The organism is Bradyrhizobium sp. WSM1253 (assembly GCF_000244935.1).
GTDB classification, from domain to species: Bacteria; Pseudomonadota; Alphaproteobacteria; order Rhizobiales; family Xanthobacteraceae; genus Bradyrhizobium; species Bradyrhizobium canariense.
The window spans coordinates 189,459-244,301 of the sequence record NZ_JH600073.1 but is presented as its reverse complement, the minus strand read 5'-3'; the positions used below and the strand labels follow the sequence as shown (position 1 = coordinate 244,301).

Below are 54,843 nucleotides of genomic sequence, written 5' to 3'. Positions count from 1 at the left end.
TGTTGAGCCGCAGCGCCGCCATCAGCATGCCGGGCGTGATCTTGTCGCAATTGGAGATGCAGACCATGCCGTCGGCGCAATGGGCGTTGACCATGTACTCGACGCTGTCGGCGATCAGTTCGCGCGACGGCAGGCTGTAGAGCATGCCGTCATGGCCCATCGCGATGCCGTCGTCGACCGCGATGGTGTTGAACTCTTTCGCCACGCCGCCGGCCTGCTCGATCTCGCGGGCGACGAGCTGGCCGAGGTCCTTGAGATGGACGTGGCCGGGCACGAACTGGGTGAAGGAATTGACCACCGCGATGATCGGCTTGCCGAAATCGCCATCCTTCATGCCGGTTGCGCGCCAGAGGCCGCGGGCGCCCGCCATGTTGCGGCCGTGGGTGGTGGTGCGGGAGCGATAGGCTGGCATGGCGGTTTCCGTCCTCGGGTTTGGCCGGCCGGGCGGGGCAAATTTTCGAAGCCGCCTCAGGCCTTTCCGGCCGGATAGCGCACGGGGGGAACGCGCGCAACGGGAACTTGGGCCGGACAGGGCTCCCCTGCTCCCGGCGCGGGCTCTCTCACCTGCCCCGGACGCAGCGCAGCGTCTCTTCGACGGTGCGCTGCAGAGCCGGGGCCCATCTGGCAGCGAGTGCTATGGCTTCCTGGGTCCCGGCTCGCGCCTCGCGCGTCCGGGACACGAGAGCTGAAGTCCTATTGCAGCTCGGGATCGAGCCGGTCGCGCAGCCAGTCGCCGATCACGGAGACCGCCAGCGTGGTCACCACGATGGTGGTGGCCGGCGCCAGCATGATCCACGGTGCCCGGGTCAGGTACTCGCGGCCGTAGCCGACCATGTTGCCGAGGCTGGTCATCGGCGGCTGCACGCCCAGGCCGAGGAACGACAGGCCCGACTCCATCAGGATCACCTCGGGAAAGACCAGCGTGGTCGACACGATCAGGGTCGAGGCGATGTTGGGCAGGATATGCCGGAGGTAAATCCGCGCCGGCGTCGCCCCGAGCTGGCGGACCGCTGCGGCATAGCCTTGCGCATTGGCGGAAATGGCAAGTCCCCGCGCGATGCGGGCGTAACGCTCCCAGCCGAAAAATCCCATCAGGCCGATCAGGAGCGGCAGCGAATTGCCGAAGAAGGCGAGCACCGCGAGCGCCATGATCAGGAAGGGCATGCTGGCCTGGAAGTCGGACAGCATCAGGACAAGCTGCTCGACCGGTCCGCGGAAATGCGCGGCGAGGAAGCCGAGCGTGGTGCCGACGATGGCTGAAATGGCCGTCGCGCCGAAGGCGATCAGGAGCGAGATGCGGATCGAGACGAGCAGCCGCGACAGCACGTCGCGGCCGAGCTCGTCGGTGCCGAGCCAGTGCGCGACATTGCCGGGCGCAGCGAGACGATTGCGCAGGTCGAGCTGGGTATAGCCGTAGGGGGCGATCTTCTCGGCGAAGGCCGCGATCACCAGCATCGCGACGATCCAGCCGATCGCGATGGCGACCGAGACCGGGATCGCCGGGAGACTGATGCGGCGGCGGGCCGACGTGTCCTTCAGCGTGGCGTCGGTCATGCATGCGCTCCCTTCATGCGTGCGCCCCCTTGGCGCGCAGCCGCGGGTCGAGGAAGCCGTAGAGGAAGTCGACGATCAGGTTCGAGGTGACCATGGTCATCGCCACCAGCAACAGGATGCACTGCACGACGGCGAGGTCGCGGTTGGCGACGGCGACGACGAGCAGGCGACCTACCCCCGGCCACGAAAACACGCTCTCGACCACGACCGCGCCCGCGATCAGCGTGCCCACCATGAAGCCCAGTATGGTGACGGTCGGGATCGCCGCGTTCGGCAGCGCATGCGACGTCACGACTTTTCGCCACGGCACGCCCTTCGCCGAGGCGGTGCGGATATAGGGCTGACCCAGCACCTCCAGCATGGCGCTGCGGGTGAATCGCGCCAGCACCGCGGCGCCGCCAAGGCTGAGTGTCACGATCGGCAGGACGGCATGACGCCAGCTGTCCTGCCCGCCCGAGGGCAGCCAGCCGAGCTGCACGGCAAAAACCAGCACGAGCAGCAGCGCCAGCACGAAGCTCGGCACGGTGAAGCCGGCGACCGCCGTCATCATCACCGCGCGGTCGATTCCCGAGCCACGGTGCAGCGCCGCGTAGATGCCGGCGGGAATGCCGAGCGCGACCTTGAATGCGAAGGCCGGCAGCGTCAGCGCCAGGGTTGCCGGAATCCGCTCCAGCACAAGCTCGATCGCAGGCCGGCCGTCACGCATGGAACGGCCGAGCTCGCCTTTGGCGATCGCGCCAAAATAGTCGAGATACTGAAACCAGATGGGATCATCGAGCCCCCACGCCTTGCGGAAGGCGGCGAGGACTTCCGGCGGCGCTTCCGGTCCCAAAATCATCAGCGCGGGATCGCCCGAGAGACGCAGCACCACGAAGGCGAAGGTGACGACAAGCACGATCGTCAACGCCGCGCGTCCGATCCGAATGGCGAAATAGCGTCCCATCAGGCCGCGTCCCGCGTCTCGACTTGCGGCCCGGTCACGAGATGACAGGCGACCTGCCTGTTGCCGCCGACGTTGGACAGCGCTGGTACCTCGCTTGCACAACGCGTGATCGTGCGCGGGCAGCGCGGATGGAAGGCGCAGCCTTGAGGACGGGCCGCCGGGTTCGGCGGATCGCCTGCCAGCACAATGCGGCCTGCGCTGCGGCGGCCCGGCGCGGGCGATGCCGAGACCAGTGCTTGCGTGTACGGGTGCTCCGGCCGCGCGAACAGATCATCGGCGCACCCGATCTCGACGATGCGGCCGAGATACATCACGGCCACCACATTGCTGATCTGCCGCACGACCCGCAAATCGTGGCTGATGAAGAGCAAGGTCAGCGCAAGCTGCGCCTGGAGATCGGCGAGCAGATTCACCACCTGCGCCTGGATCGAGACGTCGAGCGCGCTGACCGGCTCGTCACAGACCAGGAAATCCGGCTTTGTCGCCAGCGCCCGCGCCAGCACGATGCGCTGGCGCTGTCCGCCGGAGAGCGCACCCGGATAGCGCGCACCATGTGCGGGTGTCAGTTCGACCGCGCGCAGCAATTCGCGGACCCGCTCCTCGCGCTCGAGGGGCGTCCCGAGACCGTGAATGTCCAGAGGCTCACGGATTTGGGCGGCGACCGGCAACCGCCGGTCCAGCGCCCCCAGCGGATCCTGGAAGATCATCTGCATGTGCGCGCGTTGCGCACGCCATGCGGTCGTTCCGGGCGTTGCCATCGGCTTGTCGTCGAACCGCACCTCGCCGTGATCCGGCGGCTCGAGGCCGAGCACGATGCGGCCGGTGGTCGACTTTCCCGAGCCGGACTCGCCGACGAGGCCCAGCGTCTCGCGCCTGGGAATCGTCAGCGACACGCCATCGACTGCATGAATGGCGGCACTTCGGCCGAACATCCCGGAGCGCATGCTATAACTGCGCGAAATCGAGGACACTTCGACGAGCGGACGGCTCATTCGGCGGCGATCCCGAGCAGTGCGCGACGCGAAGCCTCGGCGCGGATGCAGGCCACGGCGCGATCCTCCGCGATCGGCGCGAGGCTTGGAGCCACAATGCCGCACGGCGCTTCTGCCAGCGCACAACGCGGCGCGAAGGCACAGCCATCAGGCATGCTCGCGGGATCGGGCACCGTTCCGGGAATGGCGGTCAGGCGGCGCCTCGGTCCGTCGAGCGGCGGCAGCGCACCGATCAGGCCCTGCGCATAGGGATGGACGGGATCGGCGAAGAGCTGGTTCGCCGGCGCCTCCTCGACAATGCGGCCCGCATACATCACGGCCACGCGGTCGCAGTTTTCCGCGACCACGCCGAGATCGTGGCTGATCAGGACCATCGCCATGCCCATCTCGCGGCGGATAGTCGAGAGCAGTTCTAAAATCTGCGCCTGAATCGTGGCGTCGAGCGCCGTAGTCGGCTCATCCGCGATCAGCAGGTCTGGATTTCCGGCGAGCGCCATCGCGATCATGATGCGCTGGACCTGGCCGCCGGAAAATTCGTGCGGATAGGCTTCGAGCCTGCGCGTCGCGTCGGGAATGCCGACCAGATCGAGCAGCCGCCGCGCTTCCGCTTTCACCGCGCCACCCGAGATATCGCGATGCAGCGCCAAGGACTCGCAGAGCTGCTTGCGGATGGTCAGCACGGGATTGAGTGCGCTCGCGGGATCCTGGAAGATCATGGCGACGCGCCCGCCCCTGATACGGTCGAGCTCGGCGGCGGGCGCACCGAGGATCTCGCGACTGTCGAGACGAACGGAGCCCGAGACGCGGGCATTCCGCGGCAACAGGCCGAGTGCCGCAAGCCACGTCACCGACTTGCCCGATCCGGACTCGCCGACGAGGCCAAGCGCCTCGCCCTTGTGCAAGGCGAGATCGACACCGCGCAGGACCGGCACGCCGTGGAAGGCGACGCTGAGGTCCTTGATGCTGATCAGCGGCGCCACCGATCAGGCCTCGAAATTGCCGGCGCGGAAATCCATCGCGAAGGCGGGCGACGCCTTCCACTTGATCGACTTCGGCTTGGCCGTGAAGGTCGCGTTCTGGTGCAGCACCGTATAGGCCGGGTCTTCGCGCTCGGCGATCTCCAGCATGCGGCGGAACGCCTTCTTGCGGGCGGCACGATCGATCGAGGTTTCCAGGAACTCCGAGAGCGTGTTCAGCTCGGCATTTGTCCACTCGCCGATCTGCTGCTGCTGGCCGTTGGGGCCGTGCTGGGCAACCAGCGACGATACGGGATCGTTGAAGGCGGCCGAGTTCGACCAGTCGCGGACCGCGCGCGTCGGCGCACGTTCCATGATCTGCGACCAGTTCTCCTTGGTTTCGATCTGGACGTTGAGACCGACCGACTTCCACATCTCGACCAGCACTTGCGCGGTCGCGACCTGGTTGGTGTAGTAATTGTTGAGCAGGCGATACGGAATAGGGTCGCCCTTGTAGTTGGCCTGCTTCAGCAGCTCCTGCGCCAGCTTGGGATCGTAGGCCGGCACGTTCCAATCGGCATTGAACATGTCGCCGTAGAACTCCCACTGCAGCCCCTTCGGGACGCGGGTGCGACCGGCCCACAGGCTGTCGACGATCGCCTGGCGGTCGATCGCATGGGTGAAGGCGCGCCTTACAAGCGGATTGGCGAGCTGGGCGTGGTTCTTGTCGAATACGGTCAGACGATGATTGAGGATGGTGCCGCCCTGCACTTCGAAGGTCGCGTTCTTCTCGATGCCCGCGATCTGGTCCGGCGGGATGTCGCAGGCGAACTGGTACTCGCCCGACAGCAGCCCGTTGATGCGGCTCGCGACCTCCGGGACCTCGAGGAAGCGAATGCGCTTGAGCGGTGGACGGCCGCCCCAATATTCGTCGTGGGCTTCCAGCGTCAGCGACACGTCGGGCTTGAGTTCGACAACCTTGTAGGGCCCGGTGGTAACAGGCTTGCGCGCCCAGTCGAGATAGCTCGCGGATTCAGCCCAGGCGCGGCGGTTCGCGATATCTGAGCCGTAGCGCGACAGCCGACCCTCGATCGTGACGTCGGGCGTCGCGTTGTAGAAGCGCACGGTGTATTTATCGACGGCATCGACGCGGACGAGATCCGGCCAGATCCGGCGTGCAACCGCCGGAACGTCCGGCGGCAGTTCCTTGCCCGGCCGCGGCGTCGGAATTTTCTCAAAGGCCTGGATGGTGCTGCGGCTCTTGGCCTCGGTCTCACCGAACATGCGCTCGCGGCTGAACGTGAAGACGACGTCCTCCGCCGTCAGCTCGTCGCCATTGTGGAATTTGACGCCCTGGCGCAGCTTCACCTCGACAGTCTGGTCGTCGATACGGCGCCACTCGGTGGCAAGCCCCGGCACGGCCTCAAGGCTGCCGCGCCAGTTCTTGGAGATCAGGCCTTCCCAGATCGAGGAGAAGAACACCCGCTCGCCGACATTGGACTGCTCGCGCAGCACGTCGAGCACGTTCGAATTCGTCACCTTCTGCACCGCGATGGTGACCGAGGGACGGTTGTCGGCCTGCCCGATCGCAAAGCGCGGCAGCAGCAGCGTGCCTGCGGCAATGCTGCCGGACTTCAGGATGGTACGGCGCGTGAGTTTGCTCATGATGATAACCCCTGCCGGTTTTTTTGTCGGCTATTCGGCGAGACCGAGCGCGGCCAGATGGGCTGCGCCAGCGCGGACGTCGTCGTGGTTGCGAAGTTCGAGGATCAGTCGGGGGTTTGAGGTCAGCCGGCCCAGCGCGCGGAACACGGCGATCCACGGGATGTTGCCCTCGCCCGGCGCCCAATGCCGGTCAGCAAAGCCGTCGGTATCCTGGAGATGCACATGCGCCAGCATGTCGCCGGCGGTCTCGACATAGTAGTCGACCGGCGGCGCGCCGGTGGAGATGTGCGCGTAGTTGGCGTGGCCGGTGTCGAGGGAGACGCGCACCTTGCTGCTTTCGAGCGCCTTGGCGAGACGCACGCGATCGCGCGGATCCTTGTCCTCGATGTTCTCGATGACGATCTCGCAGCCGATGGTTTCGGCGCGCACGATCACCTCGGCGAGTGTCGCCTTGACGCGTTCGACGAGATTGCCGCGATTATCTGGATAGAGGTCGAGGTTGTTGTGGTCCCAGGTCGTGAATGGCGAATGGATCACCATCTGCGTCGCGCCGAGAAACTCGGCGGCTTCGAGGCCCTGAAGCAGGCGTTTCGTCACGACTTGGCGGATCATCGGGTCGTGGCTACCGATCGCGAAGCCCCAGAACGGTCCGTGGATGCCGAGCCGGCCGGTGTGACCTGAGAGCATCTGCTTGATTTCGCTAGCAGCACTTCGCCAGTCGCCGTCGAGCAAGTCCGCGCGAAAAAAATCCTGAATTTCGAGATCGCGCTGCCGTTCGAGAAGCCAGTCGCGATGGGCAGGGATCGATTTGATGGACAATGCGGCGCCCAGTACCGGCTTCGACATGGCTTGCTCCTCGGCCGTCAACAATGACGGGAGCAGCGCTAGACCAGTTCAATGACAGGCCGGTGAAATGCAGGTTCCGCAGCGCTGAGGAGATGTGGACATCCCCGCGATCGCGTGCATCGAATTCAGGCAGCGGCGAGTGCAGACGCATGCATCTGCGCTCGGATCAAGCGCGATGAAATCCGTAGTGATCCGGAATGGAATCCTATTCTGATGTCGCGTACATCGCGGGACATCGATCGGCGGCCTTCCAAGGGCATCACCCTCTGATCGCGCAACATGGGGTTGGGGGACCACATGGGGCGGGGGGATCAAAGGCTGGGGCAAGGTTACGAGGTCCGGACTCCTAGGCACTCCGGACCTCGGGACTTTCTAGATTGAACGTGATTTCGCGCCGCCGGCTTGATCAGCCGTGCGGCGCGAAGTCGTTTTGGCGTCGTTATGCCGACACGGGCGCTAGCGCGTCTGGGGCTCGATCGTCACCGTGCAGTCGCCCTGCCCTTGCGTCGCGACCACGATGTTGCCCGCGGGAGCGCCGAGGGCGATCGGCGCGGACGAGCCGCCGCCGGGCATCTGGACAGTCACGCTCAGAGAATCGGTTCGCGCGGTCGAGCCTACGGTCGAGGGCTCTGCCTGGGCCACATTGCCCGAGGCGTCACGCCGCATGATCTGGCAGTTCACATTGCTGCCCCCGGCCGCGCTCCCTCCTGCCGCAGCCATGCCCGATGAGGTGCCGCCGCTCATTTGCGCACGTGCTCGCGACGGATCGCGGGGCACCTGGCTCACGATGCGATGCGTCCGCGGCTCCACAATGACGACGTCATCGCCGGTCGCAAAATATTCGTAGTCGCGATATTCGGGCTCGATCGAGACGATCTCGGGCGGAAGCCTGTGAAGGCGCACGCGCGAGGGAATGGTCTCGCCGACCCGGATCGAAATGTTCAGATTGCGCTCCGGCTCCGCCAGGCGTGCACGGCTCACCGTTTCAGAAATCCGCACCTGCTTCTCGGAGGTCACCTGCGCCTGCTGATTGGCTTGCGTGTTGGTCTGCGTGGTCTGGTTGGCTTGGTTGGTCTGCGTGCCCGAACTGGCAGGTGCGCTCTGCGCATTGTTGGTCGGGGCCGTCCGGTTCGTGTCGGTCGCGGTGGCCGGCCGGTTGTTCTGCTGCGCCGGCGGCTGCTGCTCGGCCGCGTTGCGCGGCGGCTGGGTCTGGTTGCGCTCGTTCTGGTTGGCTGCGGCACCCGTGCGCTCGTTCTGCTGGCTAGACGTGCCTGACTTGGACTTCTCGGACTCTGCCGTTGATTTCTGCTGCGCGGATTTGTCCTGCTTCGTCTCAGCACTGCTCTTGCTGTCGCGTCCGGGTTTCGTGCTCTCGGCATCGCGGTTGCGATCGCGCGAGGGCTCGCGGGATTCTTGCGCCTGATCCTTCGATTTCGGCTGGTTGCGCTCGGCAGAACTGGCCGGCTGGCGCTTATCGTCACTCGCGTCCTGCCTGGCAGCGCCGCCCTTCTCCTCGCGGCCCGCGCCCTGCAATCGTTCCTGGGCGCCCTGCGCGCGCTCTTGAGCACGCTCCTGAACACGCTCTTGGCCGCCGCCGTGTTGCGGTGCGGCGCCTTTCGCCGGCTCCTCGGTCCGTCTCGGCTCGTCCCTTCGCTCACCGGGCGCCTGGGCGTAGGCGAAGCCGGAAGCAAGCATCAGTCCGATAGCTGCGGTCGATAACATCAAGTGCTTGCGCATGGTCCCTCTCCTCGGAAATTCGCAACAACAGACGCGAACGTTCTGTGGGTGCGAAGGTTCCTGATCAGGAACGAGGGCTGATCACGCGGTCTCACATCTCAGGCGGGTCTCACATCGGGTCCTTCAGCGTGAGCCGCGCCGTGAATGTCACGCTGGTCTTGCCAACCAGCGCCATGCCTTCGACCTCGGCGCCGTCGGCGGAGTAGTCGCCCGAAAAGCCGCAGGTCACTTCCCTGCCGCCGAACGCGAGTGGCTTGCCGACGGCCTCGGTGTGCTGATTGACGGTCATGTCGCCGCGCCATTTCCCGTTCCGGAAGGTGTAGCTGCCGGTGTAATAGAAATAGCTGTCACCGCCCATGATGCGGCCATCGCAGAGCACGACGACGCCTTTGGCCTGGCCGCGCTTGCCGTCGCGCATCTCAATCTCAAAGATGTAGAGGCCGTTGAGGACCTTCTGTGGGTTGGCGCCCTGCTCGGGCTCATCGCCGGCCGACATCGCTCATCTCCCGTTCAAACCGGCACATTCCGTTCGAGATCTTCAAGCCACGCCGCCGCGCTCGAATCCGACGGCGCGCGCCAGTCACCGCGCGGCGACAATGAGCCGCCGGCCGAAACCTTGGGGCCGTTCGGCATCGCCGAGCGCTTGAACTGGCTGAAAGCGAAGAAGCGGCGCAGAAACACCTCCAGCCAGCGGCGTATCTCGGGAAGGTCATAGGCCTTGCGCTTATCGGTCGGGAATGCCGGCGGCCATTCGCCCTGAGCAACGTCTTTCCAGGCCTGCAGCGCCATGAACGCGATCTTGGATGGCCGCATGCCGAACCGCAGCGTGTAGAACAGGTTGAAATCCTGGAGCTCGTAGGGACCGACGGAAGCTTCCGTGCTCTGTGGCTTCTCGCCCGGCTCGGCCGGAACCAGCTCCGGCGAGATTTCCGCCGACAGGATCGATCCAAGCGTTTGGTTGACGTCGTCGCTGAACTGCTTGGAAGCAATCACCCAGCGGATCAGATGCTGGATCAGCGTCTTCGGCACCCCGGCATTGACGTTATAATGCGCCATCTGGTCGCCGACGCCGTAGGTGCACCAGCCCAGTGCAAGCTCGGAGAGATCGCCGGTGCCAATCACGATGCCGCCGTGATGATTGGCGAGCCGGAACAGATAGTCCGTGCGCAGGCCCGCCTGCACATTCTCGAAGGTGACGTCGTAGACCTTCTCGCCCTTGCCGAAGGGATGGCCGATGTCCTTCAGCATTTGCGTCGCCGTGGTGCGAATGTCGAGCTCCTGCCAACTCGTCTGCAACGCCTTCATCAGCGCCAGCGCATTGGTCTTGCTCTCGCTGCCGGTGGCAAAGCCCGGCATGGTGTAGGCGAGAATGTTTTCGCGCGGCAGGCCAAGCAAATCGACCGCCTTGGCGGCGACGATCAAAGCGTGGGTGGAATCGAGCCCGCCCGAGACGCCGATGACGACGCGCTTGGTGCCTGTCGCGCGCATACGCTGGACCAGGCCCGCGACCTGAATGTTGTAGGCCTCATAGCAGTCCTGCTCGAGCAGGCTCTCGTCGCTCGGCACGAACGGAAAGCGCTCGACCTTGCGCAGGAAGCCGATATCGGCGGCCGGCGGCTTCAAGGCGAAGCTGACTTTCCGGAAGAAACCCTCGCGCTGTCGGCGGTTGTCGTCGAAGGTTCCCATCAGCGCGCGCTCCTGCCTGAGCAGGTCGAGATCGACGTCGGCCAACGTGATCTGGCCGCCCTGGCGGAACCGCTCCCCCTCGGCCAGCAGCACGCCGTTCTCGTAGATCGAGGTCTGGCCGTCCCAGGCCAGATCCGTGGTCGATTCCCCTGCCCCGGCGGCGGAATAGACGTAGGCCGCGAGGCAGCGCGCCGAAGTCGATTGGCACAAGAGCGCGCGCGAGCGGGCGCGACCGATCGTGATCGGGCTGCCCGAGAGATTGATCAGCACGCTCGCGCCCGCGAGTGCGAGCTCGGAGGCCGGCGTCACCGGGATCCACATGTCCTCGCAGATCTCGACGCCGATGGTCAGGCCCGGAACGTCCTCGGCCGCGAACAGGAGGTCGACACCGAACGGAGCATGCAGCCCGCCAAAGCCGACCATCTCTCCGACGATGCCGGCGCCAGAGGCGAAATGCCGTCCTTCGTAGAATTCGCGATAGGTCGGCAGGTAGCTCTTGGGCACGACGCCCAGGACCTTGCCGCGATGGATGACGACCGCGCAATTGTAGATCCGATTGCCAAAGCGCAGCGGCGCGCCGACGATCAGGATGGTCATCAGGGCCGAGGATGCCTCGACGATGGCCACAAGCCCGCGCTCGACCGCATCGAGCAGCGGATCCTGCTTCACGAGATCTTCGATCGCGTAGCCGGACAGGCACAGCTCGGGAAACACGGCAACCGCCACCGACTGCTCGTGGCAGTCCTTCGCCGCCGCCAGAACCGCCGTCGCGTTTGCCGTGGGATCGGCCACATGAGAGGTGGTGACGCAGGCCGCCACGCGCGCAAATCCGTGGGCATAGATCGAGTGGAAACTCATCGAGCACAGTCCCTTTGTCTCGTCGCGACCGGCCTCCGCCAGCTCTGGACTCCATTTAACCCATCGACATGGCCCCGTGCAGGCCATTCAACGGCATGCATAACGGATTTGCAGCTTCGCTGCCCGACGCCTGGCCCTTCGAGGCGGTGTCAGGCTCTGCGCACCAGCATGCCAGGCAGATCGTCGCACAGCCATTCGGCGATCCGGGGCCAGGCATGGGCGTGGGTCCGCGCGCCCATGAACAGGCCAAGATGGTTGCAGGGCTCGGAGGCCGCCGCAATGAAGGCCGATGGTGTGCCGAGCAAGCCGGCGGTGGCGAGCGCCTGCGCAGCCGGCACAACGTCGTCATCGAGTCCAGCCAGCAGGAAGACCGGCGCCTTGACGTCCTTCAGATCAATCACGCGGCCGAGTGCCGTGAATTGGCCGCGCGCGATCCGGTTCTCTCGGAAGATCCAGTTGACGATCTCGAGATAATAGGTGCCGGGCAGATTGAGAGGCTCGGCGTTCCAGCGCTCGAAGCGTGCCAGCAGCGCCGCACCCTCCTCGCCGAAGAGGTCGCTCTGCAGCGCCGTCGCGATGTCGTCGCAGCTCGGCGCCTTCGACCAGACACGCAGCATCTCCTCGCCGCTGACATTGCCGCCCCCGCGGGCGACGAGCTGGTCATAGACCATCTCCGGCGCGTTGCGGGCGAGCTGCGACAGCCTGGACTCGATCGAGAGGTCGACGGGCGCGCCTGCCAGCACCAGCCGCCGCACCTTGGCGGGAAAGCGCGCCGCATAGAGCAGCGACAGCCAGCCACCCTGGCACAGGCCGACGAGATCGACCGGGGCGCCGATCTCGTCGACGGCGACGTTGAGATCGCCGAGATAGCTGTCGATCGAGAGATAGCGCATGTCGGGTGCGGCCGAGCGCCAGTCGGTGAGATAGACCCGGTCGATGCCGCCATTTTGCAGGGACTGCACCACGCTGTGGCCGGGCGCGAAGTCGGCGATCAGGGCCCGGTGCAGCGCATAGGGCGCGCAGACCAGTGCCGGCTGGCCGGACCCCGTCCGCGTGCAATCGCGCAGGCGCATGGTCGCAAGCTCCAGCGCGACGGAGTTGGGCGTGGTCCACGGCAGACTGCTGTCGGCCTGCTCCGGCGCACCGCGGTCGAGCCATCCGAAGCAGGCGTCCATGGCAAGCCGAGCTGCTGCGAACGGCCACAGCAGCGGGTCATCCGGGACCGGGCCCGGTGCGCGCTGCTGTTTGCCGGTCTTCTCCGCCATGGCTATCTCACGGTCCTCACAGGAAGGCCTCGAAGCTGACGAGCGAAATACCGCGCTCCCGAAAACTCTGATGGGTCGCGGCCACCGAGCCGCCGAGATCGATGCCGCGGCAGGCGTCCTCGATGACTGCGACCTCGAACCCCGCCTTGCGGGCATCCTCCGCCGAGAAGCGGACGCAGAAGTCGAACGCGAGGCCGGCGACGAAGACGGTGTTCAACTCGCGTTCGCGCAAATATCCGAGCAGGCCGGTCGGCGTTTTCCTGTCGTTCTCGAACAGCGCCGAATAGGAATCGATGCCGCGCCGAAACCCCTTCCGCACCACGAGATTTGCGCGAGTGGCGTCGAGATCGCGATGAAATTCAGCACCGGCCGTGCCCTGCACGCAATGGCTCGGCCAGAGCACCTGGACGCCATAGTCAAGCGCAATGGTCTCGAACGGCTGTTTGCCCGTATGGTTCGGGGCAAAGGAGACATGATCGCGGGGATGCCAGTCCTGGGTCAGCACCACATTGGCGAATTTTTGGGCGATCCGATTGATGGCGGGGACAACCTTCTCGCCGCCGGGCACGGCGAGCGCCCCGCCCGTGCAAAAATCGTTCTGCACGTCGATGACCAGGAGCACGTCGCGGTCGGAAATCTTCATCGCAAGGTCCATTCCAGGCCATCCCGCGCGACCGGCGCCGAAGGCCACGCCGCCAGTGTCGATCTTCCCGCGCTGCTTCGCAACCACCGACAAGGTGCGGCGATATGCGCGAATGCACCCCGTCGGGACCGGGATGCAACGGTTTGGGCTGATGCGTGTTGACTAGATCCACCCGGGGACGGATTCTGACAGCCGTTCGCGTCTTGCGATCGGATAGAGCGGAGGAAGCGGTTCCCGCAGCCGGAAGGGCTGCGGCAGCCATACGCACATGACCATCGGCAAGACAGGACAGATTCTTCTCGCCGATATCGGCGGCACCAATGCGCGCTTCGCGCTCAGTCAGGGCGACCAGACCGGACCGATCGACTACGTCAAAGTGGCAGACTTCCCGACCGTCCGGGAAGCCATTGCCGATGTTCTCGCGCGTCGCTGCCACGGCCTACCGCCCCCAAGGGCCGTGCTGGCCGTGGCGGGCCCGGTGACCAACAACCGCTGCGTCATGACCAACAGCCCCTGGGTCATCGACGGCAACGAGCTCCAGCCGGCCTTCGCCTTCGACAGCGTCCATGTGCTCAACGATTTCGAGGTGGTGGCCTGGTCCCTGCCCGCCCTGCAGCCCGCCGACCTGATCCCGCTCGGCGGGCAAGATGGCCTTCCCGGAGAGCCGTTGCTGGTGGTCGGCCCAGGAACCGGCTTTGGCGTTTCCTGCCTGGTCGAGCGCCATGGCGCACGACTGGCGGTCGTCACTGAGGCCGGCCACGCGACCCTGCCGGCGGAGGACGAGCGCGAGGAACGCGTCATCGCCTGCATGCGCCGACGCCTCGGCCATGTCTCCATCGAGCGTGGCGCGTTGTCCGGTTCCGGCCTGCAAAGCCTCTACGAGGCGGTGGCCGAGATTGACGGCGCTCAGGTGCCGCATCGCGATGCTGCCGCCATCACGAAGGCCGCCCTGGAAGGCAGTTGCGAGCTCAGCCGCAAAACGCTGGAGATGTTTTGCGCCATTCTCGGCTCGGTCGCGGGCAATCTCGCGGTGACCTTCGGCGCACGCGGCGGCGTCTATATCGCCGGCGGAATCGTGCCGCGCTTTCCCGACTTCCTTGCAGCTTCCGCATTCCGGGCGCGCTTCGAAGCCAAGGGACGCTTCCAGGACTATCTGCGCAACATCCCGACCCGGCTGGTCACCAAACCCGATGCGAGTTTCCTCGGCCTCAAGATGTTCGCCGAGCACAACCAGCCTTAACGGCGCGCGCCTCCGTTCGCGCCCAGTAATTCACAGCTGATTAACGAGCACGCGCGCGCGACGCGGGATCGTGCTTGCGCGCACGTCCCGGATGAGAAACAATCCTGGCTTGTGTGTGGCGTAGTTGCGGGGGCGTGACATGCGTAAGCAGGATCTGGGTTTCGACTATCACCGCTATCACCGCCTGCTGCTCGAGGCGGACGACGATGGCAAGCGGCTGGCCCTGATCGAGCTCTTGATCGAGGAAAAGGCGCGTGACCGCCTCGCCGCCCAGCGCGCTTCGGACCGCGCCGCCATGACGGCCCACACCATCGCTACCGTGCTAAAGAACGGGCGCCAGTGAAACGAGTGATTGCGCTACGGTGCCCGCAAACGCGGCATCAATTGCCATTTCGTTAACGATCCCTCGAAAGCTCGCGTCAAACTTTTTGCTCTAGGAGTTCCCTCACCTGATCCAATTCAGGGGCAACAAAGGGGGGAATGAACATGAGCATGATTTCGATCGCCGCGATGCCGGCCACCATCGAAACCCGTTTGGCCGATTCTTCATTCAAGACCATCTTGCTGTTTTGCTGCACGGGCCTGGTCGCCTCGTTCGGCCTGATGGCGCGCGGCATCGATCTCGGCGCCGGCCTGATGTGAGACCGCAACAAATTCCGTTGCGAAATGGCCGCCCCTGACGGGCGGCCATTTTTGTTTTGGTCTCAGTGCGGCGTCTTCGCTGCCGCTTCCGGAAACATCGAATCGATCATCGCCCTGAGCTGATCGATCGAAATCGGCTTGCGCAGGATCGGCCGCCGTCGGAGCAAGGACGGCAGCAGCTCCGGACCGTAGCCCGTGGCGAACAAAAACGGCTTGCCGCGACGCTCGATCAGGTCGGCGACCGGATCGACGTAGACCCCCTTGAGATTGATGTCGAGGATCGCAAGATCGTACTGCGCGGTCATGGCGAAAGCACTGGCGTCCCGCACATTGTCCGCTTCCGCGGCGACGTGGTGGCCGAGTTCCTCCACCATGTCCGCCATCATCATCCGGATCAACGTCTCGTCTTCGACCAGGAAAACGGAGAGTCCGTCCGCCATATCAACCCCGCAATCAGCTTCCGAAGCTAATCATAACCGAATCGCGAAGAGGATTCACGAATTCGTGGCGGGGGCCGTTAATTCGGACACGCCCGATCCGATTCAACTTGATCAATCCAGTCCTCGTTCGTGGCTGAGCCGCACCATCTCCTGTACGAAGACCTGCTTCTGCTTGTCATCGAGGCTCGAATAGAGGGGCTCGGCGGCGTCGGCGACATTGCGCTGGTCGGCAGCGCGGTCGATGAGGAATTGGGCCTCGTTGCGCATCTGCTCGACGATGTCGTCGGGAGGATCCCGCTTGGCGCGCGCAACCCGCAGGTTGAGCCGCTCAGCACCGTTATGCCCGAGGTAGTGCATGGCGCTCGAGAATCCGTACCAGTGCTTCTCCTGCTCGGGCGTGAGGTTCAGTTCGGTCTTGATCCGCTCAATATAGGAGTCGCTGTTGGTGACGATCTGGTCGGCGGTCAATTGCGGCGCGCCGGTCTGGGTCAGGACCGTGACATCCTGCGGAGCGTTCTTCGCCTCCTTGCTCGCCTTGGCGCCCTTGCCCGCCTTGGCGCTCTTGGCATCCTTGTCCTTGCCGGCGCCCTGCTTGGCGTCCTTGGCCGCATCCTTGCTTGCGTCCTTGCTCGCATCCTTGGCTGCAGGCGCCTGATTGCCATTATTGCCAACGCCGAGCACGCCGGTGAAAACGCCGACCACACCGCCGATCGCGCCGCCAAGCACGCCGCCGACCGGACCTGCCGCCTTGTTCCCGGCCGCCGCTCCTTCCTGAACCCCTTTGACCAGGCCCTGAGCGTTCGCCACCGCGGCTGCGCCGAGCAGCAACACGAAAACGGACCCCAGCGCGAACCATCGTCGCAGGTTAAGCCGCGCGAGCGGCGCCGGGTTGATCATTCTGGTCTCCATCTCGATCTGATTAGGCTGTTGGGGGTGAGAACCACTCGCCAGTTGCAACTCTATCGTTTTCACCGCTTCGAGGTCTAGCCACCGACAATTGCTATCCACGCCCGAAAAGTGTTTGGCCCGAGGCGCTTATGCAGGCTTATTCGAAACTGCGGCGTAATTGCGCATGCATCGGCCGGGCAGGTCGGCGCAAAGTGTGCGTCGCAAAATGACCGATCGTGGTTCATGGCCTGCGCAGGACATCGAGGGCACTGCCACCTTCCCGGACACAACGTTAGTTCTAGGCGCAAGTCGTTCGGTTTTCTCGACAGACGCAATCAATCATGATCTGATCGCGCTACCAATTTGCCTTCGAAGCCGACGGCATCAATAAGAAACGTCGAACAAGAAACTTTCAAAAAGAAAGCAGAACTCGGAAGAGTTCAGAGGAAACGCCAGAACAATAAAACACCCAAGCGAGGAAACGAGATGTCACGCAAGACACTGACGCGACGTCAATTTGTGGCTGCCACTGCAATGTCCTCCACGGCGCTGATCGCGGCGCCCTATGTCCGAGGCGCTTACGCTGCCGGCAAACTTTCGATCGGCTTCTGGGACCACTGGGTGCCCGGCGCCAACGATGCCTCGACCGCTCTCGTCAAGGAATGGGGCGAGAAGGAGAAGGTCGAGGTTTCGATCGACTACATCACCAGCAACAACAAGAAGATCGAGCTGACCGCAGCGGCCGAAGCCCAGGCCAAGTCCGGTCACGACATTCTCCAGATGCCGAGCTGGTGGCCGCACGCTTATTCCGAGAATCTCGAACCGCTCAACGACGTCATGGAGCCGCTCATCAAGCAGAACGGCGAGGTGAACGACACCGTCAAATATCTCGGGCGGTCGGGCGGCAAATGGCTCGCAGTGCCCGCGACGCCGGGAAGCCAGATCAAGGGCCCCTGCTCCCGCATAGATCTGATGAAGAAACACGCCGGCATCGACGTGCAGGAGATGTATCCGGTCGGCGCTCCGCCGAAGGCGGACAACTGGACCATGGAGACGTTCCTGAAGGCGGCCGAGGCCTGCCACAAGGCCGGCTTCCCCTTCGGCATCGGTCTCGGCGAGACCACCGACAGCGTCGACACTGCCGGCGCGATCTTCCAGTCGTTCGGCGCCGAGCTCGTCAACGCCAAGGGCGATATCACCGTCAAGACCGACGCGGTGCGGCAGGCGCTCGAATTCTACAAGAAGCTGATCGCCGTCCTGCCCACCGACGCGCCGTCCTGGGACGATGCCTCCAACAACAAATGGCTGATCTCAGGCCGCGGCGCGATGATCCTGAATCCGCCGAGCGCCTGGGCGGTCGCCAAGCGCGACGCACCGCAAGTCGCCGAACAGTGCTGGACGCACGGCTTCCCGTCCGGTCCGAAGGGCCGTTTTGCGCCCTTCCTGCCATACTTCTGGGGCGTCTGGGCCTTTGGCAAGAACAAGGAAGCGGCCAAGAGCTTGCTCGTTCACCTGTCCTCGCCAGCGGCGATCGAGAAGTTCGTCGCGGCGAGCGGCGGGTACGATCTCCCGGCCTACGCGAACATGACGAAGTTCAAGACCTGGGCCGAGGAAGGGCCGCCGAAGGGCACGCTCTTCCACTATCCGGATCCCTACAAGCAGCAGACGATGTCGATCGCCGCGTCTCCGGCGCCGCCGAAGATCGCCCAGCAGATCTACTTCCAGGCGACGCTGACCAAGATGGCGCTGCGCTTTGCGCAGGGAGAGAAGCTGGAGACGGCGCTCGCCTGGGCCGAGGGCGAGTGCGAAGGCTTCATGCGGACCTGAGCGGGGTATGTGCCATGGCGGTTCACGCTTCGCGCGTGAGCAGCCGAGGCACCCCTCGCTCGAGCCGCTTGCCGAACGAAGCCGACGGCAGCGCCGGCTTCGCCGTTCCAGATGTCCTGCTAGGTGTCCTGCAAAGAGGCTAAATTCATGGCCGATGTCGTCGTTGAGCAAGGCCGTCCCGCTCGAGCTGCGAGCCCGCGCAAACGGGCGAGCCTGCGCAATGCAATGGGACGGAAATCGACCGTAGCGTTCTTCCTGACGCTGCCGCTGATCCTCCTGATCGCCCTGCTCGTGCTTTATCCCGCCTTCTATTCGGTCTACCTGGCGACGCTGAACAAGGCGATGACGAAGTTCGTCGGCCTCAGCAACTTCACCTTCCTGTTCAAGCGCGAAACGTTCTGGATGGTGGTGAGACAGTCCTGCATTTTTGCGATCACCGCCGTGGTCTTCAAAGCGCTGATCGGCTTCATCGTCGCGCATTTCGTCCACAACATTCCCGGCAAGAAGCAACGTAAATGGCGCGGCATGCTGCTGGTGCCCTGGGTGATCCCGCCGGCGATGAGCACGCTGGCATGGCTGTGGCTGTTCGACCCCTCCTACAGCGCCTTCAACTATACGCTCTCGTTCTTCGGCATCGGTCCCATCCCGTGGCTCGGTGATACCTTCTGGGCGCGTTTCTCCGTCATCCTCGTCAACGTCTGGTACGGCGCGCCGTTCTTCCTGATCATGTACCTGGCCGCGTTGAAATCCGTACCCGATCAGCTCTACGAAGCCGCAGCAATCGACGGCGCCAATTGGTGGCAGAAGATCTGGCACATCACCTTGCCGATGATGCGCAACATCATCGCCATCACCACGCTGTTCTCGCTGATCGTCACTTTCGCCAATTTCGACATCGTGCGCATCCTCACCTCCGGCGGTCCGCTCGACCGGACGCACCTGTTCGCCACCTGGGCGTTCCAGGTCGGCATCCAGAGCAGCGACATTCCGCTCGGCGCCTGCGTCTCGCTGTTCATGGTGCCGATCCTCGCCGTCGCAGCGGTCTTCATCCTGCGCGATGTCAACAAACGTGGGAACGAAGCCTGATGAGCACGCTCGCAATCGACAAGGCCGGACCGACACGCAAGGTCAAGCTTCGAAGCATGAGCCGCGACCGCATCTGGGCGCTGCGCTGGTCCTACTTTTTCCTGGTGCTGTTTGCGATCTTCTTTCTGATCCCGCCGATCTACATGCTGATCACCTCGCTCAAGAGCAGCGCGGAGATCTCGGCCGCCACCAATCCGTGGTGGGTATTTCATCCGACCCTCTCGAATTATGTCGAGCTACTGACCTCGAACCAGTTCCTGCGATTCTTCTGGAATTCGTCGATGATCTCGATCGTGGTCGTGATCGTGACGATGTTGATCAGCATTCCGGCGGCGTTTGCATTGGCGCGGATGAAGTTCTGGGGCTCGGCGACGCTCGCGACCGGCGTGTTCCTGACCTATCTCATTCCGGACAGCCTTCTGTTCATTCCGCTGTTCAAGGTGCTCGCGACCGTCCAGGAGTTCACCGGCATCCCCCTGCTCAACCGGTGGTACGTGCTGGTGTTCATCTATCCGACGCTGACCGTGCCGTTCTGCACCTGGATCATGATCGGTTATTTCGCCTCGATCCCGAAGGAGCTGGACGAGGCGGCTCTGATCGACGGCGCCTCCTGGCTGCAGACCCTGACGCGGATTTTCATCCCCGTTGCCCTGCCCGGCCTGATCGCAGCGACCATCTTCGCCTTCACCGTGTCCTGGGCGCAGTTCCTCTATCCGCTGGTGTTCACGACATCCATCGACCAGCTCGTGCTGCCGGTCGGCATCACCACCACGCTGATCAAGGGCGACGTCTTCAACTGGGGTCAGATCATGACCGGCGCGCTGCTGGGCGCAGCCCCGCCGCTGGTCATCTACGCCTTCCTGATGGACTATTACATTGCCGGCCTGACCGCCGGCGCGACAAAGGGTTGATGTCTTATGGCTGAGGTTGCGTTGCGGAAAGTGATCAAGCGTTACGACGACGTCGAGGCGGTACGCGGCATCGATCTCGACATCTCCGATCATGAGTTCATCGTGCTCGTCGGCCCCTCCGGCTGCGGGAAGTCGACGACGTTGCGGATGATCGCGGGGCTCGAGGACATCACCGACGGCGACATCATGATCGGCGGGGACGTCGTCAACGACGTGCCGCCAAAGGACCGCGACATCGCAATGGTGTTTCAGAATTACGCGCTCTATCCGCACATGACGGTCGCGGAGAACATGTCGTTCGGGCTGCGGCTCAAGCACTATCCCAAGGCCGAGATCAAGGCGCGGGTGACCGAGGCCGCCCGCCTCCTCGACATCACCGACCTGATCGACCGCAAGCCGAAGCAGCTCTCCGGCGGCCAGCGCCAGCGCGTCGCCATGGGGCGGGCCATCGTGCGCAACCCGAAAGTCTTCCTGTTCGACGAGCCGCTGTCCAATCTCGACGCCAAGCTGCGCGTGCAGATGCGGATCGAGATCAAGAAGGTGCACCAGAAGGTCCGAACCACGACGGTCTACGTCACCCACGACCAGGTCGAGGCGATGACGCTGGCCGATCGCGTGGTGGTGATGAACAAGGGTCGGATCGAGCAGATCGGCACGCCGAACGAGCTCTACCACAAGCCGGCGACGCGCTTCGTCGCGGGCTTCATCGGCTCGCCGGCGATGAACTTCATTCCGTGCCGGCTCGAGGAGGTCGGCGGCAAGCTCAACATCCGCCTGACGGACCGCATCTCATTCCCGTTGCCGCCGGCCCGCGCCGCCCGTTACAGCGCACTGCCTCGATCTGAAAACCTGTTGCTCGGCATCCGTCCCGAACATCTCACGGAATCGCATGCGCATCTGGAGCCGGGTGTCGAGACCTTCGACACCGTGCTTGACGTCACCGAGCCGATGGGGATGGAGACGCTGGTCTATTTCGGACTGGAAGGCACGCCCGTCTGCGGCCGCGTCGATCCCAATGCGGGCGCCAAGGACGGGGCACCCATGCGTTTGGCAATGGACCTCAACAATATGCACCTGCTAAACGAGGCGACCGGCGTCGTCTTGTGACGGCCGGCCAAGAAACTCGCGCAGGTAGGGACGATGTCGACCAACAAGAAGAAAATCTTTGTCACGCAAACTTTGTCGCAAGGCGCCCGCGCCCTCCTCACCCAGCGCGATGACATCGAGCTCATCGAGTTTCCGAACCTGATCTCCGCCAGGGATTTCGAGGCATTGCTGAAGAGCCACGCGCCGGTCCATGGCGTGGCGCTCGGCGCCACCGCTTTCGGCGAGACCGAGCTCGAAGCCTCGAAGGACATGAAGGTGGTGACCCGGATCGGCGTCGGTTACGACGCCGTCGACGTACCAGCCCTCTCCCGCCGCAAGGTGCCGCTGATGGTCGCGGGCAGCGCGAACTCGCCCTCGGTCGCAGAGCAGGCGCTGTTCATGATGCTGACACTGGCAAAACGCGCGCAGGAGATGCATTCCTGCGTCAAGGACGGCAAATGGGCCGACCGCCTCGGCATGCTGCCGTTCGATCTCTACGGCAAGACCGTCCTCATCATCGGCTTCGGCCGCATCGGCACCCGCACCGCCAAGCGCTGCCTGGCGATGGACATGAATGTGCAGGTCTATGATCCCTATAAGCCCGCCACAGAGATCAAAGCAGCAGGCTGCGAGCCGGTCGCCGATCTCGATGCCGCGCTGCCGCACGCCGATTTCGTCACCATCCACTGCCCGAAGACGCCAGAGACCGTCGGCCTGTTCGATGCTGACAGGATCGGCCGGATGAAGCCGAAATCCTATCTGATCAACACCGCGCGCGGTGGCATCGTGAAGGAAGCGGCGCTGTATGACGCACTGGTCTCGGGCAAGCTCGCCGGTGCCGGCATCGACGTGTTCGAGGTCGAGCCGCCGCCGGTCAGCAACGCGCTGTTCGCGCTGCCCAACGTCATCATGGCCCCGCATGTCGCCGGCGTCACGGTCGAGGCGGTGAGCCGGATGAGCGAGCAGACCGCGCGCAACATCCTGAGTGTGCTGGACGGCGATCCCATCCGGCAGAACATCATCAATCAGGATGTCCTGGGCTGAGCTGGTCTTCCGGGCGGTTCTTCTGGGCGGACGATCAGTCCGCCCGCCTTCGGAACGCCAGAATGAGTCCCATTTTGGTGCAGATCGAGCCCTCACTCAGCCTTAATCAAACCCGCGTAATAGGTCCGGCCGCGGCGGCAGTGGGACAGACTTGCCGGCCGCGTCGAGCTGGAGGATGGACCCTTGTCAGAGATCGACCCGACCGACCACGCGTTGGCGACCATTGCCAGCATCCTGGAGCACCCTGAACCCGTCCTCGTCGTGCGCGAGACCGAGACCGTGCGCGAAACCGAGACCGTCACCGTGACCGAAATGGTGGTTGCCGGTGAGCATGGGGTCGCGGACGAGCACGCGTTCGTCGACGAGCACCTGACGGTCGATGAGCATCCGGTGGTCGAGGAGCAGCCCCTGGTGCCGGAGCACACCGATGCCGACGGCTACAGCAAGGTCGGCCCCGGGCCGATGGTGGCCATCCGTCTGAAATGGACGGTCCATCGCGGCGATGACGGCCAGTTCTACGTCCACGAGACCATCGGCGAGCAGTCCGTGCCCGTGGTCAGCGGCCCGATGACCGGCGAAGCCGCGGTGCATTTCGTCGACGCGCACGAGGACGAGGCCCATCGGCGCTTCGAAGAGCTGCGCAGCGAAATCGCCGGCCGCAGCTCGCTCGCCGATTACGAGCGCAAGGGCGAAGCCTAGCGCGTTTTCGCGCGACGTGGATGCCGGTTCGGCCTATCGTCGTCCGAGATAATCCTTCTTCACGAGCTCGACGCCTGCGTGCCGCAACAGGTCGTAGGCTGTCGTGACGTGAAAGAAGAACTGCGGGACGCTGAAGGTCAGCAGCAGCGTCCGCCCGGTGAACGGCAACTCGGTCCCGTTCTTCAGCCTGAAGAAGACGTTCCGTTCCGCCGCAGCATCGATCTCCGCGCGCGGCAGGCTTTCGATGAACTCGATTGACGTCGCAATGCGGGCCTGGAGCCCGGCCATGTCGTGCTCCAGCACCGGCAGCGTCACCGGCTCCTGCTCGGCCAGCAAGGCCGCGGCGACTGTGGCGTGGCGGCAGGCCTCACCGATCTGTTGCGCCAGATCGTACATGTCGGGTGCCATGCGCATGCCGAGCAGGACGGCCGGATTGAACTTCCGCGCTTCGGCATAGGCAACGCCCTTGTCGAGCAGTGCGGACAGGTTGCGCAGATACGGCACGAAGAGTCCGACCGAGGCGTCATACATCGAGATCGTCACTTCAAAATTCCCTTCACTTCCGCCTCGCCAGCGACGGGCATCTGGTCTAAATCCAAGCCTCAAGACAGGCATCGAGAGCTGCACAATGACAGCTTGGGCATGGGTGGAAAAGAGATGATCGTTCGAATGACCAGTCGAATTCTGGCGACTTTGGCCGTGGTCCTGCTGGCAAGCCTATCTGCCCACGCACAGCAGGCGGCGCCGTCCCGCCTCGACGAGATCGTCAAGCGCGGTACTTTGCGCATCGGCATGACCGGCGACTACAAGCCCTTCACCTATCTCGACAAGACGACGCAGCAATTCAGTGGCTTCGATGTCGACATGGCGGAGGCGCTCGGCAAGGCGCTCGGCGTCAAGGTCGAATTCGTGCCGACGGCCTGGCCGAAGCTGATGAAGGATTTCGAGGCCGATCAGTTCGACATCGCCATGGGCGGCGTCTCGGTCACGCTGGACCGGCAGAAGAAGGGCTTCTTCTCCACGCCGATCATGCGCGAGGGCAAGACGCCGATCGCGCGCTGTGCCGATGTCGGCAAATACCAGAGCATCACCGACATCGACAAGAAGGGCACCCGCGTCATCGTCAATCCCGGCGGCACCAACGAGCGCTTCGCGCGTGCCAACATCAAGGACGCCGACATCACAGTCTTCCCGGACAATACCGTGATCTTCGACGAGATCGCCAAGGGCAATGCCGACCTGATGATGACGGACGCCTCCGAGACGCGCTACCAGCAAAAGCAGCATCAAGGCGTGCTCTGCGCGGTGCATCCCGAAAAGCCGTTCGACTTCTCCGAGAAGGCCTATTGGCTCCAGCGCGACATGGCGCTGAAGGCGTTCGTCGACCAATGGCTGCACATTTCCATGCAGGACGGCAGCTACAAGAAGATCTACGCCGCCTGGTTCGACTAGGCGATACCCGCGCTGCGTGCGCCTTACGTCACTCCAGGCGCGCGCGGAAGAAGGCCACGACCGCGCCATTGAACTCGTCGTGAAACGCTTTTCGATTGAACCCGGGCGGATCGGTGCAAAGAATCGGCGCTGTTTCGGCCAGTTCAGGCGCGCATGGCGCGATAAAGGAGAAATGCGCGGAGTTGGGCACGATCCGATAATCGGGCCGTGCGGGAAGAAGGGCTTCCAGCGCATCGACAGCATCGGGCGTGACGCCGTCGCCACCGAGCGCTGAACGCCACAACATAATTGGGATCGTTAGATCGGCGAGGCGCTCTCGGCTGAAGAGACCATCAAGAAGTGGCGGATCCGCCAAGATGGCCGCTCTGACACGGGGATCGTGGACTGCCGGCTCGGTTGGCATCCGGCCCTCGCGAATGTCCCGACATTTCGGCGTCGTGCCTCCCTCTCTCTCGCAGAGCCGGGCCAGCGCGCCGAAGTCAGGGTTGCCGCCGATCACGACGAGACCGGTATAGGCGCCGCGCGAGAACCCGAACAGGCCAATCCGCCGGGGGTCCAGGACCGCCGCTTCCTTCCATGCGCCGAGCATGAAACTCGTGAGCCGTTTCATGTCGGTGGGACGCTGCATAAGGACGGAGAACTCGTCCGTCCGGCTGCTGTCCCTGGCATTGTCGCCGGGATGGCTGATGGCAGCGACCACGAATCCGGCATCAGCAAGTGCGGCCGCGGTATCGTTGTGCGTGAGAAACGAGCCGCGGCGCCCGTGCGAGACAACGATCAGTGGCAATCGATTGCCCGCGACCGGACAGTCCTTTACGCCCGGCACAATGACTCCGCGGCCCAATGCGACCTCGGAGGGCGCCGCCGTGCAAGGTGTCCACGCCATGCCCTTGAGGGCGAGCCCGTCGGCATCCGCGGGTACCTCGATGAATTGAAGTCCGGCCGCTTGCGCCAAGGTCGCACCTAGACAGCAGGCCGCGATCAGAATGATTGTGGCAAGTGGCCGTGGCATGAGCGTGTACTTTCAAACTATTCAACCAGGACGGTTGTACTTGCCCATTCTGTATCCGTCCAGATGCGGGCCACGCCGCTGTCCAACTTTGGACCCGCTCCGGTGTTATTGAACCCGAAACCGCCGGACCACGACTCATACGGTGACAGTGATCTAGGTCACTTTTTGCGATCGAACCGGCGCGTAAGCGTCGGTGCGGGGACCACCTGTTTCAGGAGATGCGAAATGAGGAAGCTGTTGGCCACGGCCGCATTCCTTTTGGCGAGCACCGCTGCGCAGGCGCAGTACACTTTCGACTATGGCGGGCGCACCATCCGCATCGATCCCGACCGCGGCACGGTGCAAATCCCCGGCGTCTACGACAACACCGGCCAGGGCAAGGCGAAGAAGGCCAAGAACGATGCCAAGGGGGCTCCCAAAGCGGACCCGCAGGCACCGCAACAAGCCAAGGTTGACCCGCAGCCACCGGCTAATCCAGCACCGGTCACGGCGCCTCCGGCGGCCGAGCAGACCCCTGTCCAAGCTCCGGTCCAAGCTCCCGTGGCCGTCGCGCCTCCGGCCCCGCCGGCACCTCCGGCCACCACGGCTAACGATGCTCGGGCCGAAGACGCGCTTGTGCCGCCGCCTCAGCCAGCCCCGAGTGCTGCCCCGACGGTGGCGGCAGTCCCGCCCGCACCGCCTCCGCCGCCCGCCCCGACGGTCGCAGCCGCGCCTCCGGCGCCGCCTCCCGTCCCGGCGCCTGCGCCTGCCCCCGTTCAGTCGGCTGCCGTCGCGCCGCCGGCTCCCGCAACAGCGCCCACGCGCGACCTCAATTCGCCGCTCGGCGTCTGGCTCACCGAGGAGAAGGAAGGCAAGGTCCGGATCGAGCAATGCGGCAGCAATCTGTGCGGCTACTCGGTCGATTCGAAATCGAACCAGAATGGCGAGCAGGTTCTGATCAACATGAAGCCCGGCAAAGACCAGAACAAGGACCCAAAATGGTCCGGCCGCATCCTCGATCCGAACTCCGGCTCGACCTACGATTCAACCATCGCGCTGAAGGGCACCGATCGCCTGCGCGTGCAGGGCTGCGCCTTCGGCGGCATGTTCTGCGGCGGCCAGACCTGGACGCGGGTGAACTGACTTCGGGGCGACACTCTGACCGACGCAAGGGGGCCCGCAGCGCGGGTCCCTTTTGCTTTTGTCGTCAAATCGATTGCGACGTGCGCGACATCACAGGGCCCGTCGCGCGCGTGACAACCCTCACATCGCCGGTTCCGCGTCCGTGACACGATCCCGCATGATCAACCCTAGGGGCGTGTCATGAACGGATTTCGCAAGGCTCTCTTCGCCACAATCATCGTCATCGCGTTGCCGGCCGCGCAGGCCAGCGCCAGCACTTTCGACGGCGCATGGAATGTCCGCATCTCGTCGTCGAGCGAGACCTGCGGTAACGGCTCGACCGTCGCCATCGGCATCAACAACGGTCAGATCGCCTCGAGCAGCGCAATGGTGACGGCGTCAGGCCGCGTCGCAGATGCCGGCAGCATCAACGTTACCTTGAGCACCGGCATCAAGCGCGCCGTCGGCTTCGGCCGGCTCAGCGGCACTTCGGGCTCCGGCACCTGGCGCGGCAGCATGTGCACGGGCACGTGGACGGCGGAGCGGATGTAGGATGCTGTGTCCCGGACGCGGTGCAGCGTGCAACGCTGCTCCGCAGAGCCGGGACCCAACGTTCTTCGTGGGTCCCAAATCTCTGGGTCCCGGATCGACGCCGCATCGCCTTGTAGCGATGCGTCTTGTCCGGGAGGCTAGCCGACGGCCGCCCCATACTCCGCGTCGGTCACCGGCTCCAACCAGGTCGAGAACACGCCGTCGAGCGCTTCCTGCATGGCGATGTGGGTCATGCCATTCGTCGGCGACCCGCCGTGCCAGTGCAGCTCGCCCGGTGGAATCCAGACGGTGTCGCCGGGACGGATCTCCCTGATCGGCCCGCCCTTGGACTGGACCCGGCCGACTCCCGAAATCACATAGAGCGTCTGCCCGAGCGGATGGTGGTGCCAGTTGGTGCGCGCGCCCGGTTCGAACGAGACGCGCGAGCAGTTCAGCCGCGCCGGGGCGGGCGCCATGATCACGGGGTCCTGCCACACGGTGCCGGTGAAGTGTTCCCCGGGCGCACGGCGTGTCGGCCGCGTGCCTGCTACAGTGATGTCCATTGGATTTACCTCGTTTCCTTACCGATTACTTCTTGCTTGCGGCGTAGCGCGCCTTGGTCTCGGCGTTCATGGGATAGAGGCCCGGGAGCACCGCGCCATTGTTCACCTCGTTGACGATCCAGGCTTCCATCCGCTCCTGCTCGACGCCCTCATTGAGCACGTGTTCGAGCATCGCCTGCGGGATCAGCACGCAGCCGTCCTGGTCGGCGACCACGATGTCGTTCGGGAACACCGCAACGCCGCCGCAGCCGATCGGCTCGCCCCAGCCGACGAAGGTCAGGCCGGCAACCGACGGCGGCGCGGCATAGCCGTCGCACCAGACCGGCAGATTAGTGCCGAGCACGCCCTCGACGTCACGCACGACACCGTCGGTGACGAGTGCGGTGACGCCGCGCTTCATCATGCGCGCGCACAGGATGTCGCCGAAGATGCCGGCGTCGGTGATGCCCATGGCATCGACCACGGCGATGCAGCCCTCCGGCATCGCCTCGATCGCGGTGCGGGTCGAGATCGGCGACGACCAGGATTCCGGCGTCGCCAGATCCTCGCGCGCCGGCACGAAGCGCAGCGTGAAGGCCGGTCCCACCAGGCGCGGCAGACCCGGGCGCAGCGGACGCGCGCCGCGCATCCAGATGTTGCGCAGGCCCTTCTTCAGCAGGACCGTGGTGATGGTAGCAGTGGTGATGCCGGCGAGGGTCTTGCGGGCTTCGGGGGACAGCGACATGGAAACAGACGAGCTCCGGGATGGGCGGGAAAGAACGCGCGCATCTTGCGGGGTGCGGGCCTTGCGTCAAGGGCCAACAAGCTACCAATCATGCAGGGCCGCAGCGCAGTTATGCGTCGCGATAACAAGGCTTTATCGCCTCCCCCTGCATTAATTTATTGGACTTGCGGGCGCATTTACGCGAAGCAGGAACAAGCGGAGCTCAAGGCCGAGCCCGCGTATCTCCAGAAGCCCGATTTCGACAGCCCATGTCCGCGACGCTTCCCCCGCCCCGCCTTCTGCCCAGTGGCGACAGCGCCGTCACGGTCGAGTTCAGCCGTACCATCGACGACGACGCCAACCAGCGCGTGCTGGCGCTCGACAAGGCGCTCGCAGCAAGCCCGATCGATGGCATCACGGAGTCCGTGCCGACCTATCGCTCGCTGCTGGTGCATTACGATCCCGGCAGGATCGGCTTCGACGCACTTGGCGAAAAGCTGCTCGCGCTCGCCAGCCAGCCGCTGCCGCCGGCCACCAGGGCGCGCCGCTGGCGCATTCCCGTCGCCTATGGCGGCGAGCACGGCATCGACCTCGAGGACGTCGCGAAGACGCTGAACACCACACCCGACGACATCGTCGCGCGCCACGTCGCCGGCGACTATAAGGTCGCCATGATCGGCTTCACGCCGGGCTGGTCCTATCTCAGCGGCCTCGACAAATCCCTGCAGATGTCGCGACGGCAGAATCCGCGGCTGCTGACGCCTGCCGGCACGATCTCGATCGGCGGCATCCAGGCCGGAATCCAGTGCCTGGCAGCGCCGAGCGGCTGGCACCTGCTCGGCCGCACGCCGGTGCGGACCTATCAGCTCCACCGCAATCCGACCTTCCTCACCGAACCCGGCGATCGCGTGACGTTTTTCGCCATCGACCACAAGACGTTCGAGGAACAGGACCGCGCCGCCGAGGCCGGCGAGATCATCGCCGAGCAGGTGGTCGCATGAGCCGGCTCGTGATCGCCAGCATCGGGCCCGCAAGCTCGGTCCAGGACGGCGGACGCCATGGCGCGCAACGCTATGGCCTGACGGTCAGCGGAGCGATGGACCGCCTCTCGCTCGCGGCAGCAAACACGCTTGTCGGCAACGAACCGTTTGCAGCCGCTGTCGAGGTCGGCCCGTTCGGCGCCTCGTTCACCGCGCGCGACGGTGCCGTGCGCGTCGCGATCTCAGGCGCGCCGCGCAATGCGGACGTCGCCGGCAGTCCAGTCGCCATGGACACATCGGTGACGCTGAAGGACGGCGAGACGCTGACGCTGGGTTTTGCTCGCGGCGGTGCGTTCACTTATCTGGCGATCGAAAGCGGGATCAAGGGCGAGCCGGTGTTCGGCAGTCTCGCGGTCAACGCCCGTGCCGGTCTCGGCAGCCCCTACCCGCGCCCGTTGCAGGCCGGCGACGAATTCACCGTCGATGCCGCAAGCGGTGCACCGGAACTGCGTATCGAATTGCCGAAGCCATCGAGCGGTCCGATCCGCGTACTGCTCGGACCGCAGGACGACGAATTCGACGACGCCAACAAGGCGCTGTTCCTCGACAGCGAGTGGAAGATCTCGGCGACGTCAGATCGCATGGGCTACCGGCTGGAAGGTGCCGCGATCAAGCATCTGCACGGCCACAACATCGTCTCCGACGGCACGGTCAACGGCAGCATCCAGGTGCCCGGCAACGGCGCGCCGATCGCGCTGATGATGGATCGCGGCACCTCCGGCGGCTACCCGAAGATCGCGACCGTGATCACGGCCGATGTCGGCCGCCTCGCGCAGACCTCGGCGGGAACGGCGTTCCGCTTCAAGGCGGTCAGCATGGCCGAGGCGCAGGACGAGGCAAGGAAGTTTGCGCAATTGATCCGCAACCTGCCCGATCGCCTGCGCTCCGCCGACACTGTCGCGCTCAACATCGAAGCGCTCAGCGATGCCAACGTCGCGGGCTATGCTGTCAGTGCCGTCGACGCCGGGACCTGGCAGGTCGCGGCCGAGCCGTAAACGACAAGACGATCAGAGACGGAGAGCACCCCATGAAGACGATCGATCTCAATTGCGATCTCGGCGAAGGTTTTGGCGCGTGGGAGATGGGCAACGATGCCGCCATGATCGAACTGGCGAGCTCGGTCAATGTCGCCTGCGGCTTCCACGCCGGCGATCCCGATATCATGCGCCGGACGGTCGAGCTGGCGAAAGCGCGCGGCGTCTCGGTCGGCGCGCATCCTGGCTATCGCGACCTGCACGGCTTCGGCCGCCATCCGATCGCGGGCCTGAAGGCCTCCGAGATCGAGAACCTCGTCGCCTACCAGATCGGCGCGTTGCAGGCGATCGCGACCGCGGCCGGCCACAAGGTCACGCACGTGAAGGCGCACGGCGCGCTCTCCAACGTCGCCTGCGAGGACGACATGACCGCGAAGGCGATCGCCGCCGGCATCAAGGCGGTCGACCCGAGCCTGATTTTCGTCGTGCTCGCCAATTCGAAGCTGGTGAAGGCCGGTGAAGCCGCCAATCTGCCGATGGTGCATGAGGTGTTCGCCGACCGCGCCTATGAGGACGACGGCAATCTCGTCTCGCGCAAGAAGGAGGGCGCGGTGCTGCATGATGCCAAGGCGATCGCCGACCGCGTGGTGCGCATGGTGCAGGACGGTGCGGTGGTTTCGGTCACGGGCAAGGTCATCAAGATGCGAACCGACACGGTGTGCATCCACGGCGATACGCCCGGCGCAGTCGAGATCGCGCGCGGCCTGCGTCAGGCTTTGAAGGATGCAGGGATCGAGGTCGCGCCGTTCAAGCGCGGGGCGTGAGGTTGGTCCGTAGGGTGGGTTAGCGAAGCGTAACCCACCATGGCTCAGCGCATGCGGAACGAAGTTGGTGGGTTACGCCTTCGGCTAACCCACCCTACGCGGGTCATCAGAACGGGTGCACCGAGAGCGTGCCGAACACGATGGCGGCGATGACCGCGAAGGCGCTGTACATCGCGGCATGATGCACACTCGCCCCGGTCCGCCGCGAGAGCGAGCGCGCGTAGAAGTGCAGCCTGGCTTCCGCCGATAGTTCGCGCATGGTCGATCTCCAACGCCCCATTTGCGGGATTATGAGGGATCAACCGGGGTGGCGGGCAAGAGTCCCGCGGAAATAGCGATGCGCGTTCTCTGAAAACGCCGCACCGCAGGAGCAAATTCTCCTCGCCCCCAGGTTCCGAGAATCTTATTCGTTCAATCCGAGCCAGTTGGAACCGGCTCGGATGACGGCAGGATGACAGCTAGTAGACGTCAGCCTGGAAGCGGCCCGTCTTCTTGAGCTCGGCGACAAAACTGACGGCTTCGTCGGTCGAGCGTGCCCCGAACTGGGCGACGATATCGACCAGCGCGCGCTCGACGTCCTTGGCCATGCGCTTGGCATCGCCGCAGATGTAGAGATGCGCCCCCTCGGCGAGCCACGTCCACAGCTCGCGGCCGACCTCGCGCATGCGATCCTGCACATAGAACTTCTTCTCGCCGTCGCGCGACCAGGCCAGCGACATGCGCGTGAGCAGGCCCGAGGTCTTCATCGCGTTGAGCTCCTCCTGGTAGAAGAAGTCGCAATCGCTGCGCTGATGGCCGAAGAACAGCCAGTTCTTGCCGGGCGCACCGGTCGCCTTGCGGTCGAACAGGAAGGCGCGGAACGGCGCAATGCCGGTGCCGGGGCCGATCATGATGATCGGCGTCTTCGGATCCTGCGGCAGGCCGAAATTGTGCGCCCTCTGCACATAGACCTTGAGCTTCTCGCCCTCCGCGATGCGCTCGCCGAGGAAGGTCGAAGCAACGCCGATACGCTTGCGCTTGCCGATCACGTAGCGCACGGAATCGACCGTCAGCGACAACTTTCCAGGCGTCGCATTGTGCGACGACGAGATCGAATAGAGCCGCGGCTGCAGCGGCTCCAGCGCCTCGACGAAGGCTTCAGGATGCGGCCGCGTGCCCGAGAACTTCTGCAGCGCCGCCATGACGTCGAGCGTGGCGGCATCGCCATCGGGATCCTCGCCCTGCGCCAGTGCCCGCGCCCTCTCGCGCTGCGCGCCGCCAGTGATGAAGGAGAGCAGTTCGAACAGCGTGTCGGGCGCCGGCGACAGCGAGACGTCGTCGATCAGCACCTCGCGCAGCGTCTTGCCATTGACCTTGGTGGTGTGGGACGCGCCGAGCAACGCGATGACCTGGTCGACGAGACCGAGCTCGTTGCGCGCGAACACGCCAAAACTGTCACCGACGACATAGTCGAGCTTGCTCTCGGAGAGATCGAACTCGACGTGATAGGTTTCCTTCTCGGACTTTCCCTTGTTGAGAAGACGGCGCGACAGGAAGGTCGCCGCAACAGGGTTGTCGCGCGAGCGGCCGGGCTCGGCGATCGTCACGGTCACGGCGGGGGCCGCCACAGCGTCTTGCTTGTCGCCAGCCTTTGCCGCCGGCGCCTTGTCCAGCTCTTCATGCAGTGACTTCAGCATCCGCGCGGTTTCCTTGCCGCCGGGGACGCAAAGGTTGAGCCGCGCTTCACTGCGGCTCGCGATCGCCTCCGAATAGTCGTGGCAATTGTAGCCGCACTGCCCGCAATCCTGCTGCGCCATCGCCGCCATCATCTTGCGCCGCACGGGACGGCCTTCGGCGAGTTTCATCCGATCGGCGATCGGCATGGTCTGGTCGTGCCACGGCGCTTCACCGTCATCACCATCACCAGCCTGCATGACAGCAGCGCCCTGCTCGGCCGACAGCGGCGTGGCCGCGTCAGGCGACAGCAGCCCGGCAAAGAAGCCGTTCAGCCAGGAGCGTTGCGCGTCGGAGAACGGGGCACTCGTGGGAATGATGTCTAGTTTGGGTGGAGGGCTGATCTGGTTCATGAAGACACCTCGGCATCGGCAAGCTTGCGCAGCGTCTCGCCGTCGTGGCGGCGCGCAAAGGACAGGAACGTCTCGTCGGGAGACGAGCGATGGGCGATATAGGCCTTGAGCAACCCTTCGACCGTCTTCGGCGCGTCTTCGGCCTTGAGGTCGTGGTAGACCTCCTGCCCGACGTCGGCGTCAGGACCGAACCCGCCGCCGGTGAAGAGATGATAGCCCTCGACAGTGTCCTCGTCGTTCACCGGCACGCGCGCTCCGATCAGGCCGATGTCGCTGATGTAGTGCTGGGCACAGGAATGATGGCAGCCGGTGACGTGGATGTTGACCGGCTTGTCCATCTCGACGCGCGGCTCGCACCAGTCGCCGATCTCGGCGGCGTGGCGTTTGGTGTTGGAGGCAGCGAAGCGGCAACCGGCATTGCCGGTGCAGGCGATCAGGCCGGCGCGGATGTGCGACGCCTCGACCGCGAGCCCGATCTGCTTGATCGCCGCGATGGCAAGCTCGACATTCTCGTCGCGCACCCCTGATATCAGCAGGTTTTGCCAGACGGTCAGACGGATCTCGCCGTCGCCGAGGTCCCGCGCCACCTTGGCGAGGCCCCGCATCTGATCGCAGCTGATCTTGCCGAGCGTCAGCGACACGCCGATCCAGTTCAAGCCGTTCTGCTTCTGCTTGTGCGCGCCGATATGCGCCATGCGGTCCGCGGCCGGTCGCGGCGCAAACGCCTCTTCCGGCACGCGCGTGAATGGCGTCTTCAGCCGCTCTTCGACGAGCTTGAGGAAACCGTCATGGCCCATGGCGTCGAGCACGTATTTCAACCGCGCCTTGTTGCGGTTGGTGCGGTCGCCATGCTCGATGAAGACGCGCACGATGGCGTCGGCAACGGCGGTCGCGTTTTCAGGCTTCACGACGATGCCGGAATATTTGGCAAAGTCCTTGTGGCCGGTGATGCCGCCGAGGCCGAGGCGGAACCAGGTCCCGGGCTCGACGCCAAAGCCGTCCTTCACCTCATACGCCGTGAAAGCGATGTCGTTGGTCTCCTCGAGCACGGCGATCCTGCCGGCACCGTCGAAGGCGACGTTGAACTTGCGCGGCAAGCCATACAACGAGCGATCGTTCAGGATGTGGTAGTGCCACTCGCGCGCATAAGGCCGTGTGTCGATCAGCTCCTGCGGATCGATGCCCGCCGTCGGCGTTCCCGTCACGTTGCGGATGTTGTCGGCGCCGGAGCCGCGCGAGCACAGGCCGAGGTCCTGAATGCCCTCGATCAGCTTCACGGCGTTCTTCGGCGGGATCTCGCGAAGCTGCAGGTTGGCGCGCGTCGTGACGTGGCTGTAGGGACCGCACGTTTCATCGGCGAGATCGGCAAGGCCGGTCAGCTGCCAATGCTTCATGATGCCGTTCGGAATGCGCAGACGGCACATGTAGGAGTCCTGCGTCGGCGCGACGTAGAAGATGCCGTAATAGCGCCAGCGGAAATTGTCCGCCGGGCTCGGCGGCGTATTGTCGAGCGCCTGCTGGCGGAGACGCGGATACGCATCGAAGGGATGCTCGTCGCGCTTGACCTTCTCCTGGTCGGCGAGCTTCTTGCCCGCGGCGATGACCTTGTCCTGCGCCTTGATGTGCACGGCATCGGGACCGGTCGGCTCGGTGTTCGCCTTGCCGGCGCCGCCGCCGAGACCGCGACCGACGCGACTGATCTGCAGACCGGTCGTGAAGCCTTCGAGATAGCGTTTCTGGTCGTCGGTAAAGTCGACTGAGACGGTGTCGAGTTTCATGGTCAGTAACGAAGCTCCTGCGGCCACCTGGGTGGTATCGACGGAAAGTGCACGACCCGCGAGGAGCTCGGCTGGCTCGAGAGCCGGCTGTGCACCCAACGGTCCGATCAGCTTCGTTGCTGGGGACTGGCGCAGCAGGCATCTGTGACAGGCTGGCCGCACTGCAACATTCAAGTTGCGTGCCAGCTTCGACGAAATGAAAATGTGTGTAGTATCAGGTAATTAAGAGCGCCTTGGGGAACTCTTGGCTCTGGAACTCTTATGAAATTCGAGCAGTCGGCCTAAAATTTAGACTCGGATCTCCAGCGCTCAAAAACGATGCAGGCCCGAATCACACCTTCCAGCGGCCTACCGCGAAGGCTTCGAGATGCCCCCGAATATTGGCGGGATCGAAGGCGGGGCCGGCGAATGCGCCGAATGCCGCGGGGGCTTGGGCGGGCGGCCGGCGGCCGAGGGCGCCGTCGTAGAGGTCGGGCCTGAACACGGCCATGGCCGTCTTGACGCCGTCGGCCGTCAGCGTCGTCTGCCCCCAGCGAACCATCTGCGCATAAAGCCAGGCGGCCTGGACCGGATCGGGGCGCCCTGCTTCCTCGCGTCCCACCAGGAGGTAGCTGCCGCTCTCGCGAAAGGTGCCATCCGGCGAAATCTTGAGGCGCCCCGTGAGGGTGCGCTGAATGACTTCGGCATCGACACCGATCCGCTCCGGCTGCGCCAGGATCTGCGCCGCTTCGGTCCGGTTTTCCGGATGCTCGATGAACTCGGCGGCTTTCACCGCCGCGCGCACCAGGCTGGCGACCACGTCCGGATTCTTGTCGGCCCAGACCTGGCGGAGCGCCAGCACCTTCTCCGCCGCATGGGCCAGGATGTCGGAGACGAAATGCAGGATGTGGCCGATCCCGAGATCGACCGCGATCGAATTCCAGGGTGCGCCGACGCAGAACGCATCGACATGCCCATTGGCGAGACTGTCGACCATATAGGGCGGCGGCAGCACCACCAGCCGCACGTCCTCGTCGGGATCGACGCCGGCCGCCGCCATCCAGAACCGCAATTGGTAATTGTGGGTCGAGAACGGGAAGGTCATGCCGAAGGTCAACGGGTCGGCCCCCGCTTTGCGCCGCTTGGCGACCACGCGCGCCAATGCTTTTGCCGTGGCGAGCGGATCGAAGCGGTCGCCGTCGATCTCCTCCATCAGCCCGGCATGAAGCGCCGGCGAGACTGTGATCGCGTTACCGTTGATGCCGAGATTGAAGGGCGCCGCAATCGGCACCTTGACATGCCCGAGACCGAGCGAGGACGCGATCGCGACGGGCGCGAGCAGGTGCGCGGCGTCGAACAAGCCGATATTGAGCTTGTCGCGGACGTTGGACCAGGAGACCTCGCGGACCAGTTCGACCTCGAGCCCTTCGGCCGCGGCAAATCCCTTGTCGACGGCAACGATCAGCGCTGCGGCATCGACCAGCGGAATGAACCCGATGCGGAGGGGAGTGGTCATTTCAGCATCTCCGACGCGGTGATGATCGACTGGGCGATCTCGCCGATTTTCTTCTTCTCGCGCATCGCGGTGGAGCGCAGCAGCACATAGGCCTCGTCCTCGGTCAGGCCCTTCACCTTCATCAGGATGCCCTTGGCCTTCTCGATGACCTTGCGATCCTCGAGCTGCGACTTGGTACGCTCCAGTTCCTCCTGGAGTTTTGCGAAGGCATTGAAGCGCGACACGCAGAGGTCGAGGATCGGCTTGATGCGCTCCTTCCTCAGCCCGTCGACGATATAGGCGGAGACCCCCGCCTCGACCGAGGCCTGGATCGAGGATGAATCGCTCTGGTCGACGAACATCGCGATCGGCCGCTTCACGGCGCGGCTGACCTGGAACATCGCTTCCAGCACGTCGCGACTGGGGTTTTCCAGATCGATCAGGATGATATCAGGATCGACCGCATAAATACGGGCGAGCAGGCTCTGCATCTCGCGGATATGGACGATCTGCGTGAATCCGGCCTCCCGCAACCCTTCTTCGAGGATCGCAGCCCGGATCGGGCTTTCATCGACGATCACGATTTTGGGCGACTGTTCGGCGCTCATTGCTCACTCACCACCAGTGATTCATCCATAGCATGCCCGCCGGCCATGCAAAGGGTTGTAATTATGGGCAATTGGGACTAGCTCAACCCTGTCAATCAGGCAGATTTGGATATGGATCAGACGGCTGCGCCGAAGGTCAGCTTCGTGTCGCTCGGGTGCCCCAAGGCTTTGGTGGATTCCGAGCGCATCATCACGCGCCTGCGCGCCGAGGGCTATGAGCTCGCCCGCAAGCATGACGGGGCCGACATCGTCATCGTCAACACCTGCGGCTTCCTCGACAGCGCCAAGCAGGAATCTCTCTCGGCGATCGGCGAGGCCATGGCCGAGAACGGCAAGGTGATCGTGACGGGCTGCATGGGCGCGGAACCCGAGCAGATCGAGCAGGCCTATCCCGGCGTGCTCTCCATCACCGGCCCGCAGCAATATGAGAGCGTGCTGGACGCCGTGCATCGCGCGCTGCCGCCCGCCCACAATCCGCATCTCGATCTGGTGCCGCCGCAGGGCATCAAGCTGACGCCGCGGCACTATGCCTATTTGAAAATCTCTGAGGGCTGCAACAACCGCTGTACCTTCTGCATCATTCCAAAACTGCGTGGCGACCTGGTCTCGCGACCGGCTAACGACGTGCTGCGCGAGGCCGAGCGCCTGGTCGGCGCCGGCGTCAAGGAGCTGCTGGTGATCTCGCAGGACACCTCGGCCTATGGCGTCGATCTGAAATACGCCGAGAGTCCGTGGAAGGATCGCCAGGTCCGCGCCAAATTCATCGACCTCGCGCGCGAGCTCGGCGAATTGGGCGCCTGGGTCCGCTTGCAATATGTCTACCCCTACCCGCATGTCGACGAGGTCATCGCGCTGATGAACGAGGGCAAGGTGCTGCCCTATCTCGACATCCCGTTCCAGCACGCGAGCCCCGAGGTGCTGAAGGCGATGAAGCGCCCGGCAGCGCAGGACAAGACGCTGGCGCGCATCAAGCGCTGGCGCGAGCAATGTCCCGATCTCGCTCTGCGCTCGACCTTCATCGTCGGCTTCCCCGGCGAAACCGACGCGGACTTTGCCTATCTGCTCGACTGGCTGGACGAAGCCGAGATCGATCGGCTCGGCTGCTTCAAATACGAGCCGGTCGCCGGCGCGACCGCGAACGCGATCGAGAACCCCGTGCCGGAAGAGATCAAGCAGGAGCGCTACAACGCGCTGATGGCGCGCCAGCAGAAAATCTCCGCGCGCAGGCTGAAGCGCAAGGTGGGCACCCGCCAGCAGATCATCATCGACGAGGTCGGCCCGACCGTCTCAAAGGGCCGCTCCAAGGCCGATGCGCCGGAGATCGACGGCGCCGTCTACCTGTCGAGCCGCCGCCCCTTGCGCGTCGGCGAGATCGTCACCGCCAAGATCGAACGCGCCGACCAATACGACCTGCACGGCAGCGTCGCGGGATTCTGATCTTCCGCTGTCGCGGTCAGTGCAGCGACGAACTCTCCGCTCCCTCTCCCGCAAGCGGGAGAGGTCGCGAGCCGTCGCTAAGCTACGGCAACATCACGCCCGCCGTTCGCTTCTCCCGACGCCTGCTGTTCGTCACGTGCGGCGAACACTTCCTTGGCTGCGAACAGCCCGTTCAGCGCCGCCGGGAAGCCCGCATAGACGGCCATCTGCATGATGACCTCCACGATCTCGTCGCGAGACAGCCCGACGTTCAGACCCGCCTCGAGATGCACCTTGAGCTGAGGCGCGGCATTTCCGAGGGCCGTCAGCGCGGCGATCGTCGCGATCTCGCGATCGCGCAGGCCGAGGCCCGGGCGGCAGTAAATGTCGCCGAACGGAAACTCGATCACGTATCGTGCGAAATCCGGAGCAATGTCGGCGAGTGAGGCGACGACCGCTTCACCAGCTCTGCCGTCAATGCGTAACAGGGCCCGCTGTCCGCGATCGAAGCGGCTTTCGTCTTGCGTTTGGGCGTGCGTCATTTTCCTTCGTCCTCTGTTCGTCGCTGGCATAGCCGGCGATCTTGGTATCAAGGACGAGCAGGCATTCCTGGAGTTCGGCAATCTGCGTGCGCACCTGTTCGCGGTGGACTTCCAGCATCTGCCGCCGGCTTGAGCCGGTAGCGTCGCCTTCGTCACGAAGCGCCGCGTAACGCAACATGTCCCGGATCGGCATTCCCGTGGTCTTGAGCCGACCAAGGAATGCGATCCATGTGAGGATCGATGCGTCAAAGTCACGCTGGCCGGAGCGATCCCGGTCGGCGTATGGCAGCAGCCCGATGCGCTCGTAGTAGCGCAGCGTGTGCGTCGACAGGCCGGTTCGTTTTGCGAGGTCGCCGATCTTCATGTGTGCCCGTTCTCGTACTGACGCATGTACAGATACCCCTTCGAGCGCGCTCTAAGTCAAGGGGGATCGAAGGTGTCGTTCCCGCGAGGTCATGATGGCGCAACAGCGGAACATTTCGGCGGGGCGGCAGCGTCGCGGCAATCCGGGCTTCAAGATTCCGCCAGCCATTTCGGCACCCAGCGCTCCGGCCGCGGCGCGCGGGCAAGATCGGCTTGCGCCTCCGACAGCTTCGCAGGCTCGCCGTCGATGGTCGGGCGCACATCGTATTCGAAGTTGGGCATGACGCGGCCGTCGGCATAGAGGCCAAATTTCATCGCGTACCACAGCCCGAGTTCGGGCTGGGCGCGGCGCATCTCCTCGCGCAGATCGCGCAGCAGGGACTCGATCGCGGCGGCTTCCTCGAACGGTTGCGGTCCGCCCGTCAGGACACGCGCCTGGTATTGCCTGCCGACGATCGCGATCTCGAAGCTCGTCCTATCCCAGGGCTTCTTGCCCTTCGGTAGATGCGCGGCGAGGCGCCAGCCGAGTTCGGCCATCAAGCGATGATTGGCCCAGTAGTCTTCGCGATCCCGGCTCCATTTTTCCATGAAACCGCGAAAGTCGGGCAGCTCCGACGGATCGTCATCGGGCGCCGCCATCTCCCCGCTCAGCCGTCCGGTGAGCCATTGCGCAAGCTCGACCGTCTGGCATTCGACTTCGTCGTGCGGCTTCAGATCGCTCCAGGCCTTGTCGAATTGTTGCGACGTCAGTTTTGCGAGCAGGCCATCGAGGCTCGGTGCCAGCAGCTCGTAATCGCCCTCGGACCCAAGCCCCACGATCGGCGGATTGTCACGGTCGAGACCCGCGCCATACCAGCCGCCAACAGCCGAGCCATCCGGCAACCGCATGAACAGCGAAAACCTGTCGCGCAAGGGACTGCCGTCGACAATCGGAGCGTGATCGGAGAATTGGCCTTGCAAGGAGAAGCAGCCGACGCTGCCCCAGGGGCGCCCCTCCAACCAGCCGGCGAAGTCCAGCAACAGCGACGGCGCCTCGATGCCCGGCGGAAACGCGCCGCGAATGCTGTCGAGGTCGATCGGATAAGGCGTGTCGGACAAGGTTTAAAACTATCTGGTTGGTCCCGCCCCTCTTGGTCCGAACCGTCATGCGTTCGGTTCGAGCCAATTCGCGTCCTGTGATCACAAACGCGCTAGAGACATAATGGTTTCCAGCCGCGCATCTCTCACCTGCCCCATGCACGCTGCGCGTGTGGTTTGTAAAGCGCCCGCTTGACAAGCCCCACCTTTCGCATGTATTGCCGCGCACCATGATCAACGCTCGGACCCATCAGCGCACCGAAATGCTCCGCCGTCGCTCCCGCGACGATGAGAGGGTGCGCCATGTCCGACGACGCCGCTGAAGCACTGAATTCAGCGTAAGTTTTCGAGAAGGCCGCACCCGCAAGGTGCGGCCTTTTTGCTGTTCGCGCGCCCTTTCCCCCCGCCTCCAGAGGAGTTCGACATGACCAACGCCACCCATCCGTATGACGCGTTGATGGACATCACCGCTCGGCCCAAGGCCGTGTTCGTCCGCGGCGCCGGCTCCTACCTCTGGGACGACAGCCGCAAGCGCTATCTCGATTTCGTGCAGGGCTGGGCCGTCAACTGCCTCGGCCACTCCCCGCCCGCGATCGCCGACGCGCTTGCCGCGCAGGCCAAGCGGCTGCTGACGCCAAGCCCGGCCTTCTACAACGAGCCCAGCCTGAAGCTCGCGCAGGCACTGGTCGCAAACAGCGCGTTTGACCAGGTGTTCTTTGCCAATTCCGGTGCGGAAGCCAACGAGGGCGCGATCAAGCTCGCGCGCAAATATGGCAGCATCCACAGAGGTGGCGCATTCGAGATCATCAGCTTCGAAGGCGGCTTTCACGGCCGCACGCTGGCGACGATGTCGGCCTCAGGCAAGAAGGCCTTTGAGCCGCTGTTCGAGCCGAAGGTCGCCGGCTTCAAGAAGGCGAAGCTCAACGACATCGCTTCGGTCAAAAAGCTGATCAACGACAACACCGTCGCTGTGATGCTCGAGCCGATCCAGGGTGAATCAGGCGTGTGGCCGGCGTCCGATCAGTTCTTGCAGGAGTTGCGCGCCCTCACCGACGCGCATGGCCTCCTCCTGATCTTCGACGAAATCCAGACCGGGATGGGCCGGACCGGCAAGCTCTTCCACTACGAGCACACCGGCGTCGCGCCCGACATCATGACGCTCGGCAAGGGCATCGGCGGCGGCGTGCCGCTCGCGGCGCTGCTCGCGACCGACCGCGCCGCCTGCTTCGAGCACGGCGACCAGGGTGGCACGTTCAACGGCAACCCGATCATGTGCGCGGTGGGGCTCGCGGTGCTCGACGAGGTCAACAAGCCGGAGTTCCTGAAGACGGCGACCGAAACCGGGCTGCTGCTCGAAAGCGAATTGCAGAAGGTCTCGGCGCGGCATGGGCTCGGCGAAGTGCGTGGCCGCGGCCTCCTGCTCGCGCTCGACCTCAAGCTGCCGATCGCGCCCGGCATCGTCGCGCAGGCGTTCGAGGCCGGCGTGCTGCTGAACGCGCCGCAGGTCGACACGTTGCGCTTCATGCCGGCGCTGAACGTCACGCGGGCCGAGATCGCCGAGATGATCGATTGTCTGGACGGGATTTTGACCAGGGCAGGCGCGGCACGGCGCGTGGCGTGACGCGTTCGTCGTTGCGAGGAGCGAAGCGACGAAGCAATCCAGACTGCCTCAATGGAAAGATTCTGGATTGCTTCGCTTCGCTCGCAATGACGGCGAGCTACGGCTTCAAGATCGACGCGCCGGTGGTCTTGCGGCTTTCGAGATCGATATGCGCCTTGGCGGCGTCCTTGAGCGCGTAGGCATGGTTGATCGGCACGTGCAGCTTGCCGTTGATGACAGCGGCGAACAGCGTGTCGGCGCCTTCCAGCAATTCCTTGCGCGTGCCGATATAGTCGTTGAGCTTGGGCCGGGTCGCAAACAGCGAGCCGTGAGTGTTGAGCTCGGCGATCGAGAATGGCGGCACCGGGCCTGAGGCATTGCCGAAGGAGACGAACATCCCGCGCGGCTTCAGGCAGGACAGCGAGCCCGGGAACGTCGCCTTGCCGACACCGTCATAAACCACGTCGCAGCCCTCGTTGCGGCTGATCTGTTTGACGCGCGCGACGAAGTCTTCCTCGTTGTAGAGGATGACATGGTCGCAGCCATTGGCCTCGGCAAGCGCAGCCTTCTCGCGCGAGCCGACGGTGCCGATGACGTGGGCGCCCATTGCCCTCGCCCATTGGCAGGCGAGCAGGCCGATGCCGCCCGCCGCGGCATGGATCAGCACGCGATGATGGGGCTCGACCTTGAAGGTCTTGTGCAGGAGATACCAGACCGTCAACCCCTTCAGCATCAGCACGGCGCCCTGCTCGTGGGTGATGTGGTCGGGCAGCTTGACCAGCCGCTCCCAGGGGATGTTGCGCTCCCCGGTATAGGCGCCGAGATTGTGGTAGTAGGCGACGCGGTCGCCCGGATGGAAATTCGTCACGCCCGGCCCGACTGCGAGAACCTCGCCCGAGGCCTCGTTGCCGGCGATGAAGGGCAGCCCCGGCGCCTTGTAGAGGCCGGTGCGGTAATAGACGTCGATGAAGTTCAGGCCGACGGCATGCTGGCGGATGCGCACCTCGCCGGGGCCCGGCGCCGGAACATCGACGCTCTCATAGACCAGGGCTTCGGGGCCTCCGACCTTGTGCACACGGACGGCTTTGGTCATCACCTGACCTCCTCTTCTGGCGGGCCAGCGAAAGACATCGCGCCCGCCTTGTCAACTCGACGCCGGCGGGAATGCCTAGACCGACGGCTTGGCCGTTTTCCTGCGGTTGCGTTTCGCCAGCACGTTGAAGAACTCGACCGCCGCCGAGAACGCAATCGCGAAATAGATGTAGCCGCGCGGGATGTGGAATTGGAATCCGTCCGCAACCAGCGCGACGCCGATCAGCACCAGGAAGGCCAGCGCCAGCATTTTCGTGGTTGGGTGCTCCGCGACGAATCGCGACACCGGCCCGGACGAAATGTACATGATGAGACAGGCTATCACGACGGCCGCGATCATGATCTCGAGGTCCTGCGCCATGCCGATCGCGGTGATGATCGAGTCCAGCGAGAACACCATGTCAATGATCACGATCTGCACGATCACCCAGAAGAAAGCGTTACGAGGGGACTTCTCCTCGCCCTCGCCGTCATCGGCTTCGACCTCGCCGTGAATTTCGTGCGTCGCCTTCGCGATCAGGAACAGGCCGCCGCCGATCAGGATCAGGTCGCGCCAGGAGAAGCCGTAACCCGAAAACGAAAACACCGGCGCGGTCAGGCCGATCAGCCAGACCAGGAGGCTGAGCAGGATGATGCGGAAGATCAGCGCCAGCGCCAGCCCGATCTGGCGGGCGCGGTGCGCCTGCTTCTCGGGAATGCGCGAGACGATCACCGACAGGAAGATGACGTTGTCGATGCCGAGTACGATCTCGAGCGCGGTCAGGGTGAGGAGCGCGGCCCAGGCTTCGGGGCTGGTCAACAGGTGCATCATGCGAAGGATCTTGTCAGCCGTATCAATGCGTCGCTAAAGCTGATCCAGAGCGCGATCGCGCAGAGCGCGACAGTCACGCCGGTGCCGACGCGAAAGTCCATCTGCAGCGTGTAGAAGGAGAGCAGAGCCCAGATCGCGATCAGCGACATCGTCAGCCAACGCAGCCGCACGACGCGCACGGGATGCAGCACGTGGAACGGCACGAAGGTCAGCACCACCAGGGCCGCGACCAGCAGCGTCGAGAGCAGCGGCGACCAGTGCAGCAGGAACAGATAGAACGCCGCCGCATTCCACAGCGCCGGAAAACCGCGGAAATGATTGTCCTCCGCCTTCATGCGCAGATCGGCGAAATATAATGCGCTGGTGACGATGATGGCGACGCCGAGCAAGGGCGCTGCGACCGGCAGCAGCAAGCCGCTGGCCACGATCGCATAGGCCGGCACGAAGACGTAGGTGACGAAATCGACCACGAGATCGAGCACGTCGCCCGACCAGTTCGGCTGCACGTCCTTGACGTTGAGCCGGCGCGCAATCGGCCCGTCGATCGCGTCGATGATGAGGGCGACGCCCAGCCATTGAAACATCGCCGCCCAGTGCTCGCGCACGGCCTCAAGCATCGCCAGCAGCGCGATCGCCGCACCGAACGCGGTGAAGATGTGCACCGAGAAGGCGGCGGCGCGGATCGCGGGCCTGGGCTTCAGGGAATCCTCTTGGCTGTCCATGGCTTCTGCTATCAGAATGACACCGGTTTGCACATAAGCCATTGCGGCGCCCGGTCGCACAATTCGTCATAAAATCAGGGAAATATCAGTGGGCTTGAATTTGCCGCGGGGCGTGTCAAATGTCGTTCCATGACAGATGCATCGACACTCTTTGACGCGGCCGTAATCGGCGGCGGACCGGCGGGACTTGGCGCGGCCATCGCATTGGCGCAGGCAGGCGCACGGACCGCACTGGTGGCGCGTCGCGTGCCCTATGCCGACAATCGCACCACGGCGCTACTCGGTGCCTCCGTCGATCTGCTGGAGAGCCTCGACGTCTGGCCGCGCTGCAAGGACAAGGCGGCCGCGCTCGAAATCATGCGGCTCGTCGACGACACCGGCCGGCTGTTTCGCAGCCCCGAGGTCCGGTTCTCCTGCCACGAAATCGGCCTCGATGCCTTCGGTTACAATATCGACAACCGCTCGCTGATGCTGGCGCTGGAGGCGCGCGCGGCCGAACTGCCCGATGTCGTCCGTTTCGACGACGAGGCCGAAACTGTCGTCATCGAAGCCGATGACGTCGCGATCCGCACCGCGGCTGCGCAATTTCTCTCGGCCCGCCTCGTGGTCGGCGCCGACGGCCGGCATTCGCTGTGCCGCCAAGCCTCCGGCATCGCGGTGACGCGGCGCGAGCTGACCCAGACGGCGCTGACCTTCAATGTCGGCCACGCGCGGCCCCATCGCAACGTCTCGACCGAGTTCCACACGCCGCAGGGTCCTTGCGTGTTCGTGCCCCTGCCCGGCGATCGCTCTAGCGTCGTCTGGGTCTCGGCGCCTGCGGACGCAGAGCGACTTCGCGGCCTGAGCGACGAGGAATTGTCCGCCGCGATCGAGAAGCAGTCGCATTCGATCCTCGGACGCATGACGGTCGAGCCAGGCCGCCATCTGTTCCCGCTGGCGATCGAACGTCCAAAATCCTTTGGTCGCGACCGCATCGCGCTGGTCGGCGAAGCCGCCCATGTGGTTCCCCCGATCGGCGCCCAGGGCCTCAATCTCGGCCTTCGCGATGCCGCCGACATTGCGAGGCTCGCAGGCGAGGCCATCGCATCGGGCCAGGATCCCGGCGCGCCCGACGTGCTCAAGCGTTACGACCGGGCCCGGCGCCCGGACATCCTGAGCCGGACTTTTGCGATCGACATCGCCAACCGCTCGCTGCTCAACGATTTCCTGCCGCTCCAGCCTGTCCGCGCGGTCGGCATGCACCTGCTTGGCGCGATCGGCCCGCTGCGCCGCTTCGCCATGCGCGAGGGGCTGACGCCGACTTGGCGGAAGTAACCGCCGCTCAAGGGAACGCCAGCCGCCCAGTCTGGATCGCCCACATCACGCTGGTCAGCGTGACAACGGATGCAAACGTCCCGAGGAGCACTGCGACGGAGGCAGATTCGATCCAGGCGTCGTTCTGCCGGGCGATGACGAACACGTTCAAAGCCGGCGGCAGCGAGGCCATCAGCACGGCGGTCGCGGCCCAGGGCTGCGCGAACGGGCCGAACGCCAGCATCAGGCCGAACGCTGCGAGCGGGTGGACCAGGAGCTTGATCGCGATCACGCCCGGCACTTCCCACGGGACCCGATCGAACGGACGGAGCGCCACGGTCACGCCGAGCACGAACAGCGCGGTCGGGGCGGCTGCGTTCTGGAGGAAGGTGATGGTGCGATCGAGCGCGACCGGCATCTCGATATGCAGCGATGCGAAGGCCGCGCCAAAACAGGCCGACATGATCAGCGGGTTGAGCACGATCTGCTTCAGCACGACGCCGAAAGCATGCACGATCGAGGGATGATCGCGGTCGGAGAGCTCAATCAGCAGCGGCACGATCGTGAACAGAAAGATGCTGTCGCAGCAGAAGATCAGCGCAGTCGGCGCAGAGGCCTTGGTTCCGAGCACGGCGAGCGCCAGGCCCGGTCCCATGTAGCCGATATTGCCATAGCCGCCGGAGAGCCCGGCGAGCGTCGCCTCGCGCAGCGTCAGCCCGCCGAGAACCTTGCCGATCACCAGCGCGAGTGTGAACGCCGCAACCGTCGACAGCGTGGTCGCGACCAGGAACGGCGGGTTGTTCAATTCCGAAAACGGCGTCTTCGACATGATCGCAAACAGCAGCGCCGGCAGCGACACATAGAGCAGGAAGAAGTTCATCCAGGCGAGGCCCGATTCCGGAAGCGACTTGACCTTGCCACAGGCGAATCCAACGAAGATTAAGCCGAAATAAGGTAGAGCCAGATTGAGGATATCGACCATTGATGAAGTGTTTTCTGAAGATTGGGGAGTTATCTGCCCCGCAACCGCGGGTTAATTCCAGATCAGGGCACTAGCATCGGCCACAATCCTGGTCTATCGACGGGGAATGATTAAAGCGCGGACCGCCAAATTCCAGATCGGACAGGTCGTGCGCCACCGGATCTTCTCGTTCCGGGGCGTGATCTTCGACATCGATCCGGAATTCAACAACACCGAGGAGTGGTGGCTGTCGATCCCCGAGGAGGTGCGGCCCCACAAGGACCAGCCGTTCTATCACCTGCTCGCGGAGAACTCGGAGTCGGAATACGTCGCCTATGTCTCCGAACAGAATCTCGTGCCGGATGATTCCGGCGAGCCGGTCCGGCATTCCCAGGTCGCCGAGATCTTCGTCAAGGACAAGACCGGCGGTTACCGCCCGCGGAATCCATCGCTGAACTGAGTTTCGCCGCCACCAACTGGCCAGCAAAAAAGCGCTCGAACCGAGCGCCTTTTTCATGTGCGGGATTGATCGCTGATTACTTCTGTCCGGCCGGAGCGGCGCCAGGCGCTTGCTGCTGCTTCTTCTGCAGCTCTTCAGCCTTCTTCTGGAGCTCTTCCTGCAGCTTCCTCTGAGTTTCCTCGAACACCTTCGGATCGGTCGGCGGACCGTCATAGGCCTTCTGGAATTCGCCGGCGAGCGGCAGCGGCAGCGTCAGCGGCGCGCCGTTGGCATTGATCGCCTGAACAACGAGGTTCTGGCCCTTCTTCATGTTGTTGATGAACTCGGGCGTGGCTTCGTAGTCGGACATGCAGCCGTTCTGGAAGCAGATCACATACGGGCTCTGCAACGGCGGATTGTTGTCCACGATGATGCGGGTGCCGTGCACCAGCTGCATGCCGAGCGGCAGCGTCACGCGCAGGATCTTCTTCGGCTCGCCTTCGGGCTCGATGATGACGGCTGCGATGACCGGCTGGCCCGACTCGATACGGCCGTCCTTGCCGGTGAAGCAGACCTGCTTGGCGTTGGCGTCCTGGCCCTTGAGGCAGAACTTGGTCCAGGGGGCATAGATCAGCTGGATCTGCTGATCGGCCGGCTGGGCCGCGCCCTGCTGCGCCGGAGCGCCTTGGGCGGGTGCCGGTTGGGCGGGTGCCTGAGCGGCCGGCGCCGGCGCTTTTGGGGCAGCCTTCGGAGCGGCCTTCGGAGCCGCCTTGGGCGCGGGCGCGCCCGGAGCCGGCGCCTGAGCCTCGGCGGCAAACGGGGCGGCCAACGCCGTCGCCGTCAACAAGGCGAGAAGTCGCCCGCGCGGCCGGACGGACGCGGCCAAGTAACGGAAATTCATTGCGGAAAACCCTTTCTAAACGGGAAGTGCCCGAACCGCTTCGACGCACCGAACCTGGCCGCCTTGGGCGCGGCTCTCTCCCCGTCAAATGAGGCGGATAAGTGACGGCTCGGCGCTCGTGCGCGATTGCGTGCCTTCTTAACGTGGCCGACGAAAAGATCAATGCCGACAAGCGTCTTTGGCCGCGCGCCGGCGTGCGCCCCCGGGAAAATCCCTGTGATAGGATTCAGGCCCGCGGTCCTCGAATCAACGTGTGCAGATGTTCATGTTCCAGCGCCTTCTCGAGGGCCGCCCTGAAGGTCTTTGCGTCCGCCTCTGCACCCTGGCTTTCGGCTTGGGGGTCTCATTCGCCTCGGGGCTCCCGGCAAGCGGCGCGGGGGCAGAGGAGGCCCACGCCATCGCGATGCACGGCAAGCCGGCGATGCCTGCCGATTTCACCCACATGCCTTACGTCAATCCTGATGCCCCCAAAGGCGGCCGGCTGACCTGGGGCGTTCTTGGCACCTTCGACAGCCTCAATCCCTTCATCGTCAAGGGACTGGCCGTGCAGCAGATGCGGAACTACGTGATCGAGAGCCTGCTCGCGCGCGGCAATGACGAGCCGTTCACGCTCTACGGCCTGCTCGCCAGATCGGTCGAGACCGATGACGAGCGGAGCTTTGTCACGTTCCACATCGATCCCCGCGCCCGCTTCTCCGACGGCAAGCCGGTCCGCGCCGAGGACGCGCTGTTCTCCTGGCAGCTGCTGCGCGACCACGGCCGCCCCAACCACCGGCAATATTACGGCAAGGTCGCAAGCGCCGAGGCGCCGGATCCCCTCACCGTCCGCTTCGACCTTGCGGGGGCCAATGACCGCGAACTGCCGCTGATCCTCGGCTTGATGCCGATCCTGCCGAAACACGCGGTCGACGTCGCGGCTTTCGAGGAGACGACGCTGACGGGTCCGGTCGGCTCCGGCCCCTATCGCGTCACCGCGGTGAGGCCCGGTGCCAGCGTGACGCTCACCCGCAATCCCGACTATTGGGGCCGTGACCTCCCCATCAATCGCGGGCTCTACAATTTCGACGAGATCAGGCTCGACTATTTTCGCGAGGCCAACGGCCAGTTCGAAGCTTTCAAGCGCGGCCTCTATGATTTCCGCATCGAGCACGAGCCGCTGCGCTGGCATGACGGCTACGACTTTCCCGCGGCGAAGAATGGCGACGTGATCCGCGACACCTTCAAGCCGGGCGTGCCGCAACCTTCCGAATTTCTGGTGTTCAACACGCGGCGTCCCATCTTCGCCGACATCCGCGTCCGCCAAGCCTTGACGCTGCTGTTCGATTTCGAGCTGGTCAACCGCAACTACTTCTTCAACCTCTACTCGCGCGTCGCCGGCTATTTTGCCGGCTCGGACCTGTCAGCGTATGGCCATCCCTCCGATACGCGCGAGCGCGAGCTGCTCAAGCCGTTCGCCGCGCAGATTCCGCCTGACATCATGGACGGCAGCTACCGCCTGCCGGTGACCGACGGTTCGGGCCGCGACCGGACCACGCTGCGCGCGGCCCTGAAGCTGTTGTCGGAGGCCGGCTACGATCTCGACGGCACCGTGCTGCGCAACCGCGCGACCAAGGCGCCCTTCACCTTCGAGATCCTGGTCACGACCCGCGACCAGGAACGCGTCGCGCTTGCGTTCCAGCGCGACCTCAAGCGCGCCGGCATCGAGCCGAGCGTGCGATCGGTCGATCCCGTGCAGTTCGACCAGCGCCGGCTCGCCTACGAATTCGACATGATCCAGAACCGCTGGGACCAGTCGCTGTCGCCCGGCAACGAGCAATATTTCTATTGGGGGAGCGCTGCCGCCGATAATCCCGGCACCCGCAACTACATGGGGGCCCGGGATCCCGCGGTGGATGCGATGATCGCCGCACTGCTCGAAGCCCGTGAACATACGGATTTCGTGTCGGCGGTGCGGGCGCTCGATCGCGCTTTGATCTCCGGTTTCTATACAATCCCCCTGTTTAACGTATCGGAGCAATGGATCGCGCGCTGGAATCGGATAGAACGGCCAGAGGCCACCTCGCTGTCCGGCTATTTGCCGGAGACCTGGTGGTCGAAGGGGCAGCCGCAAGCTCGTCAAGCAAAGTGACGCCGTGAACCAGCCAGCCGTATCGCCGACGCTCGACACGCTGTTTCAGCGCACGCTGATGCGGCAGCCGCACGCGACTGCCCTGCTCGACCCGCTGAACAAGTTCCGCGTGACCGGGCACCAGCCGCGGCGGATGAGCTATGCCGAGGCTGACACGGCCATCGAGGCGCTGTCCGCCTATTTCGTCGAATCAGGCCTGCCGGCCAATTCCGTCATCGCGATCCAGCTGCCGAATACGGTCGAGTTCGTGCTCACCGTGCTCGCCGCCCATCGCGCCGGCCTCGTCGTCGCGGCGCTGCCGCTGCTCTGGCGCCATGCCGAACTGACCGCCGCTCTCAATCGTACCGCGGCGCGCGCCATCGTCACCATGAGCACGGTCGACGGCGTCAGCTATGCCGATCTCGCCATGCACGCGGCCGCGGAAGCCTTCTCGATCCGCCATGTCTGCGGCTTCGGCACCAACCTGCCCGAAGGCATGGCCTCGCTCGACGACGTGCAGGCCCGTCCGCCCGGCACCTCGCGCGCCGTGATTCAGGATGGCCGCAAGGCGGCGATGATCTCCTTCGACGTTACCGCGGAAGGCTTTCGTCCGGTGCCGCGACCGCATTTCAGCCTGATCGCCGGTGGGCTCGCGATGTCGCTGGAAGCCGACGTCAGGCAGGGCGCGACCGTGATGGCGGCGTTCACGCCGATGTCGTTCGCAGGGCTCGCCTCCTCGCTCGCGGTGTGGCTGCTGTGCGGCGGTACGCTGGCGCTGCATCATCCGTTCGAGAACGACGTGCTGGAGCAGCAGATCAACGTGCACGAATGCGACGTGCTGATCGCACCGGCGCAATTTGCCCAGCGGCTCGGCGATTCCGATCTGGCGGCGCGGATGCCGACCTTGCGCAACGTCATCGGCCTGTGGCGCGCGCCCGAGCAGGTGGCGGCGAGCGAGGCATGGATCGCGCCGCACGCGCCGTTCACGGACGTCTATCTGTTCGGCGAGGCCGGATTGTTCGGCGCCCGGCGTGGCGAGGACGGCATGCCGGTACCGGTGATGCCGGGACCGCACGGCGCGCCGCGCGAGCAGTCGGGTTCGTCGATCGCCGGCGAGATTCTGCTGACGCCGAAGGGCACGCTCGGTCTGCGCGGCCCGATGGTGCCGATCGCAGCCTACGCCCCGCCGCAGCCGGTTGGCGACAGCCTGATCGCGCAGCCGCCACGCGACTATGTCGACACCGGCTATGCCGCGCGGCTCGATCGTCCCAGCGGCGCGATCTGCATCACCGCGCCGCCCTCAGGGATCATGGCCGTCGGCGGGTACCGATTCCTCTCCAACGACCTCCAGGAATGGGCGCGCCGGCTCGGCCAGGGCGCCCTGCTGACCGCGCTGCCCGACCGGCTCTCCGGTCACCGGCTCGCGGGCCGAGCCCAGGACAATGCCCGCGCCCGCGAGGCGCTCAGTGAACTCGGGCTTAACCCCCTGATGGTCGAAGCTTTTCGCGACCGTTCCGGACCGGGTTGAGGGTCATTTCGACCGTTCCATTGACGCTGCATTAAGGCGGCCGGACTAGATTGCGCGGCACCTGTCGCGTGATCAGAGTCTCTCGATGTCCCAGGCCGGCCCGATCCTGTTTGTGTCCAATGGCGAGCGGCCGGCCTTCATCGCGGCGCTGGACGAGGCGCGATTCTTCCCCGTGATCGACACCGGCTGGGCCGGCGCGACGCGCGCGGTCGAAGAGGTGCAGCCGGCCGTGGTTCTCGCCGCGATGGATGCCGGGCACGAGCCGCATCTGGCGCTGCTCGCCAGGAAGATCGCCGAGCAATCGCCTTACCTTCCCTTCGTGGCGTTGGATGCGGCGGGCGCGCTCCCGCACAACGCCCTGCCCTTCTCCTCCTCGCGCGCCGGCCATTCCGAACGCCTGATCGCACGGCTTCGCGCCGCGCTACGGATTCGCACGCTTCATGCCACGGTGCTGCGCCGGCTGCCCGAGGTGAAAGTCGCGCTGCCGGACGCTGATCCCGTTCGCGATGCTACGGTGCTTCTGATCGGTCGCGGCGCGGCTTACCCCGCGCTTTCCGTTGCGCTAGGCGAGCGTATTGGCGTCGTCGGCGCGCTCTCGATCGAGGCCGCGGCCAAGCATCTCAACACCCGCGACCTCGACGGCGTCGTGCTCGCCGAAGGTTTTACCGCCCGCGTGACCGATGCCTTCCTCACGGTGCTCGCCGAGGACACTCGCTTCCGCAGCCTGCCCGTGGTCGTCACCGCGCATCAATTGACGCAGGCTTATGACTTGCCCAATCTCGAGCTGATCCCGGGCGAGCCGGCGAAGGTCGCCGCCAACGCGCTGCCCCTGATCCGCCAGCACGCGATGGAAGCCCAGCTGAGCCGCACGCTGCGCTCGATGGATGCCGGCGGCTGGCTCGACCCGCGCAGCGGTCTGCTCACGGTGGAGGCCTTTGCCCGCGATTTTGCCAAGGCGGTCGAGCAGACGCTGGCCCGCGGCGGCGGCCTCTCGGTCGCACGCTTCGCCTTCGATCCCGGCAATTCCCGCGCCCAGCTCGATGCCGCGCGCATTCTCAGCCGCCTGATGCGACAGATGGATTTTGGCGTGGCGCAGAAGGACGGGTCGGTCATCGTCGTGTTCGCCGAAACCGACTTCCGCACCGCCCACATGATCGCCCGCCGCCTCTCTGCCGTGATGCGGCACACGTCGAACGGCAAGCACGAAATGCGCAGCGATCCCGTGGTCTCGGTGGATTCGCTGTCGCCGTCGGATACGGCAAGGTCGCTACTTGGGCGGCTGTCGGCCGACGCGTCGCGGGCGGCGTCGTAATTACCTCGCGAGCTGCCGTAGGGTGGGCAAAGGCGCACTTGCGCCGTGCCCTTTCCAAAGTTGACGATGGTGGTGGGCACGCTTCGCTTTGCCCACCCTACGGCACCTCGCTCACGCCGCCTTCTTGCTCTGCGCGAGCTGCGCCAGCTGGCGCATGATCTCGGTGGTGCCGGCCAGACGCTCTTCCGGCGTCTCCCAGTCTTGCAGGAACACCACCTTCATGTCGGGCCGCACCTTCGCGGCCTGGCCGTGGCTGCGGATGAAGCTCACCAGCCGATCGGGATGGGCGAAGGAATTGTCTCGGAAGGCGATGACGGCGCCCTTCGGACCGGCATCGATCTTGCCGACATTAGCCTGGCGGCAGAACGCCTTGATCGCGGCGACCTTGAACAAATAGCGCACCTCGTCCGGCAGCACGCCGAAACGATCGCGCATCTCGGCACCGAAATTCTCGATCTCCTCCTCGCTGTCGAGGTCGGCGAGCCGCCGGTAGAGTGACAGCCGCACCGAGAGATCGCCGACATAGTCCTCCGGAATCAGCACGGGCATGCCGATTGTGATCGTCGGCGACCAGCGATCGGCGGCGGGCTCGGATACGCCGGCCTTGAGGTTGACGATCGCCTCCTCCAGCATCGACTGGTAGAGCTCGAAACCGACCTCCTTGATGTGGCCGGACTGCTGCTCGCCCAGGATGTTGCCGGCGCCGCGGATGTCGAGGTCGTGCGAGGCGAGCTGGAAGCCCGCGCCCAGCGTCTCCAGCGATTGCAGTACGGTGAGCCTGCGCTCGGCCTGCGCCGTGATCTTCTGCTGCGCCGGCAGCGTGAACAGCGCATAGGCCCGCAGCTTGGAACGGCCGACGCGACCACGGAGCTGGTAGAGCTGGGCGAGGCCGAACATGTCGGCGCGATGCACGATCAGCGTGTTGGCATTGGGAATGTCGAGACCGGATTCCACGATCGTGGTCGACAGCAGGATGTCGAACTTGCCGTCGTAGAACGCGGTCATGATGTCCTCGATCACCGCGGGCGGCATCTGCCCGTGCGCGACCGCGACCTTCATCTCCGGCACGTTCTTGTCGAGGAAGTCCTTGACCTCGGCGAGGTCGTCGATGCGCGGCACCACGTAGAACGCCTGGCCGCCGCGATAGCGCTCGCGCAGCAGCGCCTCGCGGATCATCAGGGGATCGTGCGGAGCGACGAAGGTGCGGACCGCGAGACGGTCGACCGGCGGCGAGGCGATGATCGAGAGCTCGCGCACGCCGGTGAGCGCCAATTGAAGCGTGCGCGGAATCGGCGTCGCCGACAGCGTCAGCACGTGCACCTCGGCGCGGAGCTGCTTCAGCCGCTCCTTGTGGGTGACGCCGAAATGCTGCTCCTCGTCGACGATCAGCAGGCCGAGGTCGCGGAACTTGATCGACTTGCTGAGCAGCGCGTGGGTGCCGACGACGATATCGACCGAACCGTCGGTGAGGCCTTTCTTGACCAGATTGAGCTGCTTGGCCGGCACCAGGCGCGAGGCCTGCGCGACCTGCACCGGGAAACCCTT

The 54,843-nt window shown here is 64.7% G+C and carries 54 protein-coding genes (1 of these 54 cut by a window edge); 22 read left to right on the top strand and 32 right to left on the bottom strand.

The features are described from left to right. The 12 genes from ilvD to pncA form a co-directional block, all read right to left on the bottom strand. A protein-coding gene (gene ilvD, locus BRA1253DRAFT_RS03020; protein WP_007590964.1) for a dihydroxy-acid dehydratase crosses the window boundary here: on the bottom strand, positions 1-412 show its 5' portion. It extends 1,439 nt beyond the left edge of the window; 412 of the gene's 1,851 nt are visible here — the first part of the coding sequence; the start codon lies at positions 410-412; the stop codon falls past the left edge of the window. 281 nt (positions 413-693) lie between these two features. Next, positions 694-1,554: an ABC transporter permease gene (locus BRA1253DRAFT_RS03015; protein ID WP_007590963.1), complete on the bottom strand. Its 861-nt coding sequence runs from the start codon at positions 1,552-1,554 to the stop codon at positions 694-696. Positions 1,555-1,567: 13 nt separating this feature from the next. After that, complete coding sequence (locus BRA1253DRAFT_RS03010; protein ID WP_007590961.1) at positions 1,568-2,497, bottom strand: ABC transporter permease; 930 nt, start codon at positions 2,495-2,497, stop codon at positions 1,568-1,570. Next, positions 2,497-3,489, bottom strand: a complete 993-nt coding sequence (locus tag BRA1253DRAFT_RS03005) for an ABC transporter ATP-binding protein (protein WP_007590960.1) — start codon at positions 3,487-3,489, stop codon at positions 2,497-2,499. Before BRA1253DRAFT_RS03005 ends, BRA1253DRAFT_RS03010 begins: the two co-directional genes overlap by 1 nt. Beyond that, the gene (locus BRA1253DRAFT_RS03000) at positions 3,486-4,469 is read right to left on the bottom strand and encodes an ABC transporter ATP-binding protein (RefSeq protein ID WP_007590957.1); all 984 of its coding nucleotides are present in this window, start codon (positions 4,467-4,469) and stop codon (positions 3,486-3,488) included. Before BRA1253DRAFT_RS03000 ends, BRA1253DRAFT_RS03005 begins: the two co-directional genes overlap by 4 nt. 3 nt (positions 4,470-4,472) lie before the next feature. After that, positions 4,473-6,110 (bottom strand): ABC transporter substrate-binding protein, encoded by a 1,638-nt coding sequence (locus BRA1253DRAFT_RS02995; protein ID WP_007590955.1) that lies wholly within the window; start codon positions 6,108-6,110, stop codon positions 4,473-4,475. 30 nt (positions 6,111-6,140) lie between these two features. Further along, positions 6,141-6,956 (bottom strand): sugar phosphate isomerase/epimerase, encoded by an 816-nt coding sequence (locus BRA1253DRAFT_RS02990; RefSeq protein WP_007590953.1) that lies wholly within the window; start codon positions 6,954-6,956, stop codon positions 6,141-6,143. A 456-nt stretch (positions 6,957-7,412) separates the two neighbouring features. Continuing rightward, entirely contained in the window at positions 7,413-8,693 is a 1,281-nt protein-coding gene (locus tag BRA1253DRAFT_RS02985; RefSeq protein WP_007590951.1) for a DUF1236 domain-containing protein, read from the bottom strand. A 109-nt stretch (positions 8,694-8,802) separates the two neighbouring features. Beyond that, positions 8,803-9,189, bottom strand: coding sequence for a GrlR family regulatory protein (locus BRA1253DRAFT_RS02980; RefSeq protein WP_007590950.1), 387 nt, complete (start codon positions 9,187-9,189; stop codon positions 8,803-8,805). Positions 9,190-9,203: 14 nt separating this feature from the next. Next, the gene (locus BRA1253DRAFT_RS02975) at positions 9,204-11,237 is read right to left on the bottom strand and encodes an NAD(+) synthase (RefSeq protein ID WP_007590948.1); all 2,034 of its coding nucleotides are present in this window, start codon (positions 11,235-11,237) and stop codon (positions 9,204-9,206) included. Positions 11,238-11,386: 149 nt separating this feature from the next. Beyond that, positions 11,387-12,502, bottom strand: coding sequence for an alpha/beta fold hydrolase (locus BRA1253DRAFT_RS02970; RefSeq protein ID WP_007590946.1), 1,116 nt, complete (start codon positions 12,500-12,502; stop codon positions 11,387-11,389). Between the two features lie 16 nt (positions 12,503-12,518). After that, positions 12,519-13,157, bottom strand: a complete 639-nt coding sequence (gene pncA / locus BRA1253DRAFT_RS02965; protein WP_007590945.1) for a bifunctional nicotinamidase/pyrazinamidase — start codon at positions 13,155-13,157, stop codon at positions 12,519-12,521. Positions 13,158-13,413: 256 nt separating this feature from the next. Between pncA and glk the strand changes: the two genes are divergently transcribed. The 3 genes from glk (at position 13,414) to BRA1253DRAFT_RS44260 (ending at position 15,027) form a co-directional block, all read left to right on the top strand. Further along, entirely contained in the window at positions 13,414-14,385 is a 972-nt protein-coding gene (gene glk / locus BRA1253DRAFT_RS02960; RefSeq protein WP_007590944.1) for a glucokinase, read from the top strand. 139 nt (positions 14,386-14,524) lie between these two features. Next, positions 14,525-14,728: a hypothetical protein gene (locus BRA1253DRAFT_RS02955; RefSeq protein ID WP_007590943.1), complete on the top strand. Its 204-nt coding sequence runs from the start codon at positions 14,525-14,527 to the stop codon at positions 14,726-14,728. A gap of 143 nt (positions 14,729-14,871) precedes the next feature. Next, complete coding sequence (locus BRA1253DRAFT_RS44260) at positions 14,872-15,027, top strand: hypothetical protein (protein ID WP_007590942.1); 156 nt, start codon at positions 14,872-14,874, stop codon at positions 15,025-15,027. Positions 15,028-15,089: 62 nt separating this feature from the next. Here BRA1253DRAFT_RS44260 and BRA1253DRAFT_RS02950 read toward each other — a convergent pair whose 3' ends face one another. Further along, on the bottom strand, positions 15,090-15,467 hold the full coding sequence (locus BRA1253DRAFT_RS02950; protein WP_007590941.1) for a response regulator: 378 nt from the start codon (positions 15,465-15,467) through the stop codon (positions 15,090-15,092). 111 nt (positions 15,468-15,578) lie between these two features. Continuing rightward, complete coding sequence (locus BRA1253DRAFT_RS02945; protein ID WP_007590931.1) at positions 15,579-16,364, bottom strand: Spy/CpxP family protein refolding chaperone; 786 nt, start codon at positions 16,362-16,364, stop codon at positions 15,579-15,581. A gap of 477 nt (positions 16,365-16,841) precedes the next feature. Between BRA1253DRAFT_RS02945 and BRA1253DRAFT_RS02940 the strand changes: the two genes are divergently transcribed. From BRA1253DRAFT_RS02940 to BRA1253DRAFT_RS44255, 6 genes are all read left to right on the top strand, one after another. After that, entirely contained in the window at positions 16,842-18,182 is a 1,341-nt protein-coding gene (locus BRA1253DRAFT_RS02940; RefSeq protein ID WP_007590930.1) for an ABC transporter substrate-binding protein, read from the top strand. 147 nt (positions 18,183-18,329) lie between these two features. After that, positions 18,330-19,268 (top strand): carbohydrate ABC transporter permease, encoded by a 939-nt coding sequence (locus tag BRA1253DRAFT_RS02935; protein WP_007590928.1) that lies wholly within the window; start codon positions 18,330-18,332, stop codon positions 19,266-19,268. Next, positions 19,268-20,179 (top strand): carbohydrate ABC transporter permease, encoded by a 912-nt coding sequence (locus tag BRA1253DRAFT_RS02930; protein WP_007590926.1) that lies wholly within the window; start codon positions 19,268-19,270, stop codon positions 20,177-20,179. The genes BRA1253DRAFT_RS02935 and BRA1253DRAFT_RS02930 overlap by 1 nt, the downstream gene beginning before the upstream one ends. Positions 20,180-20,185: 6 nt before the next feature. Then, positions 20,186-21,286, top strand: a complete 1,101-nt coding sequence (locus BRA1253DRAFT_RS02925; RefSeq protein ID WP_007590924.1) for an ABC transporter ATP-binding protein — start codon at positions 20,186-20,188, stop codon at positions 21,284-21,286. 33 nt (positions 21,287-21,319) lie between these two features. After that, positions 21,320-22,309 carry a hydroxyacid dehydrogenase gene (locus BRA1253DRAFT_RS02920; RefSeq protein ID WP_007590922.1) on the top strand — a complete coding sequence of 330 codons (990 nt, stop codon included), beginning with the start codon at positions 21,320-21,322 and terminating at the stop codon, positions 22,307-22,309. Between the two features lie 183 nt (positions 22,310-22,492). Beyond that, positions 22,493-23,008, top strand: coding sequence for a hypothetical protein (locus tag BRA1253DRAFT_RS44255; RefSeq protein ID WP_007590921.1), 516 nt, complete (start codon positions 22,493-22,495; stop codon positions 23,006-23,008). 33 nt (positions 23,009-23,041) lie between these two features. Here BRA1253DRAFT_RS44255 and BRA1253DRAFT_RS02910 read toward each other — a convergent pair whose 3' ends face one another. After that, positions 23,042-23,539: a DUF1993 family protein gene (locus BRA1253DRAFT_RS02910; RefSeq protein WP_007590920.1), complete on the bottom strand. Its 498-nt coding sequence runs from the start codon at positions 23,537-23,539 to the stop codon at positions 23,042-23,044. A 138-nt stretch (positions 23,540-23,677) separates the two neighbouring features. On the opposite strand from BRA1253DRAFT_RS02910, the gene BRA1253DRAFT_RS02905 reads away from it, so the two are divergent. After that, positions 23,678-24,460 (top strand): transporter substrate-binding domain-containing protein, encoded by a 783-nt coding sequence (locus BRA1253DRAFT_RS02905; RefSeq protein WP_088941271.1) that lies wholly within the window; start codon positions 23,678-23,680, stop codon positions 24,458-24,460. Positions 24,461-24,488: 28 nt separating this feature from the next. On the opposite strand, the gene BRA1253DRAFT_RS02900 is transcribed toward BRA1253DRAFT_RS02905, so the two are convergent. Next, positions 24,489-25,415 (bottom strand): dienelactone hydrolase, encoded by a 927-nt coding sequence (locus BRA1253DRAFT_RS02900; protein WP_245285852.1) that lies wholly within the window; start codon positions 25,413-25,415, stop codon positions 24,489-24,491. 282 nt (positions 25,416-25,697) lie between these two features. Between BRA1253DRAFT_RS02900 and BRA1253DRAFT_RS02895 the strand changes: the two genes are divergently transcribed. After that, positions 25,698-26,594 carry a DUF2147 domain-containing protein gene (locus BRA1253DRAFT_RS02895; RefSeq protein ID WP_007590917.1) on the top strand — a complete coding sequence of 299 codons (897 nt, stop codon included), beginning with the start codon at positions 25,698-25,700 and terminating at the stop codon, positions 26,592-26,594. Between the two features lie 180 nt (positions 26,595-26,774). Further along, the gene (locus tag BRA1253DRAFT_RS02890; RefSeq protein ID WP_007590916.1) at positions 26,775-27,125 is read left to right on the top strand and encodes a hypothetical protein; all 351 of its coding nucleotides are present in this window, start codon (positions 26,775-26,777) and stop codon (positions 27,123-27,125) included. A 137-nt stretch (positions 27,126-27,262) separates the two neighbouring features. Here the strand turns inward: BRA1253DRAFT_RS02890 and BRA1253DRAFT_RS02885 are convergent, their stop codons facing one another. Together BRA1253DRAFT_RS02885 and BRA1253DRAFT_RS02880 are read right to left on the bottom strand one after the other, a co-directional pair. Further along, complete coding sequence (locus BRA1253DRAFT_RS02885; protein WP_007590914.1) at positions 27,263-27,667, bottom strand: cupin domain-containing protein; 405 nt, start codon at positions 27,665-27,667, stop codon at positions 27,263-27,265. Positions 27,668-27,692: 25 nt separating this feature from the next. After that, positions 27,693-28,391, bottom strand: a complete 699-nt coding sequence (locus tag BRA1253DRAFT_RS02880; RefSeq protein WP_007590912.1) for a ribonuclease activity regulator RraA — start codon at positions 28,389-28,391, stop codon at positions 27,693-27,695. Between the two features lie 248 nt (positions 28,392-28,639). Here BRA1253DRAFT_RS02880 and pxpB point away from each other — a divergent pair, with 248 nt between their 5' ends. From pxpB to BRA1253DRAFT_RS02865, 3 genes are read left to right on the top strand one after another with little or no spacing between them, the layout of a single operon-like run. Then, positions 28,640-29,371: a 5-oxoprolinase subunit PxpB gene (gene pxpB, locus BRA1253DRAFT_RS02875; RefSeq protein WP_007590911.1), complete on the top strand. Its 732-nt coding sequence runs from the start codon at positions 28,640-28,642 to the stop codon at positions 29,369-29,371. Beyond that, positions 29,368-30,405 (top strand): biotin-dependent carboxyltransferase family protein, encoded by a 1,038-nt coding sequence (locus tag BRA1253DRAFT_RS02870; RefSeq protein WP_007590910.1) that lies wholly within the window; start codon positions 29,368-29,370, stop codon positions 30,403-30,405. The genes pxpB and BRA1253DRAFT_RS02870 overlap by 4 nt, the downstream gene beginning before the upstream one ends. A 32-nt stretch (positions 30,406-30,437) precedes the next feature. Beyond that, a complete protein-coding gene (locus BRA1253DRAFT_RS02865; protein WP_007590909.1) occupies positions 30,438-31,208 on the top strand; it encodes a LamB/YcsF family protein in 771 nt (256 codons plus the stop codon). 106 nt (positions 31,209-31,314) lie between these two features. Here the strand turns inward: BRA1253DRAFT_RS02865 and BRA1253DRAFT_RS42620 are convergent, their stop codons facing one another. From BRA1253DRAFT_RS42620 to BRA1253DRAFT_RS02845, 5 genes are all read right to left on the bottom strand, one after another. Further along, positions 31,315-31,467: a hypothetical protein gene (locus BRA1253DRAFT_RS42620; protein WP_007590908.1), complete on the bottom strand. Its 153-nt coding sequence runs from the start codon at positions 31,465-31,467 to the stop codon at positions 31,315-31,317. A gap of 199 nt (positions 31,468-31,666) precedes the next feature. Then, positions 31,667-33,274 carry a sulfite reductase subunit alpha gene (locus tag BRA1253DRAFT_RS02860; protein WP_007590907.1) on the bottom strand — a complete coding sequence of 536 codons (1,608 nt, stop codon included), beginning with the start codon at positions 33,272-33,274 and terminating at the stop codon, positions 31,667-31,669. After that, positions 33,271-35,052 (bottom strand): NirA family protein, encoded by a 1,782-nt coding sequence (locus BRA1253DRAFT_RS02855; protein ID WP_007590903.1) that lies wholly within the window; start codon positions 35,050-35,052, stop codon positions 33,271-33,273. The genes BRA1253DRAFT_RS02860 and BRA1253DRAFT_RS02855 overlap by 4 nt, the downstream gene beginning before the upstream one ends. Before the next feature lie 331 nt (positions 35,053-35,383). Next, positions 35,384-36,547 carry a CmpA/NrtA family ABC transporter substrate-binding protein gene (locus tag BRA1253DRAFT_RS02850; RefSeq protein WP_007590902.1) on the bottom strand — a complete coding sequence of 388 codons (1,164 nt, stop codon included), beginning with the start codon at positions 36,545-36,547 and terminating at the stop codon, positions 35,384-35,386. Beyond that, entirely contained in the window at positions 36,544-37,134 is a 591-nt protein-coding gene (locus BRA1253DRAFT_RS02845) for an ANTAR domain-containing response regulator (RefSeq protein ID WP_007590901.1), read from the bottom strand. The genes BRA1253DRAFT_RS02850 and BRA1253DRAFT_RS02845 overlap by 4 nt, the downstream gene beginning before the upstream one ends. Before the next feature lie 111 nt (positions 37,135-37,245). Between BRA1253DRAFT_RS02845 and rimO the strand changes: the two genes are divergently transcribed. Then, positions 37,246-38,571 carry a 30S ribosomal protein S12 methylthiotransferase RimO gene (gene rimO / locus BRA1253DRAFT_RS02840; protein WP_007590900.1) on the top strand — a complete coding sequence of 442 codons (1,326 nt, stop codon included), beginning with the start codon at positions 37,246-37,248 and terminating at the stop codon, positions 38,569-38,571. 77 nt (positions 38,572-38,648) lie between these two features. On the opposite strand, the gene BRA1253DRAFT_RS02835 is transcribed toward rimO, so the two are convergent. The 3 genes from BRA1253DRAFT_RS02835 to BRA1253DRAFT_RS02825 form a co-directional block, all read right to left on the bottom strand. Then, a complete protein-coding gene (locus BRA1253DRAFT_RS02835; RefSeq protein ID WP_007590895.1) occupies positions 38,649-39,092 on the bottom strand; it encodes a carboxymuconolactone decarboxylase family protein in 444 nt (147 codons plus the stop codon). Continuing rightward, positions 39,025-39,456: a MerR family transcriptional regulator gene (locus tag BRA1253DRAFT_RS02830; protein ID WP_007590893.1), complete on the bottom strand. Its 432-nt coding sequence runs from the start codon at positions 39,454-39,456 to the stop codon at positions 39,025-39,027. Before BRA1253DRAFT_RS02830 ends, BRA1253DRAFT_RS02835 begins: the two co-directional genes overlap by 68 nt. Positions 39,457-39,605: 149 nt before the next feature. Then, a complete protein-coding gene (locus tag BRA1253DRAFT_RS02825) occupies positions 39,606-40,553 on the bottom strand; it encodes a hypothetical protein (protein ID WP_007590892.1) in 948 nt (315 codons plus the stop codon). A 403-nt stretch (positions 40,554-40,956) separates the two neighbouring features. Between BRA1253DRAFT_RS02825 and BRA1253DRAFT_RS02820 the strand changes: the two genes are divergently transcribed. Continuing rightward, a complete protein-coding gene (locus tag BRA1253DRAFT_RS02820) occupies positions 40,957-42,153 on the top strand; it encodes an acetylornithine transaminase (RefSeq protein ID WP_007590889.1) in 1,197 nt (398 codons plus the stop codon). 97 nt (positions 42,154-42,250) lie between these two features. Here BRA1253DRAFT_RS02820 and BRA1253DRAFT_RS02815 read toward each other — a convergent pair whose 3' ends face one another. The 3 genes from BRA1253DRAFT_RS02815 to pcsA form a co-directional block, all read right to left on the bottom strand. Beyond that, a complete protein-coding gene (locus BRA1253DRAFT_RS02815; protein ID WP_007590887.1) occupies positions 42,251-43,225 on the bottom strand; it encodes a quinone oxidoreductase in 975 nt (324 codons plus the stop codon). Between the two features lie 75 nt (positions 43,226-43,300). Further along, the gene (locus BRA1253DRAFT_RS02810; RefSeq protein ID WP_007590885.1) at positions 43,301-44,035 is read right to left on the bottom strand and encodes a TerC family protein; all 735 of its coding nucleotides are present in this window, start codon (positions 44,033-44,035) and stop codon (positions 43,301-43,303) included. Then, positions 44,032-44,799: a phosphatidylcholine synthase gene (pcsA, locus tag BRA1253DRAFT_RS02805; RefSeq protein WP_007590883.1), complete on the bottom strand. Its 768-nt coding sequence runs from the start codon at positions 44,797-44,799 to the stop codon at positions 44,032-44,034. Before pcsA ends, BRA1253DRAFT_RS02810 begins: the two co-directional genes overlap by 4 nt. An 87-nt stretch (positions 44,800-44,886) precedes the next feature. Between pcsA and BRA1253DRAFT_RS02800 the strand changes: the two genes are divergently transcribed. Beyond that, on the top strand, positions 44,887-46,071 hold the full coding sequence (locus BRA1253DRAFT_RS02800; protein WP_007590881.1) for a UbiH/UbiF family hydroxylase: 1,185 nt from the start codon (positions 44,887-44,889) through the stop codon (positions 46,069-46,071). Positions 46,072-46,078: 7 nt separating this feature from the next. On the opposite strand, the gene BRA1253DRAFT_RS02795 is transcribed toward BRA1253DRAFT_RS02800, so the two are convergent. Beyond that, on the bottom strand, positions 46,079-47,032 hold the full coding sequence (locus BRA1253DRAFT_RS02795; RefSeq protein ID WP_007590867.1) for an AEC family transporter: 954 nt from the start codon (positions 47,030-47,032) through the stop codon (positions 46,079-46,081). Between the two features lie 106 nt (positions 47,033-47,138). On the opposite strand from BRA1253DRAFT_RS02795, the gene hspQ reads away from it, so the two are divergent. Further along, entirely contained in the window at positions 47,139-47,471 is a 333-nt protein-coding gene (gene hspQ / locus BRA1253DRAFT_RS02790; RefSeq protein ID WP_007590865.1) for a heat shock protein HspQ, read from the top strand. Positions 47,472-47,547: 76 nt separating this feature from the next. Here hspQ and BRA1253DRAFT_RS02785 read toward each other — a convergent pair whose 3' ends face one another. Beyond that, entirely contained in the window at positions 47,548-48,351 is an 804-nt protein-coding gene (locus tag BRA1253DRAFT_RS02785) for an invasion associated locus B family protein (protein ID WP_007590864.1), read from the bottom strand. Positions 48,352-48,610: 259 nt separating this feature from the next. On the opposite strand from BRA1253DRAFT_RS02785, the gene BRA1253DRAFT_RS02780 reads away from it, so the two are divergent. From BRA1253DRAFT_RS02780 to BRA1253DRAFT_RS02770, 3 genes are all read left to right on the top strand, one after another. Beyond that, positions 48,611-50,479, top strand: a complete 1,869-nt coding sequence (locus tag BRA1253DRAFT_RS02780; RefSeq protein WP_007590863.1) for an extracellular solute-binding protein — start codon at positions 48,611-48,613, stop codon at positions 50,477-50,479. A gap of 4 nt (positions 50,480-50,483) precedes the next feature. Beyond that, positions 50,484-51,986 carry a class I adenylate-forming enzyme family protein gene (locus BRA1253DRAFT_RS02775; protein ID WP_007590862.1) on the top strand — a complete coding sequence of 501 codons (1,503 nt, stop codon included), beginning with the start codon at positions 50,484-50,486 and terminating at the stop codon, positions 51,984-51,986. Positions 51,987-52,071: 85 nt separating this feature from the next. Next, positions 52,072-53,298 carry a hypothetical protein gene (locus BRA1253DRAFT_RS02770; RefSeq protein ID WP_007590861.1) on the top strand — a complete coding sequence of 409 codons (1,227 nt, stop codon included), beginning with the start codon at positions 52,072-52,074 and terminating at the stop codon, positions 53,296-53,298. Between the two features lie 111 nt (positions 53,299-53,409). On the opposite strand, the gene BRA1253DRAFT_RS02765 is transcribed toward BRA1253DRAFT_RS02770, so the two are convergent. Then, the coding region (locus BRA1253DRAFT_RS02765) for a TRCF domain-containing protein (protein ID WP_007590859.1) at positions 53,410-54,843 on the bottom strand (1,434 nt) is incomplete at its 5' end.

Bases quoted from the DNA above. Each gene is read 5' to 3' on its own strand.
- BRA1253DRAFT_RS03015 (WP_007590963.1), bottom strand. From the start codon at position 1,554: ATGACCGACGCCACGCTGAAGGACACGTCGGCCCGCCGCCGCATCAGT.
- BRA1253DRAFT_RS03010 (WP_007590961.1), bottom strand. From the start codon at position 2,497: ATGGGACGCTATTTCGCCATTCGGATCGGACGCGCGGCGTTGACGATC.
- BRA1253DRAFT_RS03005 (WP_007590960.1), bottom strand. From the start codon at position 3,489: ATGAGCCGTCCGCTCGTCGAAGTGTCCTCGATTTCGCGCAGTTATAGC.
- BRA1253DRAFT_RS02995 (WP_007590955.1), bottom strand. From the start codon at position 6,110: ATGAGCAAACTCACGCGCCGTACCATCCTGAAGTCCGGCAGCATTGCC.
- BRA1253DRAFT_RS02990 (WP_007590953.1), bottom strand. From the start codon at position 6,956: ATGTCGAAGCCGGTACTGGGCGCCGCATTGTCCATCAAATCGATCCCT.
- BRA1253DRAFT_RS02985 (WP_007590951.1), bottom strand. From the start codon at position 8,693: ATGCGCAAGCACTTGATGTTATCGACCGCAGCTATCGGACTGATGCTT.
- BRA1253DRAFT_RS02980 (WP_007590950.1), bottom strand. From the start codon at position 9,189: ATGTCGGCCGGCGATGAGCCCGAGCAGGGCGCCAACCCACAGAAGGTC.
- BRA1253DRAFT_RS02975 (WP_007590948.1), bottom strand. From the start codon at position 11,237: ATGAGTTTCCACTCGATCTATGCCCACGGATTTGCGCGCGTGGCGGCC.
- BRA1253DRAFT_RS02970 (WP_007590946.1), bottom strand. From the start codon at position 12,502: ATGGCGGAGAAGACCGGCAAACAGCAGCGCGCACCGGGCCCGGTCCCG.
- pncA (WP_007590945.1), bottom strand. From the start codon at position 13,157: ATGGACCTTGCGATGAAGATTTCCGACCGCGACGTGCTCCTGGTCATC.
- glk (WP_007590944.1), top strand. From the start codon at position 13,414: ATGACCATCGGCAAGACAGGACAGATTCTTCTCGCCGATATCGGCGGC.
- BRA1253DRAFT_RS02955 (WP_007590943.1), top strand. From the start codon at position 14,525: ATGCGTAAGCAGGATCTGGGTTTCGACTATCACCGCTATCACCGCCTG.
- BRA1253DRAFT_RS44260 (WP_007590942.1), top strand. From the start codon at position 14,872: ATGAGCATGATTTCGATCGCCGCGATGCCGGCCACCATCGAAACCCGT.
- BRA1253DRAFT_RS02950 (WP_007590941.1), bottom strand. From the start codon at position 15,467: ATGGCGGACGGACTCTCCGTTTTCCTGGTCGAAGACGAGACGTTGATC.
- BRA1253DRAFT_RS02945 (WP_007590931.1), bottom strand. From the start codon at position 16,364: ATGATCAACCCGGCGCCGCTCGCGCGGCTTAACCTGCGACGATGGTTC.
- BRA1253DRAFT_RS02940 (WP_007590930.1), top strand. From the start codon at position 16,842: ATGTCACGCAAGACACTGACGCGACGTCAATTTGTGGCTGCCACTGCA.
- BRA1253DRAFT_RS02935 (WP_007590928.1), top strand. From the start codon at position 18,330: ATGGCCGATGTCGTCGTTGAGCAAGGCCGTCCCGCTCGAGCTGCGAGC.
- BRA1253DRAFT_RS02930 (WP_007590926.1), top strand. From the start codon at position 19,268: ATGAGCACGCTCGCAATCGACAAGGCCGGACCGACACGCAAGGTCAAG.
- BRA1253DRAFT_RS02925 (WP_007590924.1), top strand. From the start codon at position 20,186: ATGGCTGAGGTTGCGTTGCGGAAAGTGATCAAGCGTTACGACGACGTC.
- BRA1253DRAFT_RS02920 (WP_007590922.1), top strand. From the start codon at position 21,320: ATGTCGACCAACAAGAAGAAAATCTTTGTCACGCAAACTTTGTCGCAA.
- BRA1253DRAFT_RS02910 (WP_007590920.1), bottom strand. From the start codon at position 23,539: ATGTATGACGCCTCGGTCGGACTCTTCGTGCCGTATCTGCGCAACCTG.
- BRA1253DRAFT_RS02905 (WP_088941271.1), top strand. From the start codon at position 23,678: ATGACCAGTCGAATTCTGGCGACTTTGGCCGTGGTCCTGCTGGCAAGC.
- BRA1253DRAFT_RS02895 (WP_007590917.1), top strand. From the start codon at position 25,698: ATGAGGAAGCTGTTGGCCACGGCCGCATTCCTTTTGGCGAGCACCGCT.
- BRA1253DRAFT_RS02890 (WP_007590916.1), top strand. From the start codon at position 26,775: ATGAACGGATTTCGCAAGGCTCTCTTCGCCACAATCATCGTCATCGCG.
- BRA1253DRAFT_RS02885 (WP_007590914.1), bottom strand. From the start codon at position 27,667: ATGGACATCACTGTAGCAGGCACGCGGCCGACACGCCGTGCGCCCGGG.
- BRA1253DRAFT_RS02880 (WP_007590912.1), bottom strand. From the start codon at position 28,391: ATGTCGCTGTCCCCCGAAGCCCGCAAGACCCTCGCCGGCATCACCACT.
- pxpB (WP_007590911.1), top strand. From the start codon at position 28,640: ATGTCCGCGACGCTTCCCCCGCCCCGCCTTCTGCCCAGTGGCGACAGC.
- BRA1253DRAFT_RS02870 (WP_007590910.1), top strand. From the start codon at position 29,368: ATGAGCCGGCTCGTGATCGCCAGCATCGGGCCCGCAAGCTCGGTCCAG.
- BRA1253DRAFT_RS02865 (WP_007590909.1), top strand. From the start codon at position 30,438: ATGAAGACGATCGATCTCAATTGCGATCTCGGCGAAGGTTTTGGCGCG.
- BRA1253DRAFT_RS42620 (WP_007590908.1), bottom strand. From the start codon at position 31,467: ATGCGCGAACTATCGGCGGAAGCCAGGCTGCACTTCTACGCGCGCTCG.
- BRA1253DRAFT_RS02860 (WP_007590907.1), bottom strand. From the start codon at position 33,274: ATGAACCAGATCAGCCCTCCACCCAAACTAGACATCATTCCCACGAGT.
- BRA1253DRAFT_RS02855 (WP_007590903.1), bottom strand. From the start codon at position 35,052: ATGAAACTCGACACCGTCTCAGTCGACTTTACCGACGACCAGAAACGC.
- BRA1253DRAFT_RS02850 (WP_007590902.1), bottom strand. From the start codon at position 36,547: ATGACCACTCCCCTCCGCATCGGGTTCATTCCGCTGGTCGATGCCGCA.
- BRA1253DRAFT_RS02845 (WP_007590901.1), bottom strand. From the start codon at position 37,134: ATGAGCGCCGAACAGTCGCCCAAAATCGTGATCGTCGATGAAAGCCCG.
- rimO (WP_007590900.1), top strand. From the start codon at position 37,246: ATGGATCAGACGGCTGCGCCGAAGGTCAGCTTCGTGTCGCTCGGGTGC.
- BRA1253DRAFT_RS02835 (WP_007590895.1), bottom strand. From the start codon at position 39,092: ATGACGCACGCCCAAACGCAAGACGAAAGCCGCTTCGATCGCGGACAG.
- BRA1253DRAFT_RS02830 (WP_007590893.1), bottom strand. From the start codon at position 39,456: ATGAAGATCGGCGACCTCGCAAAACGAACCGGCCTGTCGACGCACACG.
- BRA1253DRAFT_RS02820 (WP_007590889.1), top strand. From the start codon at position 40,957: ATGACCAACGCCACCCATCCGTATGACGCGTTGATGGACATCACCGCT.
- BRA1253DRAFT_RS02815 (WP_007590887.1), bottom strand. From the start codon at position 43,225: ATGACCAAAGCCGTCCGTGTGCACAAGGTCGGAGGCCCCGAAGCCCTG.
- BRA1253DRAFT_RS02810 (WP_007590885.1), bottom strand. From the start codon at position 44,035: ATGATGCACCTGTTGACCAGCCCCGAAGCCTGGGCCGCGCTCCTCACC.
- pcsA (WP_007590883.1), bottom strand. From the start codon at position 44,799: ATGGCTTATGTGCAAACCGGTGTCATTCTGATAGCAGAAGCCATGGAC.
- BRA1253DRAFT_RS02800 (WP_007590881.1), top strand. From the start codon at position 44,887: ATGACAGATGCATCGACACTCTTTGACGCGGCCGTAATCGGCGGCGGA.
- BRA1253DRAFT_RS02795 (WP_007590867.1), bottom strand. From the start codon at position 47,032: ATGGTCGATATCCTCAATCTGGCTCTACCTTATTTCGGCTTAATCTTC.
- hspQ (WP_007590865.1), top strand. From the start codon at position 47,139: ATGATTAAAGCGCGGACCGCCAAATTCCAGATCGGACAGGTCGTGCGC.
- BRA1253DRAFT_RS02785 (WP_007590864.1), bottom strand. From the start codon at position 48,351: ATGAATTTCCGTTACTTGGCCGCGTCCGTCCGGCCGCGCGGGCGACTT.
- BRA1253DRAFT_RS02780 (WP_007590863.1), top strand. From the start codon at position 48,611: ATGTTCATGTTCCAGCGCCTTCTCGAGGGCCGCCCTGAAGGTCTTTGC.
- BRA1253DRAFT_RS02770 (WP_007590861.1), top strand. From the start codon at position 52,072: ATGTCCCAGGCCGGCCCGATCCTGTTTGTGTCCAATGGCGAGCGGCCG.